Origin of the sequence: Salinivibrio sp. AR647, assembly GCF_001995415.1 — a bacterium.
GTDB classification, from domain to species: domain Bacteria; phylum Pseudomonadota; class Gammaproteobacteria; order Enterobacterales; family Vibrionaceae; genus Salinivibrio; species Salinivibrio costicola.
The window spans coordinates 1-57,671 of the sequence record NZ_MUFE01000011.1 but is presented as its reverse complement, the minus strand read 5'-3'; the positions used below and the strand labels follow the sequence as shown (position 1 = coordinate 57,671).

The window sequence follows — 57,671 nt, the reverse complement described above, 5'->3', positions numbered from 1 at the left end:
GCTCAAGCGGCCACGACCTTCTTCTGCGGTTATCGCAGTGATTTTACTCCGCCGGCACAAAGTTTGGCTTACTTAAAAGCCTGGTCGGAGACGCTGCCATTGGTGGCGATCACCAATGGCAACGTCGACACCGATGCGATTGAAATGACGCCGTTTTTCCAGCATATTTTCCGTGCCGGTGAACACGGCGCGGCCAAGCCAAGCCCTGAGATGTTTGCTCAAGCCGCGCAGGCCTTGGGCCTCGCCCCAGCGCGCATTCTACATGTCGGCGATCATTTAAGCTCGGATGTTGCCGGCGCGCGTCAAGCGGGCATGCAAGCATGCTGGATTCGCCCAGAGCGGCAATCACCCATGATGCATAAAGGGCGCACCTTGCCGGATGTGGCGATCGATGATTTATCTGAACTCGATAGCTTAATTCAGCAGTGGCACCGTTAGGCCGCGATACTGTTATGCGATATTACGCATAGCTCAGATATTACTCATAGTACTGATATTTCCACCATTCACTCGGTTGAAGCGCTGATCGTTATCGGGCGCGCAATTTAGCGCTGAGCTGGTATAATCGCCAACCAGTGTATAAATACCCAGTAAAATGGCAGGTGGCGATGGACGTATCAACTCTTCTTGACGGACTCAACGACAAACAGCGTGACGCCGTAGCCGCGCCGCTTGGCAACCATTTAGTGCTTGCCGGGGCCGGTAGTGGTAAAACACGGGTGCTGGTTCATCGTATGGCTTGGTTAATGCGGGTGGAAGAGGCGTCGCCGTTCTCAGTAATGGCGGTGACCTTCACCAACAAAGCAGCAGCCGAAATGCGTGGCCGTATTGAGCAATTGATGCAAGGCACCGCCTCGGGCATGTGGTGTGGCACCTTCCACGGCATTTGCCATCGTATTCTCCGTGCCCACTATTTGGACGCCAACCTGCCACAAGACTTCCAAATTCTTGATTCAGACGACCAGCAGCGCTTGCTACGCCGGTTAATTAAAGCGCAAAACTTGGATGAAAAACACTGGCCCGCCAAGCAAGCGAGTTGGTACATCAATGGCAAAAAAGATGAAGGCTTGCGTCCCAAGCACATTGATACCCGCCATGATCCGGTTGAAAGCACTTGGCTACGGATTTATCAGGCGTATCAAGAAGCCTGTGATCGCGCCGGTTTGGTCGATTTTGCCGAGATCTTGCTGCGAACCTTAGAGTTATTGCGCGACAAAGCGGTGATCCGTGATCATTACCAAGCACGTTTCCAGCACATTTTGGTGGATGAGTTTCAAGATACCAACAACATCCAATATGCGTGGCTACGCATGATGGCCGGTCAACAGGCTAGAGTGATGATTGTCGGCGATGACGACCAATCCATTTACGGCTGGCGTGGCGCAAAAGTCGAAAATATTCAGCATTTTCTGGACGATTTCACCACCCCGCAGACTATCCGTTTGGAGCAAAACTACCGCTCGACCAGTACGATTTTGCAAGCGGCGAACACCCTGATTGAAAACAACGCCGACCGGATGGGAAAAAGCCTGTGGACCGAGGGCAAAGAGGGTGAGCCCATCTCTGTGTATGCCGGTTTTAATGAACTGGATGAAGCGCGTTTTGTGGTCGGGAAAATCAAAACTTGGCAAGACGAAGGCGGCGCACTCACTGATAGCGCGATTTTATACCGCAACAACGCCCAATCCCGGGTGCTGGAAGAAGCCTTAATTCAAGCCGGTTTGCCTTATCGTATCTACGGCGGCATGCGCTTTTTTGAGCGTCAGGAAATCAAAGATGCATTGGCGTATTTACGTTTGATGGCGAATCGCAATGACGATGCGGCGTTTGAGCGGGTGGTAAACACGCCCACTCGAGGGATTGGTGATCGCACTCTTGAGACGCTTCGTGGTGCGGCGCGCGATCGTGGCCAAACCTTATGGCACACTGCCGAGCAAATCTTGGCCGAAAAAGCGCTGGCAGGGCGTGCGGCCAATGCATTGGGCCGGTTTATCGAGCTGGTCAATGCGCTAGAAGATGACACCCGTGACATGGCACTGTATCAACAAACCGATGCCGTGATCCGTCATTCCGGCTTGCGCGCCATGTACGAGCAAGAAAAAGGTGAAAAAGCGCAAGCACGCGTTGATAACTTGGAAGAGTTGGTGACGGCCACGCGCCAATTTACGCCACCCGAAGAGGCGGAAGCGGAAGGGATGACACCGCTGTCGGCATTCTTGGCCCACGCCGCCCTCGAGGCCGGTGAAGGTCAAGCGGACGAGTTTGATGACGCGGTCCAATTGATGACCTTGCACAGTGCCAAAGGTCTCGAGTTCCCCTTAGTCTTTATGGTCGGGGTGGAAGAGGGCATGTTCCCCAGCCAGATGTCAGCCGAAGAAGCGGGTCGCCTAGAAGAAGAGCGTCGCCTTTGCTATGTCGGCATGACGCGAGCGATGGAAAAACTCTATCTTACCTATGCAGAAATGCGCCGTGTGTACGGCAAAGACATGTTCCATAAGATCTCGCGCTTTATACGCGAGCTGCCCGAGGCCTGCTTGGAAGAAGTGCGGATGCGTGCCAATGTCTCACGCCCTGCTGCAAGCGGTGGTCGTTTTTCCAAAACGCAGACTCAGGAGAACTTTAACCAAACCGGGTTTAGTTTGGGTCAGCGGGTGCAACACCCTAAATTTGGTGAAGGCACCATCATCAACTTTGAAGGCAGTGGCGGACAAAGCCGCGTGCAAGTCGCCTTTAATGGGGAAGGGATTAAGTGGTTGGTAACTCAGTACGCCAAACTGGAAGCGCTTTAATCCCCGCTGCTTAACGCTAGAAAACGTAACATACGCCCAGCCTCGGCTGGGCGTATTGGTATTTGCTCCATCGCCTGCATTTTTGCAGCCGTGGCGTTAGCCGAATACGCCGGCTTGCCACACGACCGCGCCACCTAGCAGCAAAAACAACAACGCACACAGGCCATCGATAACTGGGGCGACTTTGGTGAGCACTTGCTGTACGCGACTGCCTGATAGCAGCCAGGCGAGCGAAGAAAACCACCCTAATGAAAGCAGAAACACCACCGCCACGGCCATGGCTTTGCCACTGGCAGACATGCTGGCCGGTACCAAGGTACTCATCAACGAAATAAAAAACACCAAGGCTTTCGGGTTAAAAAGGTTGGTCAGCACCCCTTTCCAAAAGGCCTGTTTTTGGCCGCGTACCGCAGGCGCATCATTGGCAGTTTGCACTGGCGCTGTGGTAGCGGCGAGTAAGCCTTTGATTGCGCTAAGGCCTAAATACATCAGTACACTGCCCCCCGCCACCTGTACCCACATAAACAGTTGCGGGTGCTGATGCACCAACAGACTGATGCCGGTAATGCTCAGTATTGTGTGCGCCAAAATACTGAGCGATAACCCTAGCGCAATCGCTAAGCCAGTGGCACGGCCATAACGGGTCGCATTTTGGAGCACCAAGGCAAAGTCGGGCCCGGGGCTGAGCAGCGCAATCATATGTACCCCCGCTAGCGTGGCGAGAATAGTCAGCTCGTTCATTCTGGTTTTCCTGTTGATAACGCGGCACGTTTAATGTTGGTGACTTGATGTCGTTTGTTCTGATAGGCATCAACGCTAAATATCGCCAAGGCGGCCCAAATAAAGCCGAACGTCGTGGCCTTGTCGAGGGTGAAAGGTTCGTCATATAAGCCGACGGCGAGTAAAAACATTAAGCTTGGGCCGATGTATTGGAAAAACCCCAATACCGTCAAAGGTAGGCGGGTCGCGGCACCGGTAAAACACAACAAAGGTATCGTGGTGATCAAGCCGGCAGCGGCCAGTAGCATATTTAGACTGATGGGATTATCGAGCAGGTTAGCGCTAGGTGTATCGGCAAACTGCCATAGATAAATCAGCGCAACGGGCAAGAGTGTGCAGGTTTCCACAAACAGACCCGGCACTGCCGGTAAGTTGATTTTTTTGCGCAGTAAGCCGTAAATCGCAAAGCTGGTGGCCAGCACCAGGGCTATCCAAGGCAGTGAGCCAAAGGTAATCAATTGTACCAATACCCCCACCAACGCCAGCGCGGCGGCAAGCCACTGTAGACGGCGAAAACGCTCACCAAGAAAGATCATCCCCAGTGCCACGTTCACCAGTGGATTAATGTAGTAGCCAAGGCTGGCATCCAGCATGCGGTTATTAACAATCGCCCAGATAAAAATCAGCCAATTACAGCCAATAAAGCAAGAGGTGAGCATCAACATCAACAGCTTTTTCGGCTCGCGGATAATCGGTTTAAGCTGATAAAAACGACGGGTAAAAAACAGCAGCAATGCCAAAAAGACAAACGACCAAATAATCCGATGCGACAAGATTTCTGGCGCCGGAATATGGTTGACCGTTTTAAAGTATATAGGGGCAATTCCCCACATAATGTAAGCTGCAAGGGCTAATAGCACGCCTTGGCGGGCGCGTTTCGGATCTGGAATCACGGTGCTTTCTCGTTATGGGTATCGATAAGGAATGAACGCGTATTCATGCATGTTGACTAGATGTAACAAGTTGTAAGCACTGGCGCAAGCACCTTTCTTAGTGCTCAGGGTTTCATCAGTCAGAGGGTGTCGGTAGAATGAGCGCCAGTTTGAGTAACGAGCTTGATTATGTCCGCCACCCCCGCTCATGTCGATACACCAATGGCGACCGACGCCGCTACCATTGACCCTGCCACGAGTACTGCCCACCAGGTACTCAAAGCGGTGTTTGGTTATCATCAATTTCGCGAGGGTCAGCAAGCGGTGATTGACGCAGCGATTGCTGGCCGTGATGCCTTGGTGATTATGCCAACCGGAGGCGGGAAATCACTGTGCTATCAGATCCCTGCGTTGGTACGTACTGGTTTGACCGTGGTGATTTCGCCTTTGATCTCGTTGATGAAAGATCAGGTCGATCAGCTCAATGCCAATGGGGTCGCCGCGGCGTGCTTAAACTCGGCGATGACCCCCGAGGCGCAAGCGGAGACGTTGCGCGCCTTAAACCATGGCGAGGTGAAACTGCTGTACGTGTCGCCTGAGCGTGCCCTGGGCCGTGATTTTCTTCATCGCTTAAGTGATTGGCAACTTGGATTAGTGGCGGTGGATGAAGCGCACTGTATTTCCCAGTGGGGGCATGACTTTCGCCGCGAATATGCCTCTTTGGGTCAGCTGAAACAGCATTTCCCCGATGTGCCGGTGATGGCGCTGACGGCGACCGCGGATGCCACCACGCGCGAGGACATTCTATCTCGCCTTACCCTGAACGATCCGCTGGTGCATCTGGGCAGCTTTGATCGCCCGAATATTCGTTACACGCTATTAGAAAAGCATAAACCCTTAGCGCAATTGGTGCATTTTTTAACTGGCCTACGCGGTCAGTCAGGCATTGTGTATTGCAATAGTCGCAAGCGAGTAGAGCAGGTCGCGCAAAAACTGTGCGACAACAATATGCTCGCCGCTGCTTACCATGCCGGCATGACCACAGAGGCGCGCGGGTCGGTGCAAGAGGCGTTCCAACGTGATGATGTCAATATTGTGGTGGCAACCGTGGCATTTGGCATGGGGATTAATAAGCCCAATGTTCGCTTTGTGGTGCATTACGATGTGCCGCGCAATATTGAGTCTTACTATCAAGAAACCGGCCGTGCCGGACGAGACGGACTACCGGCTGAAGCGGTGTTGTTGTACGACCCCTCCGACATGGGATGGCTTCATCGCTGTTTGGAAGAAAAGCCCGAGGGGCCACAAAAGCAGGTCGAAAGCCATAAATTGACTGCGATGGGCGCGTTTGCCGAAGCGCAAACCTGTCGCCGTTTAGTGCTCCTAAACTACTTTGGCGAAAACCGCCAAACCCCGTGTGGCAACTGTGATATTTGTCTCGACCCACCTACTCACTTCGATGGCACTGAGCAAGCGCAAAAAGCGCTGTCATGCGTCTACCGTGTCAACCAAAGCTTCGGGGTCGGGTATGTGGTTGAAGTGCTGCGCGGAATGCAAAATCAGCGCATTAAAGATCATGGTCACGACAAGCTATCGACCTATGGCATCGGGCGAGAGTGGAGTCATGAATACTGGGTAAGCATTATTCGCCAATTGATCCACCGCGGTTATCTGTTGCAAAACATTGCTCGCAGCTCGGTGTTGCAGTTGACTGAACAAGCGCGGCCACTATTGCGTAGCGAAATGGCGCTTGAATTGGCGGTACCACGTATCGGCCTCAGCCCACGCACCAAAGCCAATAAGCTGAGTCAGCGCCATTACGACAAAAAGCTATTTGCCAAGTTGCGTAAGTTACGTAAAGCGATTGCCGATGAGGAAGATATTCCACCGTATGTGGTGTTTAACGATGCCAGCTTGATGGAAATGGCCGAGATGCTGCCTTCCTCACACGCTGAGCTGTTGGCGGTCAGTGGCGTCGGCCAGCGCAAACTGGAAAAATTCGGCGATGCGTTTTTAGATTTAATTGACGATCACCTTGGCATCAGTGAGTACGGTTATGGTACCGAGTAATTGGCCTTTGATTGAATCAGACTGTGCCTTGGCATTTTCTCAGCCACAGCTTGATGCGGATAATGCCGAGGTTATCTGTCAGCCATTGCTTGACGTGTTACAAGCTCAAGTACTGGAAAGCCAGCAAGACGCCGACATGATGACCTGGCTAATTGACTTTGAAGGCACGCGTCTGATGCTCAAAGCGGCCCATTACACCCAGAGCGTATGGTTGGAGCCATTGGAGAGTGATGGTGATGAAGTGATAGCCTTCTTGCGGCGCTGGTGGATACGTCATCCGCCTCTTTAAATTACACTGGCACCGCCGATTGATTGCTGTATAATTCGCCACCTCGCGCTGCCTGTTGATAGGTAGCTAAGTATTTTGGGTTCCCTCGCCCCCAATAACAAAAAGGTGCACTATGAGCCACTTTTCTCTCGCTCAGCAGCGTAAAGCGCTGAGTTACCTCGTGATATTCCATCTTATCATTATTGCCTCCAGTAATTACTTGGTGCAGATCCCTTTTACCGTTTGGGGTTTCCACACCACCTGGGGAGCGTTTACCTTTCCGTTTATTTTCTTGGCTACCGATCTGACTGTCAGAATTTATGGCCCTGGATTAGCGCGTCGCATCATTTTATTCGTGATGATGCCAGCTTTGCTGATTTCCTATGTGTTATCCGTCTTGTTTTATCAGGGCAGTTACCAAGGATTCGCGGAACTGAGCACGTTTAATCTCACGGTGGCTCGGATTGCGATTGCCAGCTTTATGGCCTATCTGCTGGGTCAGATTTTAGATATTCATGTGTTCAATCGCTTACGCCAACAGCGCCAATGGTGGGTGGCGCCGAGTTGTTCTACCTTGTTTGGTAATGCCTCAGACACGCTCGCCTTTTTTGCGATTGCGTTCTATCAAAGCCAAGATACCTTTATGGCGGAGCACTGGGTTGAAATTGCCCTGGTCGACTACGCCTTTAAGCTGATTATCAGCTTGGGGCTGTTTATTCCTATGTATGGGGTGTTGCTCAACCTGATTATCCGACGTATCACACAAGTGAGTCCGTCGGGGGCGGTGCAGCAAACGTCCTAATCAGCAGCAGAAAAAAGGGTCGCATCGCGGCTCTTTTTTATGTCAGCTTACCGATTACCGGCTTTATTTTGAGAAGCAGATCAATAAATGTACAGCGAATAAAAAATAAACGTATTTTCTTCTTGATTAACGATAATGAGAATGGTTATTATTAACTTGCACTCAGGGACATGACACGACGTTCCTGAAGGCACGACATTGCTCACATTGCTTCCAGTGTATTAGCGGGGCGCTTATCAAACAGTGATTAAGTTAGTCCGTTTTTTGCTAGGCGACATCTTTCGGGATGTCGCTTTTTTCTTTTTGGGCGCTGGCTTTTCGAACCAGGAGTGTTGGCGTGATGGCTGTGGGTGCAATAACAGTTTGATGACAGCGAATGAGTCTGAGCACAAGATCAATAAATGAAAAAGATTATCAACTAAGTGTTGAAAATGGTAATGAGAATGGTTATTGTTAACTTGTCTTCAGGGCAAAGCCCACAAGCTAGGCGTTGAAGGCACGACATTGCTCACATTGCTTCCAGTGTATTGGGGCCAGCAAACTGTTACTAGACAGCTTTGTTTTTGCGCTCACTTGTTACAGCGACGCCCACTTCGGCGTCGCTTTTTTCTTTTTGTCTTTCTTTTTCCCGTTATTATTTGCTTAGGCGAGCTCAACCAGTTTTTTCACCATCCGATTGATACCACTAGCTGCGTCCGAAACAGACGTTGCTAGCATATAGGCCGGTGTGGATAGCAGATGATGGCGCTGATCCAGCACATAATCCGATACTGGGCAGTCAATATGTTCACCCCCCATACGATTAAAGGCGGCAGCGATATCAGGTTCATTGCCAATGGTGCCTTTTACACCTTTTGGATAGATCTGCGGGATCATGATTGGCGCGATACACATATAACCGGCGGGCTTTTCTGCACGCATAAAAGCTTGGCAAACCGCAAACATATCTTGGTGTACCTGCACCGGATCGCCATTGTAAGCAAAGTCTGACAAGTTCTTGGCTGCACCAAAGCCACCGGGGACCAGTAAGGCGTCGAAGTCATCGACGTTTAAATCGGTAAGCGGAAGAATCTCACCACGAACAATACGGCTGGCTTCGGTGAGCACATTGCGCGTTTCGTTCATCGGCTCACCAGTACGATGATCGATCACATGGTGCTGATCGATATCTGGTGCGAAACACTGCCATTGCGCATCGTTTTGTTCTAGTGCTAGCAGCGATAATACGGTCTCTTGGATCTCTGCGCCGTCAAACACGCCGCAGCCAGATAAGATCACAGCCACCTTTTTCATCACGCTCTCCTTGTATCGAGATTAAAAATATCGCAATCAGTGTGGGCAATGCACAACGATCAACGACGCTAATATAGGCTACGTTTATCAGTGTCGCATTGGTACTGGGTTAGGCGAAAGCTTAGCGAACTTCGGCAATGAAATTGGTGATTATCTCCGCAGTTTATGATGACTTTCTCTGCAACCTTGAGACCCATAGCGATTTCTTTTTCCACACCACAAGATCCTTGTTCGATCAAGATCAGGATCCTTTGTTTTTATTTATCTGTTTGATTATTAAAGGTTAAAAATTTATTTTTCTTCTCTATTTAGACAAGCCAAAAACCCTATAAAATATTTACCAACAAAGTTATCCACAGATAGACGACGCGATGGGAAAAACCATGGTTAACAGGGGTCACGACTCGTGGCATGCTTAACGACTAACGTGTTTAACTGGCAATCAAGATACTGATATGGCAACTCTTCCCGATAACCCCCTCATCCTGGTGGATGGATCCTCTTATCTTTACCGGGCTTACCATGCGTCACCCAGCCTCACCAATAGTGAAGGTGAGCCGACGGGTGCGGTCTATGGTGTGGTGAATATGCTGCGCAGTTTATTGCGCCAATACCCGCATTCTCATGTCGCGGTGATTTTTGATGCCAAAGGGAAGACGTTCCGCGATGACATGTACGAACAGTACAAAGCGAATCGTCCACCGATGCCAGATGATTTACGTGGGCAAATAGCCCCCCTGCATAAGATTATTAAAGCAATGGGGTTGCCTTTACTTGCGGTAGAGGGGGTCGAAGCCGATGACGTTATCGGCACACTGGCCACTCAGGCCTCACAAGCCGGAATGCCGGTACTGATCAGCACCGGCGACAAAGATATGGCTCAATTAGTGGACGAGCATGTCACCTTAATCAACACCATGACTAATGTGGTGATGGACCCGGATGCGGTGCGTGATAAGTATGGCTTTGGTCCTGAGCATATTATTGATTATCTCGCGCTGATGGGGGATAAAGTCGATAACATTCCTGGCGTGCCGGGGGTGGGCGATAAAACTGCGACGGCGTTGATTGCCAACCTCGGCGGCTTGGATGATATCTACGCCAATCTGGATAAAATTGCTGAGCTGAGCTTCCGCGGCGCCAAGAGCATGGCAAAAAAGCTAACGGACAATAAAGAGGGCGCCTATCTTTCCTATCAGTTGGCTACTATCAAATTAGATGTGGCGCTTGATTTCACCCCGCAACAATTGATTAAGCAAGCACCTGATAATGATACTTTGGTAGCCATGTACCGCGATTTACAGTTCCGTCGTTGGCTAAAAGAGCTCGACGAGGGAGATGCGCCAGAGGAATCAACCTCTGATGAGCCTTTATCGCAGGCAGTCAGTATCGATCGTGATCATTATCAAACCGTACTCACGCGCGAGTCACTGGAAACATGGTTAGAGAAAATTCGTCAAGCTGACGTGGTGGCGGTGGATACGGAAACCGATAGCCTTAACTATATGGAAGCCAATCTGGTTGGTATTTCATTTGCGGTCGCGCCAGGCGAAGCGGCTTATGTACCGGTGGCCCATGATTACCTCGAAGCGCCTGAGCAGCTATCGCTGGAAGATGTGATCACTGTATTGCGTCCTTGGCTGGAAGATCCCTCAGCGGCGAAAGTCGGCCAAAATCTAAAGTATGATGCCAGTGTTTTTGCGCGTCACGGAATCACCTTAAAAGGGATAGCCTACGACACCATGCTGGAGTCGTACGTGTACAACAGTGTCGCGGGACGCCATGACATGGACAGCCTCGCTGAGCGCTACTTGCAGCACACCTGCATTAGTTTCGAAGACATTGCCGGGAAAGGCAAAAAACAACTGACCTTTAACCAAGTCCCCCTTGAGCAAGCGGCACCTTATGCCGCGGAAGATGCTGACATTACGCTACGGTTACATCAGTATTTGATTGGACGAGTCACCAGTGACGAAAAGTTAAAAACCATTTTTGAGTTTTATGAAATGCCATTAGTCAGTGTGCTATCGCGCATGGAACGTCATGGTGTGTTAATTGACAAAGACAAGTTGGCGACGCAATCAGAAGCGCTGCATACCCGTTTGATTGAACTTGAGCGTGAAGCCTTTGAGATTGCCGGCGAAGAGTTTAACTTAAGCTCGCCGAAGCAATTACAGGCGATTTTATTTGAGAAAATGGGTCTGCCTGTGGTCAAGAAAACCCCGTCAGGTAGCCCGTCGACCAATGAAGAAGTGCTGCAAGAGCTCTCGCTCGATTACCCGTTGCCTGCGCGTATCTTGGAGTATCGTGGCCTTGCGAAACTCAAATCAACCTACACGGATAAACTGCCACGCATGATCAATGCACAAACGGGCCGCGTGCATACCTCGTATCATCAAGCGGTCACAGCCACTGGGCGTTTATCGTCAACCGATCCAAACTTACAGAATATCCCGATTCGGAACGAGCAGGGTCGCCGTATTCGTGAAGCCTTCACCGCGGAACCGGATCATACGATTTTAGCGGTGGATTACTCGCAGATCGAATTGCGGATTATGGCGCACCTATCCGGTGATAAAGCCTTGTTAGAAGCGTTCCGTGAGGGCAAAGATATTCACGCGGCCACGGCGGCGGAAGTGATGGGGGTGAGTCTTGATGAGGTCACCAGTGAGCAGCGTCGCCGCGCCAAAGCGATCAACTTTGGTTTGATTTATGGTATGAGTGCCTTTGGCCTCTCACGCCAGCTTGGTATTGGTCGCCATGAAGCGCAAACCTACATGGACACCTACTTCGATCGTTATCCAGGCGTGAGAGCATATATGGATAGCACCCGTGAGCAAGCCGCAGAAAAAGGTTATGTGGAGACTATCTTTGGCCGTCGTTTGTACTTACCTGAAATAAAATCACGCAATGGCATGCGTCGCAAAGGAGCCGAACGTGCGGCTATCAACGCGCCGATGCAAGGTACCGCCGCCGATATTATTAAGCGTGCAATGATATTGGTTGATCAGTGGATTCAGGCCAACGCCGCGGATGACGCGCGTCTGGTGATGCAAGTTCACGATGAGCTGGTGTTGGAAGTAAAAACGTCATCTATGTCCAAAGTTGAAAGCCAAGTACGAAAATTGATGGAGTCGGCGGCTGTACTTGATGTGCCCTTAATCGCTGAGGCAGGATTTGGCGATAACTGGGGAGAAGCCCACTAAGTTTACGGTTTTTATCTATATATCGACCTTTTAGTATAAAGAGCCGAATGCGAATTCGGCTTTTTTTTTGTTTAGTATCCAACTGATCTATGGTGGTTTTCGTTCTTTTTTGTGTATTTTTATGAAAAAAAATTACGTAATATACTTTTCAAGGCTGGGTGATTGATATACAGTTATCAGCGTAGGGTACAGAGGTAAGATGTTCTATCTTTCAGACCTTTTGTTTCACGTTATTGGATTTGGCTGATTCAGCAGCCCCAGTCAGGATACTGACTGGGGCTTTTTTTATTGGTTGATATGCCGCGACGCGAGCAGCCCTGCCACTGCCTTTTTAACTATTTTCAGCTGTGTTGATCCTGTATTCCAAAAAATTAGAGCAATTACTTTAATTTTGCTGGGAAACCTGGTTATAATACGCACAGCTTCTTGTTCTTTATGTGTTTACAGGGTCTGATTCAGATCACGCACGCACAAAGATTCGCCGACCCTCGATGAGGGTCGGCTTTTTTTTAGCTTTCGTCTTTTAGCGCCAGATCCGTGAGGGAAGACGTTGTGCCTCCCTTACGCCGATAAAAGGCGATTACTCGCTAGGCAGTGGTTGCTCTTCGGCAAGCAATGGCGGCGTGGTGTGATACCAGGCATCCAGTTTTTGACGTAATTTATCCACGCCAATGCCCTTGAGTGACGAATACAATTCGACCTCGACATCGCCGCAAAATGCCAGCGACGCTTCTCGAATCTTCATTAATTGCTGTTTACGTGCACCGGTTTTAAGCTTGTCCGCTTTGGTCAGTAACACTAAAACGGGCAATTTTGACTCAACGGCCCAATAAATCAGCTGCTGATCCAAGTCTTTCATCGGGTGGCGAATATCCATCAACACCACTAATCCGCCAAGTTGATCACGTTTTTGTAAATATTCTCCCAGCGATCGCTGCCATTTCTCTTTCATTTCTAGAGGGACTTGGGCATAACCATAGCCAGGGAGGTCGACAATATGGCAACCCTCGTCCACCTTAAATAGGTTAATCAATTGTGTCCGACCGGGGGTTTTACTGGTTTTCGCTAGGCTCTTTTGGTCACATAGACGGTTAAGGGAGCTAGATTTACCGGCGTTTGAGCGGCCAGCAAAAGCGATTTCGATTCCTGTATTATCAGGAAGATGGCGGATGTCTGGTGCGCTAGTAACAAACTGGGTGTTACGGTAATTAAGTGATTGCTCCACTGTTAACTCCGTCTCGTCTTGGTGTAGTAGACTGATTACTTTTGTGTGAATTTGTGTAAAATAACCGTGCTCGGTTTTTGATCGGTAATTGTACCATGACGGTAACTAAGTAGTGGTACTGGAAGCTTGATAATTATAAACGGAATGTCATGAAGAAATTAGCGCTAATATTGACTCTCCTGGCCAGCACTTCAGTCTGGGCCCAAGGAGATGCTGAAGCGGGCAAAGCCAAATCCAATACCTGTGCCGCCTGTCACGGTGCTGACGGTAACAGTGTTTTGCCTGATTACCCAAACTTGGCGGGTCAGCACGCCAACTACATTGAAAAGCAGTTGAAGGAATTTAAGCTTGGCGCGCAAAGCGGCGGTGAGCAAGGGCGATACAACGCGGTGATGGCTGGCATGGTGGCTCCTTTATCGGAGCAGGACATGGCTGACCTGGCTGCTTATTACGCAACGCTCACGCCCAAGCCTGGCACAACCCCCGAAGGCGCGGTTGAAATTGGCCGCCAACTCTACATGGCGGGCGATGCAGAGCGAGGCATTGCGGCGTGTGTCGCTTGTCACGGTCCACGCGGTAATGGCACCCCCTCTTCTGGTTTCCCGAAAATTTCTGGCCAGCCCGCAAACTACTTGGCGAGTCAGTTGAAGATGTTCCGTGCAGAGGAACGTCATAATGATATGAATAACATGATGCGATCGGTGGCTGCCAAGCTCACTGACGAGGAAATTGATGCGCTGTCGAGCTATCTCGGTGGTCTGCATTAATTACCGAGCGTGACAGCAAAAGCGGTTGTGAATAACGCAGCCGCTTTTTGTTTCCTTCCTCTTCCTCTTCCTCTTCTTATCACTGCTTTGCGATTTGCTTGCATGGTGTTAGCGCTGATAACGACAAGTGCGTTATCGGGTGTAAGATATTTGCTATTTTACGGCGAGAAAATCGCGATATCGATTGAAAGATAAAATAAAAAATACTATATATTCAATCACTTAATACGCACATTTCTTTTTTAAACAGGATTTTTTTGTTTGGCATGCTAGGCAAATTAAGTGATTAGGATACGCTATCATCATCAACCGGACGTTGACGCCAAGAATAGGCCAACCGGCTAAGGAAAGCTTTTCACACCAGGAAGGTGTTGCCACAGGATGTGAACTCGCCAAGGTCGGCATGCAAGGATAGTCTCGCACAGGATGTGATGTGGATGTTATGACGACAAGGACGCAGGATGCGACCGTTAGGCAGGTAAGCCAACCACACTAACAGGATGTTAAAACCAAGGCGTAAAACGCTATTGAGCAGGGATGAAAGACGTACCAGGACGGACGACACCCGCTTATATCGCCAAGGCGATACCGCGACAGGCATTATGCCTGTCGCTTTTTTATTGACCCACTTTCTGCTACATTCGCGCCAGCTTTTGGCATAGACGAATAACATGCAGCACTGCCCTTTATGTGAGCATACCCAGACTCACCCTTACCATACCGATAAGCGCCGCGCCTATTTTCAATGTACGCGTTGTGATTTGGTGTTTGTTGATCGCCAGGCACTGCTGGCACCGCACGATGAGAAAGCCATTTATGACTTGCACCAAAATCATCCTGATGATGCGGGTTATCAGCGCTTCTTATCGCGGTTGGCCACCCCGTTACTTGCGCGGTTAGCTGAATCGCCACGCAACGGCCTAGATTTTGGTTGTGGTCCGGGGCCGGTGCTTGCAAACATGCTGCGTGACGCGGGACATTCAATCGCCTGCTATGATCCCTTCTATGCCCCTGATACACAGGTGTTGGCGCGTGGTTACGATTTTATCACCTGCACCGAAGCGATTGAGCACTTTTATCACCCCGCCGAGCAGTGGACACAATGGCTATCCATGCTAAAGCCGGGTGGGTATCTGGGGATCATGACCAAGCTGGTCCAGGATCCAGCGGCATTTTCACGCTGGCACTATAAGAATGACCTGACTCATGTCAGCTTTTTTAGCCGCCAAACGTTTCAATTTCTAGCTGCTCAAGCTGGCTTCGAACTGACCTTTTTGGGCAACGATGTAATATTAATGAGGAAACCATTGTTATGACTCGTAAAAAGAAAACGCGCCGCACAGGATCGGAAGGCCCGGCGCAATACGTAGATAAAAACCAGACCGAGCAAGATCGAATTGCTCGCATGCTGAAAAAGCAGAAAAAACGGAAAGGAAAAAAAGCAGGATCGCGTCATTCTGAAGAAAGTGATGTGCAAACGCATCGTCGCGGCGGCAAGAAAGACCCACGGATTGGCAGTAAAAAACCGATTCCATTGGGGCCTGAAGCTGCGAAACCGAAACAATCCACGTTGACCCCTGCGCAAGAGCTGGAAAAGCTCGAGCAAGACCCGCAACTGAATGTCTTACTCGATCGCATCGAAAACGGTGAAAAGCTCGGGGCAGGGCTGCAAAACTATGTCGATGAAAAACTCGATCGCATTGAAGTGCTGATGGATAAGCTAGGGTTGCTGAGCGACGAGGATACACCGGAGGATGATGAAAGCGATCTGCTTGCCAAATTTGAGCAACAGAACGATTAAAGAGGAGTAGCAGGTGCAGGACGGGATCTGGATACTAGCAGGACTAGGCGCGCTGATTATTTTAGCGTTATCGGTATACGCCGGGACTTTGCTGGCAAGACTCAAGCGGCAGACGGCGCTGCAAGCGGAGATGGAAGAGGCGGCGATAAAAAAGCGGAATGATAAAATCATTGAAAGCGTTGATGTGATTGCGTTCGCAGCCTTGAAAGATCAATGTGATTTGTCCGAGGCGGCGATTCGTCTTTATATGATTATGGATCACCTCCAAGGGGAAAAGCGGGTTGAATTTGATAGCCGCTACCCTGCGTTATTTGAACTTTACGAGGCGGTCAAAGACACCCCACGAGGTGATGCCAGGAAAACCCTTAAAAAGAACGAACGGATGCGGTTGGACTTTGATCGTGCCAAGCATGAAGCGCGACTCGAGCAGGCGATAAAAGCCGAGTTGGCCGAGATTTTGGCCTTTACGGGTGGCCGGCATATCCCTGATCATATTTTGACCCACTAAGTGTACCTGCTTGGAATGCGGCTGCTCGCAGCGGCATTCCTTTATTATTTTGGCACAATACCCTTATAATTATTAGGCGAAAATCGATCTCGCCGACACTTTCACCATATCAATGCGGGTAGTGCTAAACACCTGACTTAAGGCTGTGGCACACTACACTTTGTTCTCCTTTCCTAAGCGCCTTTGCGGAATGTAAGCCATGTCATCACCACAAATCATTTGGGATCAAGCCTTGATCAATAAGTATAATTATTCAGGGCCCCGCTATACCTCGTACCCCACCGCGCTTGAATTCCATGAGGCATTTACGCCTGCGGAATTTGATATGGCATGTAGCCAGTATCCTGAGCGGCCGTTGTCGTTGTATGTGCATATCCCATTTTGTCACAAGCTCTGCTATTACTGCGGCTGCAACAAAGTGGTGACCCGGCATCAACATAAGGCGGATGAGTATCTGGATGCCTTGGAACATGAAATTCGCCAGCGTGCATTCTTACTGGGCGCCCGTCGGGTTACTCAATTGCACTGGGGAGGCGGTACACCCACCTTTCTCACCAAAGCACAGATCTCGCGTCTAATGGGGTTACTGCGCCAAGAGTTCCAGTTTGAAGACGATGCGGAAATCAGTATCGAGGTGGACCCACGTGAAATCCCGCTGGATATGCTCGATCATCTGCGCAGTGAAGGGTTTAATCGCATCAGTATTGGCGTGCAGGACTTTGATAAAAAAGTGCAGCAGCTGGTCAACCGAGAGCAAGATGAAGACTTTATTCACGCATTGGTTGCACGTGCGCGAGAGCTTGGCTTTCGCTCCACCAATCTTGATTTGATTTATGGTTTACCCAGCCAAACACCCGAGGGATTTTCCAACACGCTAGAGCAAGTGCTCACCATGCGCCCTGGGCGGCTATCAGTGTTTAACTATGCCCATTTACCTAATTTATTCGCCGCCCAGCGGAAAATAGACGAGAATGCCTTACCGTCACCCGACGCCAAGCTCACCATGCTGCAAGAAACCATTAACACGCTAACGGCGGCGGGGTACCAATTTATTGGTATGGACCACTTTGCGTTGCCCGATGATGAGCTGGCGGTTGCGCAACGTGAGGGACGCTTGCATCGTAATTTTCAAGGCTACACCACCCAGGGTGACTGTGACTTATTAGGATTGGGTGTGTCGGCGATTTCGATGATTGGTGATTGTTACGCGCAAAATCAAAAAGAGATGAAGCGGTATTATCACCAAGTGGATGCGGAGCGACATGCCTTATTTAAAGGCGTCATGTTGGAGCGCGATGATCGTATTCGCCGCGATGTGATTAAAGCCTTGATGTGTAACTTTACCCTTGAGAAGGCGGTGATCGCCGCACGTTATCAGATTGATTTTGACCGTTACTTTGCTGACGATCTCAAGTTGCTACAGTGTTTTATTGACGACGATTTGGTCCGTGTTACCGACCAGACCATCAGCGTGACCAAAACCGGTCGGATGCTGATCCGTAATATCTGTATGAGTTTTGATATTTATTTACGGGATAGGGCGCGACAACAACAGTTCTCACGGGTGATTTAAACAAAAAAACCGCCAAATGGCGGTTTTTTTATAACACCCACAGCCCATTAGCGGGCCGCAGCTTTGGCTATTAGCGCCGCTTTCTCATGGTCAGACAAGAAGGCAATGGTTAGGCCATTTTCTTGTAGTGTGTTGATTTGTGTAGCGGTTAAGCCCGCGGCTGGGGCCGCGACTTCATATTCATAGGGCAGCTCGATGCCTTCCACGGCTGGATCGTCGGTATTTAACGATGCCAGAATACCGTGGTCGAGGAATTGGCGCACCGGATGCTGTGCGAGATCAGCAATGGTACTGGTCTGAATATTCGAGGTTAGGCAGGATTCAATCCCGATACGGTGCTTGGCTAAATAGTCCATTAAAGCGGGGTCTTCAATCGCTTTCACGCCATGGCCAATACGGGTCGCGCCTAGCTCGTTAATCGCCTGCCACATACTCTCAGCGCCCGCAGCCTCACCAGCGTGAACCGTCACTTGCAAATCACTGGCTCGAACTTTGGCAAAATGTTCGGTGAATTGGTCTCCGGGCTGCCCCAGTTCGTCACCGGCTAAATCGATGGCAACCAGTTGCGATTTCTGTGTCAGTAGTGCATCCAACTCGGCCATACAGGCTTGGGTGCCGAAAGTACGGCTCATGATGCCAATCAGGTTGGTTTTCACGCCAAAGTCACGGCTGCCGGCCTGCACGCCATCGACGACGGCTTCCACCACGCCTTCGAGGGGCAGTTGATGTTTCATCGCCATGTAGTAGGGCGAAAATCGTAGTTCGGCATAGTCGATGTGTGCATTTAGGGCATCCTCGACGTTTTCATACGCCACGCGCCGTACCGCGTCGAGATCCCCGAGTACTGCCACACCCCAATCAAGTTTTGAGAGAAACGCGACCAAATCAGGCGCGGTATCAACCACCTGTACATGGGGGCGCAGGCTTTCAATGTCATGTGCCGGCAGCGGCATCGAAAACTGCTGACCAAGCTCTAAAATCGTATTGATGCGGATGTTGCCATCGAGGTGACGGTGTAGGTCCGTTAAAGGAAAATCGTGTCTCATCATCGTTGGTTCCCAGCCGGTGAGTTGGCGCTCAGTATAGCGACTGTGGCGCCATGCGTCAGCTGTCGAAGCGCGTAGGACGTGAGCCTTATCGCGTTGGCAATTTATCCGTTACCCGTTCTGTTGGTTGTTCGGCCAAGGGTAGGGGCCTGGCGAACAAGAACCCTTGCGCATAATGGCAACCAATTTCACGTAACCTAGCCGCCTCTTCTTTGGTTTCAATGCCTTCAGCGACCAAGTGGACATCCATGCCTCGGGTCATGGCAACCACGGCTTCAATGATCCTTTGGTTGGTGCTGTTTTCGGTCATCGAATGGACGAAGCTACGGTCGATTTTTAGGCTATCGAAAGCCATCTGATGTAAATAGGCCAATGAAGAATAGCCCGTACCAAAGTCGTCAATCGCAATTTTAATCCCAAGGGCGCGGATTTTAGTGAGCCCAGAGGTCGCGAGATGCTCATGGCTCATCAACTGTGACTCAGTGATCTCTAAGGTTAAATTCTCGGGCGGAAGTTGTGTGCGTGTGAGCACTTGCTCCAACTTGTCGATAAAGTCAGCCGATAATAACTGTCGTGCTGATAAGTTGACATGTAATTGGAAATGGGCAGGCCATCGTCCGGCTTCAATTTGTGCGACCGTATCAAAAGCGGCTTGTTCAAGCACTTGCATGCCGATTTGGTTGATTAAACCGCTTTGTTCGGCGACCGGAATGAACTCTGCTGGGGACACCATGCCACGGCTGGGGCTTTCCCAGCGCACTAAGGCTTCTGCGCCACAGAAATAGCCATCGCTTAAGCGCACGAAAGGTTGATAGAACACGACGAATTCATGATGCTGAACGGCATGATGAAGCTCAAGCAGGAGCCGAGACTGTTCTTGCACCCGAGCTTGCATACTGGCTTCAAAATAGACATACATCGCCGCATCACTGCGCTTGGCTTCACTGAGAGCCAACCCTGCGTGTTGGAGGCTTTCATGAATGGCATCCCCGTAGGTATAACCGAACACCACCCCGGCACAAGCATCCACCAGGACATCGTCGTTACCGATAGTGACTGGGCGGTTAAACAGACTCAGTAGTTGACTCACTAGCGCTTCTGACTGGGTTCGGTTAGTGGTGTGGGGCGCCAGGACTGCAAATTCATCACCGCGAACGCGTGCGATTAGCATACTGGAGCCATCGGCTAAATCGGTTAATCGTTGTGCGATGGCACATAGCAGCACATCACCGCCGTCTTGACCTAGGCTATCGTTAATATCTCGAAAGCCATTGACCCCTAAAATCGCCAAGGTATTCGGTGACCGATAACGCAGCCCGGCGGCTTGTTCGATCAAGCCTTCGCGCGTATACAACTGGGTTAAGTTATCTTGGCGGACTTGCTGACGTAAGCGGTTGAATGACTCTTGCATTTTGCCGGACATGTTATTAAACGCGTCTTTTAATATCGCAATCTCCCGCAGGTTGGCAGGGGTGTTAATTCGATAGGTGAGATTGCCTGAGGCGAGCTTTGCCGCCGCCTCTGCGGTGTCACGCAAGGGCCGAGTGAGTTGGCGAATAATTAAATAAACAATCACCAAGCCAATTACCGATATTGCGATCACTAAATAAATACTGATTTCTTGTTGGCTTAACAAGCTTTCGAGAAGCAGCTGATCAGGCAGGGCGGCCACCACATACCATTGATGCTGAAAAGGCGGCGGTAAGGCGATTTTTTTGACGGTGCCATAGAAGTGACCCTGTTTTTCATGGATGTCGAAATGAAACGATTTGCCGAGCTTTTCAGGTTCAGGAGGCCAATCAGCCGATATCTCATTGATGGTGGCGTTGAGTACTGAGTTATTGGTGATATTAGGGAAGTGTAAAATGTTGCTAGGACTGCTGTTGCCGCTATGGGCGATCATCCTGCCTTCGTCATCGACAATAAAAAGCGCGCCGCCGAGTTTTTGCTGGCGCTCACTGAGAAAGCGATTAAAGGCGTTCAGCTTGATATCGCTGGCGACCACCCCCCAGACCTCGCCACTAACCTGCACGGGCGCAATGGCAGAGAGTGATACTTCGCCGATTTCATCAGCATCGAGGTATATATCGGTCCAGCGTGGTTGTTCGCGGTTAAAGGCTGGAATATACCAGGGGCGAACACGAGGATCATAGTGGCTGTCTTGGTAAACAATATTGGCGTTTAACGTTCGACCGTCGAAGATGCGTAATGCGCCTTGTGTGGCATCACTTCGCTCCATCAAAATCGACTGGCCTGCTTGATTTTTGCGATAGCCAAAATAATCGCCGTTCGCATCAACGCCAATGCTGAGCACTTGCATGTATGGCATGGCTTGATAAAGCGACGTGTGACTACTGAGTAAATAGTCTCGCAAGCCTTTATTGTTGATGGGGGCGGCTTGGAGGCGAGCGGCGAGACGCTCAGCGACAAATACGTTGGCGTTAAACGGGTGCTGAAGATACTGGCGTAAGTCTAATTCAATCCCTTGAGAGTAATCGTCCAGCAGTAACTTACCGACAAACTGAGAGCTGGTGCGGTAGTGGTTGTTAATGGTCAGAATGATCACAATCAAGGTGAACGTGAGCACGAGAAACACGGGGAGCATTACAGCGGCTCGAATCGACAATGGGCGCATGTTTCTCATCAGAACAACAACATCACTTTTCTCATCAACTAAACACCATTGAAGTTAACACGATCAACGGTTTTTACTTCAATCTCTTTACTTAAATTTAGCAGAGGTTCAAATTGTGTTAGTTTTAATATTGCGTTAGTGCTCAATATTAAGCTCTTTCAGCTTGCGTGTCAGTGTATTACGTCCCCATCCTAAAATTTTCGCGGCTTCTTGCTTATGCCCATGAGTATGTTGCAACGCTGATTGTAGGAGTATTCGCTCCACGTTAGGCAATGCTTGTTGCAAAATGCCATGCTGCCCCTGAGTGATTGCGTCCTGAGCCCATTGAGTGAGTGCATCCTGCCAGTCTTTCGCTTCACTGTCGGTCACAGACAATGGCTGATTGACCAATTCGCGCGGTAAATCACCGGGGAGTACTTCTTTACTGCTGGCCATCACCGTGAGCCAGCGGCAGGTGTTTTCCAGCTGACGCACATTGCCAGGCCACGGAAGCTGACTCATCATGGCTTCGGTGTCCGGGTGAAGTTGTTTGGCCTCGACATCTAACTCTTTAGCCGCGCGGGCCAAAAAGTGTTGGCACAGTTGCGGGATGTCCTGGCGCCTGTCCTTGAGTGATGGAAGGTGGACGCGAATCACATTTAAGCGATGGAATAAGTCCTCTCGGAATGTACCATTGGTGACAAGGCGCTCTAAATCTTGGTGGGTCGCGGCAATAATACGGACATCCACATCGACGGCTGCGTGGCCACCCACGCGATAGAATTGACCATCGGCGAGCACGCGTAGCAAACGCGTTTGCACATCCAACGGCATGTCACCAATTTCATCTAAAAATAAGGTGCCGCCATTGGCTTGCTCAAACCGTCCTTGGCGAACGGCATTGGCTCCGGTAAATGCGCCTTTCTCATGCCCAAACAGCTCTGACTCGATCAAATCTTTTGGGATTGCTGCCATGTTCAGGGCAATAAAGGCTTGCTCTGAACGCGGACTATGGCGGTGAAGCGCTTGGGCGACTAACTCCTTGCCGGTGCCGGACTCACCGTTGATTAACACCGAAATGGATGAGCGCGATAACCGACCGATGGCGCGAAACACTTCTTGCATCGCCGGGGCTTCGCCAATGATTTCTGGCGTTTGTGCTTGTGGTTGCGTCGCCGTTTGCTGCTTTTGCTGTTCTTTAACGTGGGCTAACGCGCGCTCAACCAAGGCTAAGGCTTCGTCAATATCGAAAGGTTTTGGCAGGTACTCAAACGCGCCTTCTTTATAGGCATTAACCGCGGCATCTAAATCAGAGTGGGCGGTCATGATAATGACGGGTAAGCCTGGGTGTTGTGCTTGCACCACATTGAGCAGAGCAAGCCCATCGCTGCCTGGCATGCGAATGTCTGACACTAAAACGTCGGGGGTGCGCTCGTGCAACGCACTCATTACACTTTCAGCATCGCAAAATGTATCGCACGTGAGGCCCGCGGCACTCAGTGTTCGCTCCATCACCCAACGAATCGAGCTGTCATCATCCACGACCCAAATGGTCCCTTTACTCATGCGGTCTATCCTTTTCAATAATGGGTAATTGGATAGTGAAGCAGGTATGGCCCGGCCAGCTATTCACTTCAATTTTGCCCTGGTGTTGATCGATTAAGTGGTGGGTAATGGCCAGTCCGAGTCCGTTACCATCCGCTTTGCTGGTGACCATCGGATAGAACAAGGTATCTTGTAAGTGAGGGGCGATACCTGGGCCATTGTCGATGATTTCTATCTGGGCCACGACACGATGGCGTTGACCATGAATCACGGTTTGAAAACCGGTGCGGGTGCGCAGTGTGAGGCGTGCATCCTCTTGGCCACTCACCGCGTCGGCGGCATTGGTGACGACGTTGAGGATCGCCTGCTCAAGCTGCTCTGGATCCATATCAAAATCAGGCAAACTGGGATCATAGTCGCGCACAATATGCAACCCGTCATGATGATCAAGGCTGACCAGTTGACGGACTTTCTCCAAGACCACGTGTATATTTTGCCGTTGGCGTAATCCCGGGCGCTGCGGTCCAAGCAAGCGGTCGACTAAATTTCTTAAGCGGTCCGCTTGCTCGATAATGATTTGGGTATACTCCGCGAGGCTGGCATCGGGTAGCATTTTTTCCAGTAGCTGTGCCGCCCCGCGCAATCCGCCTAGCGGGTTTTTTATTTCATGAGCCAAGCCACGCACCAGTTCTTTTGCTGCTTGTTGTTGCGCTTTTTGGGTCAGCTCCTTGCTGATCCTTTGTTGCTGGCTCACGACGTTGACTTCAAGTAACAGACGGCCCTCATCCTCGGCGTCAAATAAGGGGCTTGCACTGAGTTGTACTTTTTGTGGTTGTCCATCAACCACCCAAGTGACATCACTATCCGTTAAACTTTGCCCTGCCTGAGTGGCGCTGGCTATGTGCGCCCAGTCAACACTGGCATGCTGAATTTGCTGTGTGAGGGGTTGCTGGCGCAAGCGCCTAGCACTTTGATGCATTAGCTGTTCTGCTGCTGCATTAACGTATTCAATACGCCATTGGCTGTCTACCACAATGATGGCGGTAAGCAGATGATCAAACAGTTGAGCTGGCGTCATCCGTGTCGCGTCCTTGTTTGCACTAGTTTGGTGCATTGAGTGTAATCGAGATCCTTGCATGATGCAGCCGGTACCACTGAGTTTGTGATGGTTTAGGTGCCGTGGTCGGTTAATCTTGGCGTCGATGGCGTTGATTAACGTGCGCGCGGTGTAAATACACGTGATGTATCGATGAGGATGCAATTACCTTGCCGCTTTCGAGGTATTGGACTTGAATCTGATGGGTGCCACGATCAATGGGCGCCAGCCGCCAATCCAGCTGTCGCTGTGATGCGTTTAAGCTAATGGTTGGGGGAGACGCAACGGGCTGGCCGTCTAAGACGAGCCGTGTTTGCTCGGCGGGGATGGAGAGCGGTGACACCGTGGCTGTCACGGATAGCTCGCCGGGATTACTGCGTAATGTTGCGCCATCATTGGGCGATACAAGGGTGAGTGTCACCGATTTGGGTGGTGTCAGGGCTGGCGCAGGCTGCTCAGTCGAAGACGAAGAGGCATCGTAGAGAGAGGGCGAAGACGTTAGGGATGCATACGGCCTAACGTGGTGCGGGCGCGCCGGAGGTTGGTCGCTAAAATGCACCTGGCCGTTGTCATCGGTCCACTGATAGAGCATGCCGGCATGGCTGCTAAAAGCCAATGTCAGTAACATAGCGCCTAGTAAAAGAGCTCCTCGCGAAAGAGCTCCTCGCCAACGAGCACCTAACTCACGCATCACAGCCCCCTAGGTTTGCGTGATCCCCTGCGGAGCATTGTAAGTGGGTACATACAGTCGCCAAGCATAAAAAAGCCCACCTGCGAGGTGGGCTACATTTTAAATGTTCAGCGTGACGAGTCGTTACACCGAGTAGTAAAGCTCAAACTCAACTGGGTGCGTTGTCATTTGAATACGCTCAACATCTTCGCTTTTCAGTTTGATGTATGAGTCGATAAAGTCGTCTGAGAACACGCCACCTGCGGTCAAGAATTCGCGGTCAGCATCCAGCGCCTGTAGAGCCTCTTTAAGGGACTCCGCTACCGTCGGAATTTCTGCCGCTTCTTCAGCCGGGAGATCATACAAGTCTTTGTCCATGGCATCGCCTGGATGAATCTTGTTTTTGATACCGTCAAGGCCGGCCATCAGCATCGAAGCAAAGCACAAATAAGGGTTCGCGGTTGGATCGGCAAAACGGAGCTCAATACGGCGCGCTTTCGGGCTAGGCACCACTGGGATACGAATTGACGCAGAGCGGTTACGCGCAGAATAAGCCAGCATGACCGGCGCTTCAAACCCAGGAACCAGGCGCTTATACGAGTTGGTTGACGCGTTGGCAAAGGCGTTAATGGCCCGTGCGTGCTTAATCACACCACCAATGTAATAAAGTGCTGTTTCAGATAGGCCACCGTATTTATCACCTGCAAAGAGGTTTTGACCATCTTTGGCCAGTGATTGGTGAACGTGCATGCCTGAGCCATTATCGCCCACCAGTGGTTTCGGCATAAAGGTCGCCGTCTTACCAAAGGCGTGTGCGACGTTGTGCACCACATATTTATAGATCTGAATTTCGTCCGCTTTAGTGGTCAAGGTGTTAAAGCGGGTCGCAATTTCGTTTTGGCCAGCCGTTGCCACTTCATGGTGGTGCGCTTCAACCACTAAGCCCATCTCTTCCATGACCAATGACATGGCCGAGCGAATATCTTGTGACGAATCGACCGGTGCAACCGGGAAATAGCCACCTTTAACGCCTGGACGGTGGCCTTTGTTACCGCCTTCCAGTGCGGTGCCTGAGTTCCAGCTCGCTTCGACGTCATCGATTTTGTAAAAAGAGCCGGCCATATCGGTGGCGAATTTCACGTCATCAAAGAGGAAAAACTCGGGTTCAGGCCCAATCAGAACGGTATCTGCGATCCCCGTTGAGCGCATGAAATCTTCAGCGCGTTTAGCAATGGAACGTGGGTCACGATCATACCCTTGCATGGTAGACGGCTCTAGAATATCACAGCGAATATTCAAGGTGCTTTCTTCGGTAAAGGGATCAAGCACGGCCGAACTTGCATCTGGCATCATGACCATGTCTGATTCGTTGATCCCTTTCCAGCCCGCCACGGATGAACCATCAAACATTTTGCCTTCTTCAAAGAAGTCATCGTCCACTTGATGAGAGGGGATGGAAACATGCTGCTCTTTACCTTTGGTATCGGTAAAGCGCAGGTCGATGAATTTCACCTCGTTTTCTTGGATAAGTGCGAGCACATTTTCTACTGACATGTGAAATAACCTCCGGTGTCAAATTAGGTAAATAGCGAGTTGGCTCCTTGCTGCATGACAAAGCGAAAACTGTGCCAACAATTTAAAACCACGCCATAGCAGGCTCGGCGGGTAAAAATGCCGCTCAGTGCTCGTCAAACGAGAGCGGGTTGCACCATTATTGTGCGCATATGCTCAATCATAGTGCAAGGGGGCGAAGGTGGTGCAGATGTTTGTGCACGACATGGGTGCAACCCCATCCCCCTCTTCTTTTTAGCAGACAATCGGTATTGAGAGTGTGGGCCGTCTTTAAAAATTCATGTTTGCTCGAAGACCGGTGAATCCTTGTATTTGCTTAACAAATGACCAACTAGACAGCAGTCAAGCCACTTTGATGGTGAGCTGATTCACAGAATAAGGTGGGTTTTGCGACAAAATCTGGTACATTACGGCCGTTTTTTTAATCAGATGGTGGCCCCGTCGTGCTAGTATACGCTGTCTCAGCGTGTCAGGTTCGACACGCGCCGCGTCTAACGAGTGAAAAAGAGAGTCCATGACCAAAATACAAACAGATAAATTAAGAAATATCGCCATTATTGCCCACGTTGACCACGGTAAAACCACGCTAGTGGATAAGCTGCTTCAGCAATCCGGTACGCTAGCTTCCCGCGGTGAGGTGGAAGAGCGTGTCATGGACTCAAATGATATTGAGAAAGAGCGTGGCATCACCATTTTGGCGAAAAACACCGCCATTAACTGGAATGATTATCGAATTAACATCGTTGATACCCCAGGGCACGCCGATTTCGGTGGTGAAGTCGAGCGTATCATGTCGATGGTTGATTCGGTCTTATTGGTGGTTGATGCCGTTGATGGTCCGATGCCACAAACCCGCTTTGTGACCCAAAAAGCCTTTGCTCACGGTCTGAAGCCGATTTTGGTTATCAACAAAATTGACCGTCCGGGTGCACGCCCTGACTGGGTGATGGATCAAGTTTTCGATCTGTTTGACACCTTGGGTGCTACGGACGAACAGCTAGACTTCCAAGTGGTTTACGCATCAGCGCTAAACGGTTGGGCGAGCCTAGATGAAGCGACCGAAGGCGACGATATGGAGCCGTTGTTCAACGCGATCGTGGATAACGTTGATGCGCCTGACGTCGACATTACTACACCATTGCAAATGCAAGTGTCTCAGCTTGATTATAACGCCTATGTCGGTGTTATCGGCGTTGGCCGTATTACACGTGGCTCGGTGAAACCGAACCAGCAAGTGACCATCATCAGTGCCGATGGCAGCAAGCGCAATGGCAAGGTAGGTAGCGTCTTGGGTTACCTCGGCCTTGACCGTACTGATGTCGATGAAGCCTCAGCGGGTGACATTATTGCTATTACGGGTCTGGGCGAACTTAAGATTTCAGACACTATCTGTGATCCAAGCAACGTTGAAGCGCTCCCCGCACTGACCGTTGATGAGCCAACCGTGACCATGACGTTCCAAGTCAACACCTCGCCGTTCGCCGGCCTAGAAGGTAAGTACGTGACGTCACGTAATATCCTTGAGCGTTTGCAAAAAGAGCTGGTCCACAACGTGGCGCTGCGTGTTGAAGAGACCGAGAACCCGGATAAATTCCGTGTATCAGGTCGTGGCGAATTGCACTTGTCGATCCTTATCGAGAATATGCGTCGCGAAGGCTTTGAGCTTGCCGTCTCTCGCCCTGAAGTGATCATCAAAGAAGAAAACGGTGAGAAATTTGAACCGTTTGAAACCGTGACCATTGACGTACTCGAAGAGCACCAAGGTGGCATCATGGAAAGCATCGGTCTGCGTAAAGGCGAGTTGAGCAACATGCTCCCAGATGGTAAAGGCCGTGTACGCATGGACTTTGTGATGCCATCACGGGGCTTGATTGGTTTCCAAACCGAGTTCTTAACCCTGACCTCTGGTTCGGGCCTGATTTATCATACCTTTGACCATTACGGTAAGTATAAAGGCGGTGATATTGGTCAGCGTGTCAATGGTGTATTGATCTCTAACGCTGCAGGTAAGGCACTGACTTATGCCTTGTTTAACCTACAAGGCCGCGGTCGCTTGTTTGCTGAACACGGTGATGAAGTGTACGAAGGTCAAGTTATCGGTATTCATAACCGCGCCAATGACTTGACGGTTAACTGCTTGAAAGGTAAGCAATTGACTAACGTGCGTGCCTCGGGTACCGATGAGGCGCAGGTACTGAGCCCGGCGATCAAGTATACCTTGGAGCAAGCGCTTGAGTTTATTGATGACGATGAGCTGGTTGAAGTTACGCCAGAAAGCATCCGTATTCGTAAAAAGCTGTTGACTGAGACAGACCGCAAGCGCGCTGGCCGTAAAGGTTAATCGCGTTATATCATCATGTGACTGAGTCACCAGATTCTGTCCCAAGATTAAAGGCACCGTTAGGTGCCTTTTTTTGATCGCAGCGAGCGAGAAGCAAATCATGTACACTCATTACGCGTAAAACGGCACAAGATAAAGGTGGAAGGATGCGCATAATTGGGACGCTAAATCAGAAAACGTGGCGTGACAGCCGTAATTGGTTGAAAGCGATGCTCACGCATTTGTGGCAGCGTATGGGCGAAGACAGGCTCACGGTGAGTGCCGGTTATATGGCGTATGTCACGTTGCTTTCTTTGGTCCCCTTAGTCACTGTCGTGTTGTCTGCTTTTTCGAGTTTCCCGGGATTTTCTCAAGTGGGTGATACCTTACAAACATTTGTGATCAATAATTTTGTTCCCGCCGCCGGTGAGGTGGTGGCACGTTATCTCAACCAATTTGTTGCTAACGCCGGTAAGATGACCGCTGTTGGGGTCAGTTTTTTGTTTGTGGTCGCGATTATGCTGATCTCGGCGATCGACAAAAGTTTGAACCACACGTTTAAAATTCAGACCAAACGGCCGATGATGATTGCGTTCTCAATCTATTGGATGGTGCTCACGTTAGGGCCTATTTTGATTGGTACTAGCATCGCGCTGAGCTCTTACTTAACGTCTTTGTCGTTATTACAGACAGGGCTGGCGAATGATTTGTTTACCACCTTACTCCGAATCCTGCCTTTTCTTTTAACCACGCTCACCTTTATGGGATTATATACCCTGGTACCCAATACTCGCGTGCGCCTTCGCCATGCCTTGGTCGGTGCGGCTGTGGCGAGTGTGTTATTTGAGCTAAGTAAAAAAGTATTCGCGCTATATGTTGCCCACTTTCCCTCGTATCAATTAATTTACGGCGCCCTGGCCGTGGTGCCCATTCTGTTTGTGTGGGTGTATTTTAGCTGGTGTATTGTATTATTCGGCGCACAAGTTACCGCGACTTTAAGAGAGTCGGAGACTTGGTGGCCAAGTGGCACCTCGCCAGCGGTTAACAATCAGTCAGCCGGTTTGGCTGAGCCATCCCATCCTTTAATCAATCAAGCGGAGGCGCCTTATGATTGCCCTAATTCAACGCGTGAGTGAAGCCAATGTCACTGTCGACGGTGAGATCCTCGGTGCGATAGGGAAAGGGCTGGTGGTGCTTCTGGGCGTCGAAAAGGGCGATACCGATGCGGATGCCGCGAAACTGGCGCATAAAGTCAGAGGTTATCGTGTGTTTGAAGACGATAATGGCAAAATGAATCTCAATGTGTCGCAGCACGGCGGTGAATTGTTGGTGATATCGCAGTTTACCCTGGCTGCCGACACAAAAAAGGGAATGCGTCCGAGCTTCTCGGGGACATCGCCTGATGAAGCAGAACGTTTGTATACGGTATTTTGTCAGGATTGCCAGCGTGCAGGGTTAAAAACGCAAACGGGTCAATTCGCCGCCGACATGAAAGTAAGCCTCGTGAATGATGGCCCTGTGACTTTCTGGCTTCAGGTATAACCACGCGCCTCACAAGGAGAGACAGGCATGTTTAGAATCGTTACCCCGCGTACAGAACAAGAGCTAGCGCGTTATTATGACTTTCGTTATCGGATGTTAAGAGAGCCATGGCATGCGCCGCGTGGTTCAGAGCGCGATGCGTATGATGTTAATGCGTGCCATCGTATGATCGTAGACAGTGATGACGCGCCGGTCGCGATTGGACGCTTGTACTTAACCCCAGACAATGACGGCCAAATCCGATATATGGCGGTGTCACCAGATTATCGTAATCGTGGTTTAGGAGCCTTAGTGCTCATGGCGTTAGAGTCGTTGGCGCGGGAAGAGGGCGCTAAACGTCTGGTGTGCAGTGCGCGTGAAGAGGCGGTGAGCTTTTATGCGCAACACGATTTCCTCCGTCAGGGCGATCTGAGTGACGAGCGAGGACCGATACGTCATCAGCAGATGGTTAAACCCTTGGATCCGTTATCGGATGTGGTTCGCCGTCCCGAGTGGTGCACCGAGCTTCAGCAGCGTTGGCAAGCACACATTCCGATTAGCGACAAAATGGGGGTCAAAATTAGCCAGTTCACTGGCTACAGCTTTGAAGTGAGCGCCAATTTAAACGCCAATTTAAACCCTCGCCAAACCATGTTTGCGGGCAGTATTTTCAGCCTTGCGACGTTAACCGGTTGGGGCATGGTATGGCTATTGATGAAAGAGCGCCAACTCAGCGCGGATATTGTCCTAGCGGATAGCCATATTCGCTACCGTCGTCCGGTTGCAGAGCGGCCTCGGGCGAGTGTGTCACTCGATAACCTTAGTGGCGAGCTCGATCGATTAGAAAACGGACGCCGTGCCCGTGTGACGTTAGAAGTCGATTTTTTCAGTGGTGATGAAAAAGCCGGTGTGTTTACCGGCACCTATGTCCTGCTCCCCTCGGATGATGGCGCTACCGCACAACCTGCCCCTCAGTTGGCCTTGTTACGCTAACGAATGCGTGGGGCGTCCGTGCGATAAATCGGCCACTGGATGGATAAGCGTGTCTCGCCTTGCAGTGCGCCGGTCAGTTGGCCGCGATCAGCATCAATGGATAAAGTCTCAAACGGGAAAGTCTGTTGTTTGTCCTTCTTGGGGCTTGGCGGTTGCAGCCAAGCGCTTATTTGTGTGGCCCAATTTGTGTCGGAGTCTGCATGGGTTTTTGCCTCTAAGAAGGTGATATCCATCTCGCCATTGAGCCCCACATTGAAGCTTTCTCGATCCGCTGCCAGCCCTGACCACTTTGCCTCAATATCATGAAACCCTGTCAGGGGGAGGGGCCAATCAAACCAGTCTTGATAGACAGAGAGCGGAATTTGTAACCCATCCACAAGCAGTGACCATGGTTGACTAGGGGCGCTTAAGTCCCAGGCGCCCGATACAGCCAGTTGGCCATCAGGGAAGCCCAGTAATAGCTGCTGGAGGGTTAATTTCCCTTGATCGGCATCGAGGCGCAAATAGGGCTCAGCCAGCCAATGCTGATTGATGCTGGCGTGGCTTGCGCTGGCGGTCAAACTGCCATCGGTTAAGCGCCATTGTTTGAACGGGGATAGCTGCAATGCGCGTCCATTAACATCAATGCCACTGATTTTGATAGGAAACTGCGGCGATAAGGCCAGCCATTGATTATGTTTCAGTGATAAGTCGTCAATGAACAGTGTCTCCGGCCACTCCGGGAGTGCCGCCATCAGCGGAGAAAGCATTGCGTGACTGAGTGTCAGGTTATTGGCTTGTAGCTTATCAATCTGCCAATGACGCTTAGAAAAGTGTCCGGATAGCCCGACAAATCCTTCTTGCCATTGACTGGTCAACTGATGGATCACCCAGCTTTCGCCGTGACGTTCAATATCCCCAAGCGGTTGATCCCAAGTCTGCGTGTGCCAGCGGATATAGTCAGCGTTGAATGATGCACGTAGCTTAGGCTGTTGCCACCAAGGCGTCTTTGGCGCAATGGTGATGTGCTCGGCCGATAAGGTGAGGCCATTCACCGAAAACTGTTCGGTTTCGGCACTGAGTTGGCGAATATCAGTGCGGTCGATGGTTAACGTGGTTGTGTGGGGCCATTGCAATAAGGCGTTGGACACGCGTTGATACGTGTCTTCCCCGTCGATAATGACATCGTTCAGGGTTAACTGGGTTAAGGCGAGCGCACCTGGCTGCCAATGGCCTTGGGTGCTGATCGCGGCACCTTGCCACTCAAAAGACACGCCGCGGAATTGCCAACCGTTAGGCGTTGGTGTGGCATCGACTAAAAGTCGGGAGGCTTGTAGCCCATGCCAGTCGACTTGTTTGGCCTCCCATTGCGCGCGGCCGCGAACTGATCCTAAGGGGGCTTGTCCTTTGTGCCAATCATCGAGCTGAGCGCTGACTTGCTGCGCTTGCCAGCCTTGTCCTTGCAGGGAAAGATCATTAAAAAGGACACGACCAATGGTAAGCGTCGCCGGTAGCATATCGAGAGACGTTATGGCCCGATCGGTCAAGTCAAGGCTTAGACCGTCAATCCTTACCCATTGCAGGTGAGACCATCGTTCGACAGAGAACTGTACACGCGCCGTATTGGCCTGCCAGTGTTGATGGCCATATTGGTAATTCGGTTGCGTCAGAGTGAGGTGAAGCGGGCGTTGCCAGTGATAGTCCACTTGTTCTGCCGTTAAGGTGCCTGGCAGTATAGGGGTGATAAGGGCAGTGAAAACCTGGGTGGCGTGTCGCGTATGGAGCAACACGAAAATCACTGACAGTGAGATTATGATTAGGATAAAAAAGCTGGCAAAGAGTTTGGCCAGGATGCGCATGAATGAATCCTATCAGGCAACGAGTAGCAGTAAGATTGGCGCAAAAGTTGCCAAACTTCAACCAGTCAACCAGTCGCCCTGAGGAATAGCGCCCCATATCGCATCAGCAATATGGGGCTAGGGGTTAGTCTAACTGTGGACCTGCAGCGACCAAGGCTGCGCCTTCTTCGGTATCTGTGTATTTATCGAAGTTATCGATAAAGCGTGTGGCCAGGTCTTTCGCTTTGCTTTCCCATTGCAGCGGGTCAACATAGGTATCACGCGGGTCAAGAATGCCGTCGCTCACTTCGTCTAGCGAGACAGGAACTTCCAAATTAAAGATTGGAATTACCTTGGTGTCGGCTTTTTCGATCGAGCCGTCTAAAATCGCGTCGATGATCGCGCGGGTATCTTTGATGGATATCCGCTTGCCTGAGCCATTCCAGCCTGTATTGACCAGATAGGCTTCAGTCCCTGCCGTCTCCATGCGCTTGACCAATACTTCCGCATACTTGGTGGGGTGCAAGGTCAAAAATGCCGCGCCAAAGGCCGCTGAGAAAGCAGGTGTGGGTTCAGTAATGCCGCGCTCGGTACCTGCTAACTTCGCGGTAAAACCAGATAAGAAATGGTACTTGGTTTGTTCAGGCGTCAATTTAGACACCGGTGGAAGTATGCCGAATGCATCCGCAGACAAGAAAATCACCTTGTTGGCATGGCCGCCTTTTGAGACCGGCTTCACAATATTATCGATATGATAAATGGGGTATGACACGCGGGTGTTTTCTGTCTTCGAATTATCGTCAAAATCGATGCGGCCGTCGCCACGGACGGTGACGTTTTCTAATAACGCATCACGGCGGATGGCGTTATAGATATCTGGCTCAGCCTCTTTCGATAACTTGATGGTTTTGGCATAGCAGCCACCTTCAAAGTTAAAGACGCCCTGATCGTCCCAACCATGTTCATCGTCACCGATAAGCTGGCGCTTAGGATCGGTGGAGAGTGTGGTTTTCCCGGTTCCAGATAGCCCGAAGAAGATAGCAACGTCGCCATTTTTGCCCATGTTGGCGGAGCAATGCATCGATGCGACATCTTGCAACGGCAAGAAGTAGTTCATCATCGCGAACATGCCTTTTTTCATTTCACCGCCATACCAAGTACCGCCAATAAGCTGCATCCGTTCGGTGAGGTTGAAAACAGTAAAGTTTTCTGAGTTTAGGCCGTGTTCACGCCATTGGTTGTTCACGCATTTGGCACCATTCATCACCACAAAGTCGGGCTCGAAATCTTTAAGTTCTTCCTCGGTTGGACGAATAAACATATTTTTGACGAAGTGCGCCTGCCAAGCCACTTCGGTGATCACGCGAATACGTAATCGTGTGTTGGGGTTGGCACCGCAATAGCCATCAACGACAAACAGGCGTTTATTAGAGAGTTGTTGTGTGACCAGTGCCTTGAGATCATTCCATACCGCTTGATCGATCGGTTTATTATCGTTTTTGCCTTGATCCGACCACCACAGGGTATCGCGCGTGGTGTCATCACGAACAATGTACTTATCTTTGGGAGAACGGCCGGTAAAAATACCCGTGTCTACCGACACCGCGCCGAGTTCGGTCACTACGCCTTTCTCGTAGCCTTCCAGCCCAGGTTTGGTTTCTTCTTCGAACAACTGCTCATATGAGGGGTTACGGATGACTTCTTTGACATTTTCCAGACCATAACGGGAAAGATCGATGTCAGCGACCTCAGATTCGACGTTCAGGACAGTCATAGGTGCTCCTTGAGGTAAGATGGTGTTAACTGTCTTTGTGCTAGCAACCTGAAATGTATATTCAGGGACTGACTCCATAGATGACGACAGACTGGGGTTATTGTGATTGTAGGGTACGGACCACCAGCTGCCATGTCATAGACATGGTAACGCTTAGTTAAACGTTTGCGCTACCCAAAGACCTATTATTGTTTGTACAAAAATAACGCGCAGAAAAATGTGAGTTAAGTCGGGAAGGAATAAGAAAAAAGCCAGCGTTGTGCTGGCTTTTGAGCTTGGTCAAGCTTATTTACTTCGAAGCGCTAAAAATGTAGCACGTGGTTATTGCATTTGAGAGGAGGAGCTGGCGTTTTGGTCAAAAATTGCCGCCACATCAACGCTATCGAACGCATAGTCAGTGCCACAGTAATCACAGTGCAAATGGATCGTACCCATTTCCGCGACCATTTTGTCGACTTCACTGCGCTCAATCGCAGCAATAGCACCGGCACTGCGTTCACGGGAGCAACTGCATTTAAACACCACATCTTGTGCCGGATACAGGGTGACTTTCTCTTGATGGTACAGACGGTATAAGACATCTTTGGCGCTGAGGCTGAAAAGTTCATCATTTTTAATCGTTTCAGTCAGCTGGGCAAGGTGATCAAAGTCGCCTTCGTCGCCTTTATCGTCAGGCAACACTTGCAACATCATACCGGCCGCATGCGGCTTGCCGTCAACCTCTCCCGTGCGTAACCAAAGACGGGTCATTAACTGCTCTGAGCGTGCGAAGTAATCTTCCAAGCAACCTTGTAAATGATCCGACTCTAAGCCAACAATGCCTTGATAGCGCTCGCCATCGACAGGCTCAATGGTAATGACCAGTTGGCCCTTGCCCATCATTTCTGGCAAGGTCGCATCCTCTTTGACGTCACCTTTCACCCGCGCGGTGCCGCGCAGTTGCTGATGGTGATCACCATTAATGACCGCCAGCGACACAGGACCATCTCCCTGCAATTGCACCGTGATCGAGCCATTAAATTTGAGTGTTGCGGTAAGCAGGCTGGTGGCGGCCAACATTTCACCCAGTAAAGCATTCACCGGGGCTGGGAAATTTTGATTCTCCAGGATGCGTTGATAGGTTTCGTCGAGCTTGACTAGCTCACCACGCACAGACACATCTTCGAATAGGTAACGGTGTAATTGATCGTTTGACATGCAATCTCTCTCCGGCAATGGCGCGACTTGCGGCCTTAGTCTATGCCTTGTTTAAACTTACGAATATCTCGGCGTTGCTTTTTATCCGGTCGTCCATCAGGACGTGGGTTATGGGCATTTAAGCGACGCATTTCCGTCTCGTGCTCACGTTTTTTGAGGCTCGTGTCGGTTTCTTGATACAAGGTTTGCGCGATCGGCGCGCCTTGACGTTGCTCCGATAACGCTAAAACAGCGATGGTTCTTTCATCATGGCCTTGGCGCAAGCGTATTTCAGCCCCAACCTCGACCATTCTGCTTGGCTTGGCACGTTGACCATTGTAGTGCACCTTGCCCCCATCGATCATATTGCGAGCAATAGAGCGTGTTTTATAAAAGCGAGCGGCCCACAGCCATTTATCTAACCTGACCGCTGTCAAAGGTGCTGATTTGCTTTTTTTCATCCCTCAACTCCTGCGCAATCTGGATCGGCGACATTAGCATAAAATTTACTTTAGAGCAGTATCACAGCATCAGCGCTCATCCTCCCGTCATCGCTGCGACTTGGGTAAAATAAACACGCTATAAATGAAAAAGTCTCAAGATCACAATGTGTTTTTGCTAGTATGTCCAGCTTTTCGTAATCTAATCGTGGAATCTAATGGCGAAAAAGGCCATCAATAGGCATGTGGTGTCATTAATTGGTTTTAAAAGGATGATCCAGGCAGGAAGCCCTCAACGAACAATCTCGATGTCTGCACTGACACGCGGTCGGGTACTGCTGTGCCTAAACGGTGGGCTAGTACTTTTACTGGCTTGGCTTATTGGGCGGCTGGTGTGGCATGTCTATACGCCTCCCGCGGCACCTATCTTGCCGTCGAGTAGTCAGGTTGTGACGAGCCAAGTTGCCAGTAAGGGGGCCTTTTCATTGGCGCCCGCGATTAATGCCCAGTTATTTGGTCGATTCCAAGCTTCCGCGCAACAGCGCCAGCAGTCGGTTAGCCAAGTGCCTGAGACCCGTTTACAGCTTACTTTAGTCGGCGTGGTGGCTTCCAATCAGCCTGCTCGGGCATTAGCGGTGATTGCTAACGGTGGTCAACAAGCAACCTATGGTGTGGGTGAGCAAGTTAAAGGTACCCAGGTCAGTGTCGATCAAGTCTTGTCTGATCGCGTTATCCTTCGTCAAGGCACGCGTCGTGAAGCCTTGTTGATGCCGGGTGTGGAGGCCGACAGTACACCGCAAACCGTGTTCTCTTCTTCTGAGGGTAACCATACGCCCCCAAAGCCGACGCCAATCTCAAGGCAGACCAGCCCTGACTGGCCTGCCGACTTAGCGCGACAGCTTGCCAGCAATCCTCAGCGCTTATTTGATTATGTCCAGTTAGCGCAGGTCGGCGATGCCAAACAGTTAAAAGGTTTTCGTCTTACACCAGGAAAAAATCCGGTGTTATTTGAGCAATCGGGGTTACAGCCGGGTGATATCGCCGTCGCCATTAACGGTCTAACACTGAGCCGTTCGGTGGCGCTTCCCGATATTCTCAATCGCATTCAACAACAGGGCACGCTTGATTTAGTGGTCGAGCGACAAGGGCAGCAACATGACATTTCGATTCAACTATAAATTACCACAACCGCCCCGTGCGGCTTTAGGAGTGTGACGTGAACGTAAAGCAACGACTGATCCCCTATCTGATGGCCGCAAGTCTGCTTTTCTCTGGCCTTCCGGCGGGAGCGGCAGAATTTAGTGCCTCGTTTAAAGGCACGAACATTCAAGAGTTTATCGAAATTGTAGGGCGCAACCTCGAGAAAACCATTATCGTTGATCCCTCGGTACGCGGCACCATTAATGTACGCAGTTACAATACGTTAGACGATGAGCAGTACTACCAATTTTTCCTCAACGTGCTCGAAGTGTATGGCTTTGCGGTGGTTGAGATGGAAAATGGGATTGTTAAAGTTGTTCGCGACAAAGATGCAAAAACCTCGCCCGTTCCTGTGGTTGGAGAAGGCGATAACGTGGTCGGCGACGAAGTCGTGACGCGCGTGATTGCCGTAAAAAATGTCTCGGTGCGCGAGCTATCCCCTTTGTTGCGTCAGCTGATCAATAATGCGGGGGCAGGGAACGTGGTGCACTATGACCCTGCCAATGTCATTATGATCACCGGTCGTGCCGCGGTGGTGAATCGGCTCACCGATATTATTCAGCGCGTCGATCAAGCAGGCGATAAAAAAGTGGAAGTGGTCCGCCTTGACCACGCTTCAGCCGCGGAAATGGTACGGATTGTCGATACCCTCAATAAGCGAGACAACGCCAACACTCGCCCTGAGCTTTTAGAACCACGCATTGTCGCCGATGAACGGCTGAATGCGGTGTTGGTTTCTGGCGAGCCCAAAGTCCGTGAGCGCGTGATTGAACTTATCCGACAACTTGATCAAGAAATGGCGACCACGGGCAACAGCCGGGTGATCTATCTGCGCTATGCGAAAGCGGAAGACGTCGTAGATGTATTACAAGGCGTCTCCGATAATCTGTTAAAAGAAAAAGAGAAGAAAAACCAACCGAGCGTAAATGATCAAGCGGTACAAATTTCCTCGCACCAAGGCACTAACTCCCTGGTGATCACCGCGCCCCCCGATATTTTAAAAACCCTTGAGAGCGTGATTTCTCAGCTCGATATTCGTCGCGCACAAGTGTTGATTGAAGCGCTAATCGTCGAAATGTCGGAATCCGATGGGGCGAACCTCGGCGTACAGTGGGGCTCGCTTGAAAACGGCGGGATTCAGTTTAATAACGCAGGGGTGGGTGTTACTAGTTACCTCACAGGACAAAAAGCAGCGGAAGATACTACTCGTACTGAAGTACGCTATCGGGATGATGGTACTCCGTACAATGTTCCGATTACCGAGTCGGGCGATTACTCGGCATTAAACAATGTATTAGGTGGATTAAATGGCTTGGCTGCCGGCGTAGTCATGGGCGATTGGACCGCTTTGGTGACCGCGGTGGCGTCGAAAAACGAGTCGAATATTTTGTCGTCGCCCAATTTGATGGTGCTCGATAACCAAGAAGCCTCGTTTATTGTCGGTGAAGAAGTCCCTGTGATCACCGGCTCGCAAACGGGCTCGAATAACGACAACCCTTTCCAAACCGTTGAGCGTAAAGATGTGGGGATCAAGCTGAAAGTCACCCCGCAAATCAACGAAGGCTCCGCGGTGTTGCTCGATATTGAGCAAGAAGTCTCGAACGTGCTTGGCGCCAGTGGCGCGGTGGATGTGCGCTTTGGTAAACGTCAACTGAATACATCAGTGATGGTCGGTGACCAACAAATGATTGTATTAAGCGGCTTGATTGACGAACGCACGGTCGAAAGTGAATCCAAGGTGCCACTGTTGGGGGATATTCCCATTTTAGGGCACTTGTTTAAGTCGACCTCGACCGAAACCGAAAAGAAAAACCTGATGCTGTTTATTAAGCCGACCATTATCCGTACTGGTTTGACCGCAGACGGGGTGACTCAACGCAAATACAACTATATCCGCGCCGAGCAATTACTGCGCGCCCAAGATGGCGTTAAGCTGATGCCTGACGCCGAAAAACCGGTCCTGCCTGATTACAACAGCGAAGCGGTGATGCCGGCCGAAGTACGTATGCTACAAGCGGAGTTAGAAGGATGAGTGAGCGTGCTGCGGCGCTAGCGGCTGAACCGGTGACAACCTGGCAGTTACCCTTTGGCTTTGCGCGTCGTCACGGTGTGGTGGTATTGACCGACAACGACACCCCACGTTTATTGTGTTTAGCGTCGGTAACACCGCAGACCTTGGTGGAGGTGCAACGTGTTCTGGGTACGGATATCGCCCCCGAATGGGTGTCGGATGCTGACTTTGAGCACCACCTGACTCGCCTCTATCAAAGAGACAGCGCCGATGCACAACAGCTAATGGCTGACATTGGTGCGGATGCTGACAGCGACGACTTTTTCTCGTTGGCCGAAGAGCTGCCGCAAAGTGAAGACTTGCTTGAATCGGAAGACGATGCGCCGATCATTAAGTTGATTAATGCCATGTTAGGCGAAGCGATTAAAGAAAGCGCGTCTGACATTCATATCGAAACCTTTGAGCATGCGTTATCGATCCGTTTTCGCGTTGACGGGGTGCTGCGTGACGTTCTATCCCCCAGCCGCAAGTTGGCCCCATTATTAGTGTCTCGCGTCAAAGTGATGGCAAAACTAGATATTGCAGAAAAACGGGTGCCGCAAGATGGGCGCATTTCGGTCCGTATTGGTGGGCGAGCGGTGGATGTGCGCGTGTCGACCATGCCCTCGTCTCATGGCGAGCGTGTCGTCATGCGTTTGCTGGATAAGAACGCCGTCCAACTGGATCTCGCGCAGTTGGGCATGGTGCCCAGCTTGCACCAAGATTTTCGCGCACTGATTCACAAACCTCATGGTATTTTGCTCGTCACCGGCCCGACGGGGTCGGGGAAATCCACGACCTTGTATGCTGGATTACAAACCATTAACAGTGAGGATCGCAATATCCTCACCGTGGAAGATCCGATCGAATTTGATCTGGCGGGTATCGGTCAGACCCAAGTCAATCCAAAAGTCGATATGACCTTTGCGCGAGGGTTGCGCGCCATGTTGCGTCAAGATCCCGACGTGGTAATGGTGGGTGAAATTCGAGACTTAGAAACCGCACAAATCGCCGTACAAGCCTCACTGACCGGTCACTTAGTGATGTCGACACTGCACACCAACACGGCGATTGGCGCGGTGACACGCTTACGTGATATGGGCATTGAGCCTTTCTTGTTGTCCTCCTCGTTACTCGGCGTGCTGGCCCAGCGCTTGGTCCGCACCTTATGTCCACGGTGCCGTATCCCTTATCAAGCCGATAGCTCGCAGCAGCCGTTATTTGTCGAGCTAGGCTTGGCGAGCCCCGGCGAGGCGATCACGCTCTATAAAGCGGATGGCTGTGAACACTGTCACCACAAGGGCTACCGAGGCCGAACCGGGATTCATGAATTGCTGACAGTCGACGAGAAGGTGCAAGCGCTGATCCATCATGATGCGGGCGAGCATGCGATAGAAGAAGCCGTGCGTGCGCAAAGTCCGAGTATTCGCTATGACGGCCTAACCAAAGTGCTGCAAGGGCAAACCACCCTTGAAGAAGTGATTCGTGTCACCAAGGAGGGCTAATGGGCGCATTTGACTATCAAGCGTTAGACGCGCGAGGGCGTAAGCGTAAAGGGGTGATTGAGGCCGATACTGCACGACAAGCGCGTCAGCAGCTGCGTGACAAAGGCTTTACCCCGCTCGACGTCAATGCTACGCGTCGTCAACGCGTCAACCAAAAGGCATCGGCGTCGCAGCCACTGTTCAGTCAACGAAACCGCGGTATTCGTACACAAGAGCTGTCGTTGATCACCCGCCAATTAGCGACCTTAATCGATGCCTCTATGCCACTTGAAGAGTGCTTAAAAGCAGTGGCAGAGCAAGCGGAAAAACCGCGAATAGGCAGCATGATGACCAGTGTTCGAGCGCGAGTGATGGAAGGGTACACCTTGGCTGATGCGTTAGCCGATTACCCACAGGTGTTTAATGAACTCTACCGAGCGATGATTGCTGCCGGTGAAAAAGCGGGGTATTTATCCACCGTATTATCACGCTTGGCTGATTATGTTGAGAACCGTCAGCGCATTCAGTCCACGCTGTTACAAGCCATGTTGTATCCCGCCATTCTCACCTTCTTTTCGGTGGTGATTGTCGCCTTTTTACTGGCCACCGTGGTGCCTGATATTGTCGGCCAATTTGTTCAAACCGGTCAGGCGCTGCCGGCATCCACCCAATTTCTATTGAACGCCAGTGATTTTATTACCGACTGGGGGATTTGGGTGGTGAGCGCACTGATCCTTATCGGTGTCAGTATCCGAGCCTTGCTTAAGGATACGCAGCGACGCTTAGTGTGGGATAAAAAAATATTGTCCTTGCCGGTAATTGGCAGGGTGGCTCGCGGCCTGAATACATCTCGTTTTGCGCGTACCTTGGCAATATGCACGGCCAGTGCCATCCCGTTATTAGATGGGATGAAAGTCGCTGCGCAAGTGATGAGTAATCAATACGTCCGCATGCGCGTATTGGAAGCTGCGGATAAAGTGCGGGAAGGTGCCAGTTTGCGTGTTGCTTTGGATCAGTCACGCTTATTTCCTCCCATGATGCTGCACATGATTGCCAGTGGTGAACGCAGTGGTGATCTTGAGCCCATGCTCTCTCGTGCCGCGGATAACCAAGATAAAGATTTTGAAGCCCAAGTGAATGTGGCACTGGGTATATTCGGCCCGTTAATGATCGTATTAATGGCAGGGTTGGTGCTTTTTATTGTCGTGGCCACCTTGATGCCGATTATTGCTATGAACGATATGGTCGGGTTGTAATTTTATAATGATAAATAAGGAGAACAAGATGCGTCGTCAACACGGTTTTACCCTGCTCGAAGTGATGGTCGTGGTGGTGATTATTGGCTTATTAGCAAGCTTTGTCGCCCCCAATTTGCTCGGTAATAAAGATAAAGCCGCGGTCAAAAAGGCGATTGCTGATGTCAGTGCGCTTGAAAACGCACTGGACATGTACAAACTGGATAACAACCAATATCCCACCACCGATCAAGGCTTAGACGCGTTAGTGAACAAACCACAAAGCGAGCCGGTACCGCGCAGCTATCCGGATCAAGGCTACATTAAACGCTTGCCACAGGACCCATGGAATAACGATTATCGCTATGTCAGCCCAGGTGAACATGGGGTGATTGATATTTTCTCGTTAGGCGCGGATGGCCAAGAAGGGGGCGACGGTGTCAACCAAGACATCGGCAACTGGAACCTTAACGAGCTGCAATAAGATGCGCCAAGCGGCAGGTTTTACCCTCCTGGAGATCTTACTGGTGGTGGTCATTATCGCTGTCAGTGCCTCTGGTGTGGTGATGGTGTGGCCAGAGCCTGCCGATACCCGCGCGCAAGAAGCGGGGCAAGCGTTACACCAGCGGATGAAGCTCTGGGCCGAGCAAAGCTGGCTTGAGGGGCGAACGTATGGCGTGCGCATCAATGAGCATGATTATCAGCTGTTAACGTTGGGGGAAAACAAGTGGCGCCCCGTGCGCAGTGAACGCTGGGCAACCCAAGGGACCTTGCCAGCGCAAAGCCGGTTTTCTCTCACCATGGACGGCTTTGGTTGGCAGCAACAAGACCGCTTGTTCGAAGATAAGCCTCTGTTTGAGAACCTGTTTGATGACGAGGGTGAACAGCGCGTGGCCCCACCACAGATCTGGTTATTGCCCAATGGTGAACTCACCCCTTTTACCTTACGAATCGACGTAGATGGCCGGGCCGCTTGGCAGCTTAAAGCCAATGAGCTGGCACAGTTTACTTGGCAACGGGTGGAGGACCGCTGATGCATGGCAAGACGCCAAGCCCCGAAAAGGGCATGACTTTGCTTGAGGTATTGGTGGCGGTGGCCATTTTTGCCATTGCGGCGCTCAGTGTCATGAAGGCGACGGGCCAGCATACCCGTTCGCTAGGGCGTTTAGAGCAAAAAACCTTAGCGGCCATGGTGGCGGATAACCAACTTGCTGAAGTCGTGCTCAGGGCTGACGTGCCAGAAAAGGCGACGCAAGGGACCACTGAGATGGCCGGTCAGCAATGGCAATGGCAACTCACGCCGGTGGCGACCGAAACCGGCCAACTGCGAGCGGTGGATCTGTCGGTGTCGGCCGCTGAGCAGAGCGATAACCCATTGGTGACCGTGAGGACGTATGTCGAGACGCGCTGAAAAGGGATTTACGTTACTTGAAGTCTTGTTGGCGTTGGTGGTATTTGCCAGTATCAGCTTGACGGCTTATCAAGTGCTACAAACCGTACAACGCAGCAATGTGCAATCGCGTGAAGTCGGCGAAACCTTGCAGCGGTTGCAACGTGCGTTAGTGATCATGGACAGTGACTTTCGTCAAATGGCCGCGCGTCGTCAGCGTATCGACGGTCAAACACCGACCGAGCGACTGCTGATTGCCGGACGCGATGTTCTCCAAAGTGAACAAATGGGTATACGTTTTACGCGTACCGGTTGGATTAATCCGCAAGCGCGTTTTCCTCGCGGTGAAGTCGTCGCGGTTGGCTACCGACAACGGGACGGTCACTTAGAGCGCCTGCGTTGGCGCTATCCGGATCAGGCCGCAGGTGATGAGCCAGCGGTGGCGACCTTGCTCAGTGATATCAAAGCGCTCACGTTTCGGTTTTACGTGGAAGGCAATTGGCAAGAAAGCTATAACACGGCCCATGCTTTGCCCAAAGCGGTGCAAGTACGCTTTACTCATCCGCGTTACGGGCGGTTAGTCCGCACGTATTTGCTGGCGGGGCAAACGTTACCCGCGCCGCTGCAGCGGGAGGCACAATGACCCGACAGCGAGGCGCGGCGCTTCTTATCGTGATGATGATCATGGCGCTGATGACAGCGATTGCTGGCAGCATGGCGTCACGATTGTTTACCAATTACCATCGGGCGGAAAACCAGCTCCATTTTCAGCAAGTGTACTGGTACAGCAACGCGGTGGAAGCCCTTGCCTCTGCGGTATTACGCGAAAGTTTATCGGACAGTGATACGGTGAATGTAAACCAGGACTGGGCCCAGTCTGCGCGGACATTTCCGCTTCAAGGTGGCAAAGTTAGTGGTTACTTACAAGATGCGCAAGCCTGCTTTAACTTAAATAGTTTGCAGTTGCGAGGCGCAGCGTTAGGCGGTGAGGTGCCGTATGAAGTGCGCGTACTGCGTGCTTTAATCGGTAGCCAGGTCGACGATAGTTATCAAGCCGATGTGATTGCGCAAGCGAGTCGCGATTATATTGATGAAAATAATCAGCTTGATCAATCGTTAGGCGCGGAAGATGCTCACTACGAGAGTGTCCGTCCCGCTTACGTGACGGCTGATGCCGTGATTGCCGATGTCAGTGAGTGGCGCGCTGTTCGTGGGGTCAACGCTGAGGTCTTTCGCCAGTTATCACCGCAGCTGTGTGCGATTCCCTCTGCGGAGCTGATGGTGAACGTGAACACGTTAACGGACAAACAGGCTGCATTGCTATCGGCGTTGTTTACCCCGGCCCTGTCAGTTGAACAGGCAGAACAGGTACTGACCGAGCGCCCTGAGTCGGGTTGGAAAAGTGTCGACGATTTTATCGCTACCCTGACGCTGACTGATTTTGATGAGGCGGCGCGCAAGCAAGTGATGTCGCATTTAAGCGTGACAAGCCATTACTTTTTATTACACGCCGATGTGCACGTGGCCTCAGCCCAACGTCACATCCAGGCATTATTGCACTATCAAGACGACGGCCAAGTATCGGTTTTACGCCGTCGGTTCGGAGGAATGCGTGAGCGAGCGACTGATAATCAGGATCAGTGATGCCAGCCAACCCATTTATTGGGCGCAGGTGCGTACCAGCGATAACCAAGTGATGACGACCGGCACCTGTCAGCAGTTGTCAGCATTAACAGAACAAGCACAGACAAGACGTGTGGTCGTGCTGGTGGACAGTACCTGGCTGACGCTCACTTCGGTGACGTTACCGCCTGGCTCGCGCCGGCAACGAGACAAAGTCGTGCCCTATTTACTGGAAGAAGCATTAGCCGATGAGGTTGAGGCGGTGCATGTCACCCTGCTCGACACCCAAGAAAACACCGCTCAGGTCGCGGTGGTAGCTCATCGGCAGATGCAAGCTTGGCAGCAGGCCCTTGATGCGGCCAATATCCATGCTCGCCAGTGGATCCCGGATGTGTTGTGTTTACCTTGGCAGCCTCAAACGTTGACGCTAGCGCCACTGGCCGATCAGTGGTTGTGCCGCTATCAACCCCACCAAGGTGTGGTTGGGCAGCGCGCATGGCTTGCCTTCTGGGCACAAGCTTGGTGGCAACAGTCGGGCAATCAAACCGAGGGAGAGCGCGCGGCAGACACAGAGTCATCGACACTCAGCCTGCAGGTGTATGGCGCGCAAGACGCACACACCGAGTCGCCTTTGCCCATCGATGGCTTCCCGGTGCAGTGGCAGCAAAGTGAACCAACTATCAGTATGTTGGCCGCACAGAGTACCTCGGTGTCTGCCAATTTATTATCCGGCCCTTATCGGCCGCAAAGCCAGATGAAACAGCGATTCAAGCCGCTGATCCCCACCGCCGCACTATTGGTGATGGTGATGGCGTTGTTGGGCGGCGAGCAATGGCTGGCACTTCGTGACACCCAGCAACAGGTGCAAGCGTTACGCTCACAAAGCGAAGCCTTATTTCGTGAGACGTTACCACAATACCAACGCATTCCAACCCGCTCGTATATGGTGCGGCAAATGGACGCTGAAATCGCCCGCCTAGCCGGGCAGCAACAGGATTCCGCGCTATTGCCTTGGTTGGCACAATTAGCGCCAATGCTGGATGATGTGCCTGGCCTGGAGCTCCAGGCGCTGCGTTATCAGGGTAATCGAGACGCGTTGATTTTACGCGCCAAAGGTCGAGACTTTGCACAATTTGAGCGTTTACGAGGAATATTGAGCGAGCATTATGCGACTGAGCTCGGCCAGCTGAACCGTAGTGGCGACGCAGTCAGTGGCGAGTTTACGTTAAGGAGCCCATCATGATGGCACGCATTCAAGCCCAGTGGCAGGCGATCAGTGTGCGCGAGCAGCGGTTATTACTGATCGCGGGTGGCGTGCTGGTCGTTAGCCTTTTGTACTGGGGAGTGATCGCCCCGCTTCAGACTCAGGCCGAAAAGGCCAATACCGCGCTAGCCAGCGAGCAGCGCCTGTTGCGAGACGTTCAACAAAAGCGCACCCAAATCATGCAGCTGCGGGCGCAGTCAGGAAGCGGTCATCAAGCCTCTGCAAGCCGAACACAGCCATTAAACCAAGTCATCGCGGCCAGTGCTGGGGAATTTAACCTCACGATTACGCGCTTACAACCGGGTGAAGATAGCGTGCAGCTTGGGGTTGAACCGCTGCCGTTTAACCAACTCCTCCGCTGGTTAGATCAACTGGCGAGTGTACATGGTATTCGCGTAGTGCGTTTAAGCACGGAAGCCACAGAGACGGCCGGCAAAGTTAAGGTGAATCGACTGCAGTTGGAGCGATAAAACAATGTGGAAAAAAGGCTTATTCGGCATAGGGTGTGTGCTTGTCTTTGTGGTCAGTGTTGTGGTGCATGCGCCTGCATCTTTATTACGTCTAGCGCCTTTGCCCGATGCGATACAAATCGGTGAAATCGACGGCACGGTTTGGCACGGACAAGTCGAACAAATACGGTGGCAAAATTATACCCTAGGACCGGTGCAATGGGATGTGCAGTGGCATCGTTTAGTCACCGGCGCGACGTTTGAAGCGGCCATTCAGGTACGTAGCCCTGACGGGTTGCGAGGCAAAGGGAACCTCGGTTTTAACGGCTCGACACTGACGGTGTCACAAACGTTGGTGTCTGCGCCCGCGCAGCTATTAACAGGCGCTATCGCACTGCCCCCAGGCGTTGCGATTGATGGCACACTCGATCTGGTGCTGCGCGATGCCATCTTGGCTGAATCAGGGTGTCAGCAATTGCAAGGGCTAATCCAATGGCAGCATGCAGTATTGCAACTGCCGATGGGGCAGCTAGAAAATATTCCTGCGCAAGCCGCTTTATCCTGCGAAAATCAAGGTATTGCCGCGCACGGCGAGGGGCAGTCGGCGTCTTTAAGCAATAAGTTTTCATTGTCAATTACGCCGTCTGGGCGATACTCTGTATCGGGATGGCTAAAGCCGGGGCCTGACTATCCCGAGCCGATGAAGGCGCCATTATCTTGGTTAGGCGCGCCAGATCAACAAGGCCGCTATCGCTTTTCTTTTCGCGGCTAACAAGGCCTGATTGGCCTATCAGCAAAGGGTGGCAAATCACACTATGACGCAGCGTAAACTTCCTCAAATCCTGTCGAAACAGGTCGTCGCCGCTTCTCGTTTGTTTAAGGTGGAGTCGTTAGCGCTCACGTTTAGCAATGGCGTTGAACGTACCTATGAGCGGATGAAACCCTCAGGCCGTAATGCGGTAATGATGGTGCCGGTTACCGAGTCAGGCGATCTCTTATTAGTCCGAGAATATGCTGCTGGGACAGAGCGCTATGAATTGGGATTCCCGAAAGGCTTAATTGACCCGGGTGAAGAGGCTGCGCAAGCGGCGGTGCGTGAGCTGAAAGAAGAAATTGGCCAGGGCGCGCGCGAATTGATCCCGTTGAAAGAGGTGGTCCTCGCGCCTTCGTACTTTTCCAGCCGTATGACCTTGATGTTGGCACGTGATTTGTATCCAGAAAGCTTGGAAGGTGATGAACCCGAACCGCTTGAGATCATTCGCTGGCCGTTAGCCCAAGCGGAAGAGTTACTGACCCATGGTGATTTCTGTGAAGCGCGCAGTATTACCGCACTGATGATGGCGCTGAAGTACTTACAAGCGGAGAGGTGAGGCATGGCATTGCCTGAGTTGTTGCCCGATGTGATTGAAATAACCCGCTCAGCGGGCCAGGTTATTCTCGATATTTATCAAGACGGTGATTTTGAAGCGATCACCAAAAGTGATCAAACGCCGGTGACCAGCGCCGATTTAGCTGCCCACAAGCTGATTACGGAAAAACTCACTGCGTTGACGCCTGATATTCCGGTATTGTCGGAAGAAGATTGCGGTGTACCCTTCAGTGATCGCCAACAATGGCAGCGCTATTGGCTGATTGATCCACTGGATGGTACCCAAGAATTTATCGCTGGCAGTGGCGATTTTGCCACTATCATTGCGCTGGTGGAAAACAACCATCCGGTGATGGGCGTGGTCTATGCGCCTGTATCGGGTGTGACCTATTATGCGTGCCAAGATAAAGGGGCGTGGAAAATCACCCCTGATGGCGATATGCATCGCATCTCGACCATGAAGCGCGACGAAGCGATTACCTCGTTATCCATTGCGATCAGTCGTCGACAAGATATTCATGCGGTGACGGAAAAACTAGCGCCTGAAATTAATTACGATTTGATCCCTTTGGGCTCAGCCGCACTGAAAGCCTGTTTAGTGGCGGAAGGGGCGGTAGATTGTTATCTGCGTTTAGGACCGACCGGTGAGTGGGACACCGCCGCGACGCAATGCATCGTCGAGCAAGCAGGTGGACGGATCCTCAGCACAGAGCTTGACCCTTTGTCGTATAACGAGCGGGATTCACTGCAAAATCCAAACTTTATTGTTCTTGGTGATGAGTCGCTAGCGTGGTCATCTATTTTACGTCGCTAGAGACACCGCAGGTGTTTGATAATACAGTCAACGGCACCGCTCTCGGTGCCGTTTTGCATGGATAAGAACAAAGCCGCTAGAACAAGCGATTGAGCCCATTAAGCGCCGCCACCCGATAGGCTTCTGCCATGGTGGGATAATTGAAGGTGGTGTTGACAAAATAATCGATGGTATTTGCCTCACCTTTTTGCTCGAAAATCGCTTGGCCAATGTGAATGATTTCCGAGGCACGTTCACCAAAGCAATGGATGCCAAGGATCTCGCGTGTTTCACGGTGAAACAGTATCTTTAAGCTACCGACATCCATCCCTGCAATTTGTGCTCGTGCTAGGTGTTTAAAAAGCGATCGGCCTACTTCGTAAGGGACTTTCTCTGCAGTGAGCTCCTGCTCGGTTTTCCCCACTGAACTGATCTCCGGAATGGTATAGATCCCAGTTGGAATATGTTCAATCAGCCGCACATTGGCATTGCCTTGGCAGATGGCTTCAGCCACCACACGGCCTTGGTCGTAGGCAGCACTCGCTAAACTTGGATAACCAATGACATCACCGACCGCGTAGATGTGACCGACCTCAGTGGCATAGCTTTCGCTATCGACATCAAGTTGACCGCGAGAATTCGGTGTCAGCCCGACGGATTGAAGATTAAGTTTGTCGGTATTGCCCGCGCGTCCGTTGGCATAGAGCAAACAATCGGCTTTCATTTTTTTGCCTGACTCAAGATGGACGATCACCCCATCTTCCGTGCCTTCAATGTTTGCATAGGTCTCATCGTTACGGATCATGACGCCGCTACTGCCAAAGTGATAGGACAAGGCATCAGAGATTTCGTTATCCAAAAAGGAGAGCAAGCGATCTCGTGTATTGATTAAATCGACCTTCACCCCTAACCCGCGAAAAATCGAGGCATATTCACTGCCAATGACCCCCGCACCATAAATGATGACATGACGAGGGTCGTGCTCAAGCGACAAAATTGAATCACTGTCGTAAATACGAGGGTGAGCAAAATCAACATCTGCCGGTTGATAAGGGCGAGAGCCGGTGGCTATCACAAAGTGATCGGCCGTGTAGGTATCAGCGCTGCCATCACTATGATGAACCGCTAATGTGTGTGCATCAATAAATGTGGCACTCCCATGTAACAAGGTACATTGGTTGCGGTCGTAAAAGCCTTGGCGCATGCGCGTTTGCTTGCCAATCACTGAATCGGCATGACTTAGAATTTGTGCAAACGTACTGTGTAGGCTCTTGGTGTTTTGGGTATAAATCGGACTTTGATTAAATTCGATGATCCGGCTAACCGTGTGGCGCAGCGCTTTGGAGGGAATCGTGCCCCAATGGGTACATCCGCCGCCAACCGTGTTTTCGCGCTCAATCACCGCGACGCGTTTGCCTGCTTTTGACAAACCCATCGCGGCCCCTTCACCGCCAGGGCCGCTACCAATAACGATCGCGTCAAAGTGATCTTTTGGGTGGGGACTCGACTTGCTCATAGGGCTCAGACCTTATTTTCATTATTGCAACATCCATTTATGACTAGTTTAACGCTTATTATCCGTAAGGTTAACTTTCGGTGCCCAATCTCTGGTGAAATTGGCGTTCGCGCGTGATGTAGGCTGGCTGATTTGCCGATAAAAATTGCGTATAGTGACACCATGGTGACCATGAGTTGGATATGATGGGGATTCGAGCAGAACAAAAAGAAAAAACGCGTCGATCTGTCATTGATGCGGCGTTTAGCCAACTCAGTGCTGAGCGCAGTTTCTCAGGCTTAAGTTTGCGCGAAGTGGCCCGTGAGGCAGGTATAGCACCGACTTCGTTTTATCGTCACTTCAAAGACATGGATGAGCTCGGTTTAACCATGGTCGATGAAGGGGGCTTGTTATTGCGCCAACTGATGCGCCAAGCGCGTCAACGTATCGCTGCGGAAGGCAGTGTGGTACGTACTTCCGTCGAAACCTTTATGGAATTTATTGAAAGTAGTCCGAATGTGTTTCGATTGTTGCTCCGTGAACGGTCAGGTACATCCGCTGCGTTTCGTGCTGCGGTCGCGCGAGAAATTCAACATTTTGTTGCGGAGTTAACCGAGTATTTACAGTCTCGCACACAGCTCACGTATGAAGAAGCGTACAATCAATCTGAGGCGTGTGTGATTTTAGTCTTCAATATGGGGGCTGAGGCCCTTGATCTCGACCCGCACGCACGCGCAGAATTGGCGGAGCGAATGGTGTTACAATTGCGCATGATAGCCAAGGGAGCTTACTGGTACCGTAAAGACCGTGAGCGGCGAGCCTTACAGGAAAAACTGTCATAAACAGGTGAAAACATGGAACACGAGCAAGTCAAATCAGAACGTAAATTCTTATTGCTGGCGCTAGTCACTGGCATTTGTGGAAGTGCAACGCTAGCCACCGTCTTTTTCAGTGGCGTGGCGTTTTCGATCTTCCCCATTCTCGCATTTGTACTGGCCATACATGCTTGTTATCAATTGCATGAACGACAGCCACTGACAGAAGACACACCGCTGATTGCCTTTGCGTGTTTCCTGGTGGGGGCATTTGGCTATTCCGCCTTTATTCGCATGCAAATACCAGAGCTGGGCGGTAACTTCTTCTCGATCTTGGTCTCAATGGCGTTAGCCTTCTGGATTGGGCATAAGTTGGGCTTTTTCAGTCGCAAACAGACTGCAGAGACGGCCTCTGATTCCTAATCACCAGGGCTAAAAACAAAAAAAAGGCGTCCCTTTCGCGAGCGACGCCTTTTTTGTTTCTGGCTTTAGCGGTTTTATAGGCGCTCTAACCACACACCCGCTTCGGTATGGTGAGTGAACGGGAATTGATCGAACAGGGCACAACGACTAATCCGGTGGGTTTGGCCTAAGCGTTGTAAATTCTCGACCAAGGTTTCCGGATTGCATGAAATATACAAAATACGATCGTAGCCTTGCACCATTTTGCAGGTTTCATCATCCATGCCCGCGCGGGGTGGATCGACAAAAATGGTGTTGCACTGATAATCACTCAGCGTCACGCCTTGGTCTTGTAAGCGACGGAACTCACGCTCACCATTAATCGCTTGGGTAAACTCTTCGGCTGACATACGAACGATTTGCACGTTATCGATATGATTGGCGGCAATATTGTATTGCGCCGATTGTACCGAGGGCTTGGCAAGCTCGGTGGCTAAGACTCGACGGAAGTTTTTTGCCAGCGCCAGTGAGAAGTTGCCGTTACCGCAATACAGTTCCAGCAAATCGCCCTCGCTATCTCGGGTACAATCAATCGCCCAATCCAGCATTTTTTGCGCCACTGGGCCATTGGGCTGGGTAAAACTGTTTTCAATTTGCTGGTACACCAAGGTTTGGCCATCAGCCTGTACCTTTTCTAGTACGTAATCGCGGTCTAGTACTTTTTTTTGCTTACGCGCACGGCCAATCAAGTTGAGGTTAAAGCCTTCATCATTGAGGCGTTGCTTCAGTGCTTGGGCGGCCTGCTCCCACGCTTCATCTAGTTGGCGGTGGTACAGTAACGACACCAAGATCTCGCCACTTTGGGTTGACAAAAAGTCCACTTGGAACAGTTTGCGGCGCAAGGTCTCGTTGGGTTTAATTGCTTCGAGTAAGAGCGGCATCAAGTCGTTGATTAAGCGGCTCGCCACGGGAAAGGTATCAACGCGATATTTTTGTTTAGTCGCCGGGTCAAACATGATGTAGTAAAGATCATCCCCCTCATGCCATACCCGAAATTCCGCGCGCATCCGATAATGCGTCTCTGGCGAATGAAACACTTCGAGCTCAGGCGCGTGAAACGGTGCGAGTTGTTCCGTGAGTCGTTGGACTTTCTCAGCAAGCTGTGTGTCGTAGTCAACGGTTGATTGGGCCTTGGTCATGATGGCTGCCTCAGCGATTGGAAAATGAGCGCAGATTTTAGACAAATCCCCAGCTATGTCCAGCCTTGCTCACGATTCTCCGTTATTCTATAAGGTTATCAATGGACAATATCCATCTAGATGGCTACTATCCTTGGGCGGGTAAGCGATTAGCGAGCAAACAGGCCGTAATCGCAGGAATGCGGTGAGAATCCGCAACTGACGCGCAGCGGTATCAGAGAACGACCCTAACTCGGCACTAGGCCAGACACTGTCGCCAATTCTTTGGATAGGTGATGGGAAGTCGTTAGCAGTAGGCGGCGCAAGCCATGCTCTTAAGTCCGAATACAGCCCGCCCCGCAGCACAGTGCTGCATATTCTCGCGATAGGAAGGAATAACCCATGAACAAACCAATTGTGGCGAGCCTGGTGGCGGCGTCATTACTCCCCGCGAGCGCGTGGGCCGAGCAAAATACCGAAACGGTGGTGGTGACCGCCAGTCGGTTTGCGCAGTCCGATGCCTCAGTATTGCAATCCGCAGCCATTTTGACACGTCAAGACATTGCGCGCTTGCAGGCGCGAAGCCTTGTCGATGTATTGCGCTCGGTGCCGAGTATTGAAATTGCTCAAAACGGAGGTCGTGGACAAATTGCCTCTATTTTTATGCGCGGCACGGAATCAGACCACTCTTTGGTCCTAATTGATGGGGTGCGTATGGCCTCGTCCATCACAGGGTCGGTGGATTTTAATCAGATCCCGGTGAACAGTATCGAGCGTATTGAGGTTATTCGTGGCGCACGCGCCACACTCTATGGGTCGAGCGCGATCGGTGGTGTGATCAATATCATCACTAAAACCGATAAAGAGCGAGCCAATGTTTCCGTAACCATGGGCAGTTTGGATCATCATGCGATTAACGGCGCTTGGGCAACAAAGTTAGGCGATAAGGGTCACTTCTCAGGCATTGCTGGGTATGAGTCGAATGATGGATATAATGTTCACCCAAAGGCGAGTAACCGTGGAGACCAGCATGGCTTTACTGGTCGCAATACACAACTTGGATACAATTATCAATGGAACGCTGCTTGGTCGGCTGATATCACGGGGCGCTGGTACCAGAATGAGTACGATTACGATAATTTTGGTAGCTTAAAACATGGCTGGTTAGAAAGCCAAGCACTGGCCAGCACGCTGAATTATCGCTCTGATGCCTGGAGTGCAACACTCAGCGCAGAAATCTCCCAACAAGAAAACTATGACTACAGCCTTGGCAGTGACCGTAAAAACAATAAAACTTCAGATGTTGAGCAAGTCACTACCTCGTTGGGACTCCAGTATCAAGCCACGAATGATTGGCTGCTTGGCGGTGGTGTGGATTATCGACAAGACACCTTTAATGAAGGAAGCTTGATTACCAACCCCGATGATATTGCAATCAATCCGCGTGATAACCTGGGCACTTACCTTTTAACGCAATTTAGCCCAGTAGAGGCACTATCTATTGAGGCAAGCGCACGTTCGGACGATAACGAACAATACGGGCAGCATACGACTTGGCAGACAAGCGCGGGTTTTGCGATAGCGGAAGGGTATCAATTGGTCGCTAGCTACGGCACCGCTTTTAAGGCACCCGGTCTGACTGAGCTTTACGGATGGGGCGGCAATGCAACGCTCAAGCCGGAGGAATCGTCCAATACCGAGTTTGCTCTTCGTGGCGTGACGGCTGACGTTGATTGGTCACTTACAGGCTATATCAATCGCATTGATAATCTCATTCAGTATGCAGGTAGTTACCCCAATGGTCAGAACCAAAACGTGGGTGAAGCTAAGATCGAAGGCGTTGAGTTTATTGCTAACTTTGATGTCCACTCTTTAAATAATCGCATATCGTTAGAATATAAAGATCCTAAAAATGAGAAAACAGGCGAGCAGCTCGCACGTCGCGCTAAACGGATAGCGAAGTGGGATGCATCCTACCAATGGGAGCGACTGCAGCTCGGTACTCAGTGGCAGTATCAAAGTGAACGTCTGGATTATTCCGGTGGAAAGATGCTGGGAAGCTATAGTCTGTGGACGGTTACTGCCTCTTATCAGGCGACCGATAACCTGACCGTGAAAGGCAAAGTCGATAATGTGTTCGATAAAGAGTACGAGACTGCGGGTGGTTATCCTGCGGCCGAACGCGGCTACTTTATGACGCTGGACTATCAGTACTAGCGTTTGCTTTTATGGTGAAACTAGCTTTAATCACGCCTTTATCGTTATGATAAGGGCGTTTTTTATTGAATGGGTGTCCCATGGCGCAGCCCAATATATTGATCTTCGACTCCGGTGTGGGGGGCTTATCGATTTATCAGTCGGTGCGAGAGCTGCTTCCTGACGCTAACTACACCTATTTGTTCGATAACGCAGCTTTCCCATACGGTGAGCTGGACGATACCCAACTCATCACTCGTGTGACTGCTTTGGTGAGCGCGGTATGTATGCAGCATGATATTGATATTGTCGTCATCGCATGTAATACCGCCTCGACGCTGGTACTGCCGCAGTTACGTGAACAGTTAGCGATTCCGGTTGTCGGCGTGGTGCCGGCGATCAAACCGGCAGCGGCGCAAAGTCAGCATAAAACGATAGGTTTGCTGGCCACACCTGCCACCGTTGCTCGTCCTTATACGAAGCAGTTGATTGCCGATTACGCCAAAGGCTGTCATATGGTGTCGGTAGGTACTACAGCTTTGGTGCATATGGCAGAGCGAAAGTTACGAGGCGAGGCCGTTAATCAAGAGGACTTAACGGCAATCTTAGCGCCGTTTACAGCCACCATCGATACGTTGGTGCTGGGATGTACGCATTTCCCCTTATTGCGAGATGAAATCCAACAAGTATTGGGTGAGTCAGTGTGTTTGATTGATTCAGGCACTGCAATCGCGCGCCGCATCGTCTCACTGACGGCGACACTGAACTTATCCAGTGTTACCGCGACAACATCAGACAATCACGCTTACGCAACGGCAACACCGATTAAGGCTGACGCGCTATCCGACTATATACAGTCGATAGGATTGACGCGCGTTAGCTATTCGCCTGCTTTTTTGGTTCGTTCGCTTCACGGACTTTAAGTGTCCGCTCGCCGTATACATTGTTATTCAGGGCGTTGATGGCATCCTCGGCATGCGCAGCGGCCATCACCACGAAACCAAAGCCTCGACGTTTGCCGGTGCGTTTATCCTTCATCAGCCGAACGGCAAAAACCTCGCCATGTTCGCTAAACAGTGTACGGACATCATTTTCATTGGCGCGATAAGGTAGGTTACCCACATACAAGGTTTTACTCTGAGGTGATTCTTCCTCGTCGTTGTTCGCGCTATGTGGTGCAGGGGCATCCTGTGTCGCTGGTTTAAAATCGGGGAGAGGAAGGTAGAGGCAAGCCAGTCCGCTGACGATTGCGCCTGCAGCGAATGCAATGGCAGGTGAACTGACCCCCATCAGGTTGACGATAATGGCGCCGAGTACGGCGATACAGATAATTAGTGCAAAATTGACTGGTGATTTCATAAGCATTATTAAAAATAGAGCAATTAAAAGTGATGACATGAACAACAAATAGGCAATGCATGTCATGAAAAGGACCAAGAAAACAGGCCAGCGTTACCTCTCAGTAAATACCACGTATCAAGAATGTTTCAAAACGCTGGTTATTCATCATTTTAGGTGGATTATTGCCCAGTCGAAATAAAAAACGTAAAAAACCCTTGTCAGTGTGATCTGTGTCGCTATACTACGCCCCACATCGACACGGCACACAGGGCAAGCGCTCAGCGCCATGTAGAAGTAAAAAATCAAATAAAAATAAACGCTTGACGTGAGTTTTTAAAAGATTAAGATAGCCGTCCACTTAACGCCAAGCGTTAGGGGAGTCAAAAAGAAGTTTTATTCCCAGCCTGAGGGTTGAAAATAAAAAATAAAATTTCTTCTTGACTTTAACGGTGAGGCGCGTAAGATACGCAGCCCTGGCCAAGCGAAGCGCAGCTTCGCACAGTCAATGCTCTTTAACAATTTGACCTATGCAATCTGTGTGGGCACTCGTTGAGAATAGACAAAAAGATTTATTCGATGAACTGAGTGACCAATACGAAACAACGTTTACGTTGTTCGGCACAGTCAATTCGTTTGTCTCGCAAGAGACGAACAAAACAGTATTTATCGAGCCGTTTGTCTTTTCTTAGGAAAAGCAAACACCAAAACTTTAATTGAAGAGTTTGATCATGGCTCAGATTGAACGCTGGCGGCAGGCCTAACACATGCAAGTCGAGCGGAAACGGCAGTATTAGATTGAACGCTGGCGGCAGGCCTAACACATGCAAGTCGAGCGGAAACGGCAGTATT

At 50.8% G+C, this 57,671-nt stretch carries 52 protein-coding genes and 1 riboswitch (1 of these 53 running past the window's edge); of the genes, 34 read left to right on the top strand and 18 right to left on the bottom strand.

Annotated features, from left to right (window positions below; genetic code table 11):
- Positions 1 to 438 carry the 3' portion of an HAD-IA family hydrolase gene (locus tag BZG76_RS13070; RefSeq protein WP_158011349.1) on the top strand. 291 nt of this gene lie to the left of the window's left edge, so only the last 438 of its 729 coding nucleotides appear in the window; its start codon lies off the left edge, out of view; its stop codon occupies positions 436 to 438.
- Between the two features lie 170 nt (positions 439 to 608).
- Positions 609 to 2,789, top strand: coding sequence for a DNA helicase II (uvrD, locus tag BZG76_RS13065; RefSeq protein WP_077461688.1), 2,181 nt, complete (start codon positions 609 to 611; stop codon positions 2,787 to 2,789).
- A 96-nt stretch (positions 2,790 to 2,885) separates the two neighbouring features.
- Here uvrD and BZG76_RS13060 read toward each other — a convergent pair whose 3' ends face one another.
- Together BZG76_RS13060 and rarD are read right to left on the bottom strand one after the other, a co-directional pair.
- A complete protein-coding gene (locus BZG76_RS13060) occupies positions 2,886 to 3,530 on the bottom strand; it encodes a LysE family translocator (protein ID WP_021022154.1) in 645 nt (214 codons plus the stop codon).
- Positions 3,527 to 4,459: an EamA family transporter RarD gene (gene rarD, locus BZG76_RS13055; protein ID WP_077461710.1), complete on the bottom strand. Its 933-nt coding sequence runs from the start codon at positions 4,457 to 4,459 to the stop codon at positions 3,527 to 3,529. The genes BZG76_RS13060 and rarD overlap by 4 nt, the downstream gene beginning before the upstream one ends.
- A gap of 204 nt (positions 4,460 to 4,663) precedes the next feature.
- Between rarD and recQ the strand changes: the two genes are divergently transcribed.
- From recQ to BZG76_RS13040, 3 genes are all read left to right on the top strand, one after another.
- A complete protein-coding gene (gene recQ, locus BZG76_RS13050; protein ID WP_108743683.1) occupies positions 4,664 to 6,511 on the top strand; it encodes an ATP-dependent DNA helicase RecQ in 1,848 nt (615 codons plus the stop codon).
- Complete coding sequence (locus tag BZG76_RS13045; RefSeq protein WP_077461686.1) at positions 6,498 to 6,800, top strand: DUF3630 family protein; 303 nt, start codon at positions 6,498 to 6,500, stop codon at positions 6,798 to 6,800. Before recQ ends, BZG76_RS13045 begins: the two co-directional genes overlap by 14 nt.
- Positions 6,801 to 6,912: 112 nt before the next feature.
- On the top strand, positions 6,913 to 7,581 hold the full coding sequence (locus BZG76_RS13040) for a 7-cyano-7-deazaguanine/7-aminomethyl-7-deazaguanine transporter (protein ID WP_077461685.1): 669 nt from the start codon (positions 6,913 to 6,915) through the stop codon (positions 7,579 to 7,581).
- A 642-nt stretch (positions 7,582 to 8,223) separates the two neighbouring features.
- On the opposite strand, the gene elbB is transcribed toward BZG76_RS13040, so the two are convergent.
- A complete protein-coding gene (gene elbB / locus BZG76_RS13035; RefSeq protein WP_021022594.1) occupies positions 8,224 to 8,874 on the bottom strand; it encodes an isoprenoid biosynthesis glyoxalase ElbB in 651 nt (216 codons plus the stop codon).
- Between the two features lie 455 nt (positions 8,875 to 9,329).
- Between elbB and polA the strand changes: the two genes are divergently transcribed.
- Together polA and BZG76_RS15680 are read left to right on the top strand one after the other, a co-directional pair.
- On the top strand, positions 9,330 to 12,080 hold the full coding sequence (polA, locus tag BZG76_RS13030) for a DNA polymerase I (RefSeq protein WP_077461684.1): 2,751 nt from the start codon (positions 9,330 to 9,332) through the stop codon (positions 12,078 to 12,080).
- Positions 12,081 to 12,279: 199 nt separating this feature from the next.
- Positions 12,280 to 12,327 (top strand): hypothetical protein, encoded by a 48-nt coding sequence (locus tag BZG76_RS15680; protein ID WP_438616993.1) that lies wholly within the window; start codon positions 12,280 to 12,282, stop codon positions 12,325 to 12,327.
- 333 nt (positions 12,328 to 12,660) lie between these two features.
- On the opposite strand, the gene yihA is transcribed toward BZG76_RS15680, so the two are convergent.
- Positions 12,661 to 13,305 (bottom strand): ribosome biogenesis GTP-binding protein YihA/YsxC, encoded by a 645-nt coding sequence (yihA, locus tag BZG76_RS13025; RefSeq protein ID WP_021022591.1) that lies wholly within the window; start codon positions 13,303 to 13,305, stop codon positions 12,661 to 12,663.
- Positions 13,306 to 13,454: 149 nt separating this feature from the next.
- On the opposite strand from yihA, the gene BZG76_RS13020 reads away from it, so the two are divergent.
- From BZG76_RS13020 to hemN, 5 genes are all read left to right on the top strand, one after another.
- Entirely contained in the window at positions 13,455 to 14,072 is a 618-nt protein-coding gene (locus tag BZG76_RS13020; protein ID WP_077461683.1) for a c-type cytochrome, read from the top strand.
- 671 nt (positions 14,073 to 14,743) lie between these two features.
- Complete coding sequence (locus BZG76_RS13015) at positions 14,744 to 15,388, top strand: class I SAM-dependent methyltransferase (RefSeq protein ID WP_021022589.1); 645 nt, start codon at positions 14,744 to 14,746, stop codon at positions 15,386 to 15,388.
- Positions 15,385 to 15,873, top strand: a complete 489-nt coding sequence (gene yihI / locus BZG76_RS13010; RefSeq protein ID WP_077461682.1) for a Der GTPase-activating protein YihI — start codon at positions 15,385 to 15,387, stop codon at positions 15,871 to 15,873. The genes BZG76_RS13015 and yihI overlap by 4 nt, the downstream gene beginning before the upstream one ends.
- A 13-nt stretch (positions 15,874 to 15,886) precedes the next feature.
- Complete coding sequence (locus BZG76_RS13005) at positions 15,887 to 16,381, top strand: DUF2489 domain-containing protein (protein ID WP_077461681.1); 495 nt, start codon at positions 15,887 to 15,889, stop codon at positions 16,379 to 16,381.
- Between the two features lie 199 nt (positions 16,382 to 16,580).
- The gene (hemN, locus tag BZG76_RS13000; protein WP_077461680.1) at positions 16,581 to 17,954 is read left to right on the top strand and encodes an oxygen-independent coproporphyrinogen III oxidase; all 1,374 of its coding nucleotides are present in this window, start codon (positions 16,581 to 16,583) and stop codon (positions 17,952 to 17,954) included.
- 47 nt (positions 17,955 to 18,001) lie between these two features.
- Here hemN and add read toward each other — a convergent pair whose 3' ends face one another.
- From add to glnA, 6 genes are all read right to left on the bottom strand, one after another.
- Entirely contained in the window at positions 18,002 to 19,003 is a 1,002-nt protein-coding gene (gene add, locus BZG76_RS12995) for an adenosine deaminase (RefSeq protein ID WP_077461679.1), read from the bottom strand.
- A gap of 85 nt (positions 19,004 to 19,088) precedes the next feature.
- Positions 19,089 to 21,635 (bottom strand): bifunctional diguanylate cyclase/phosphodiesterase, encoded by a 2,547-nt coding sequence (locus BZG76_RS12990; RefSeq protein ID WP_198532350.1) that lies wholly within the window; start codon positions 21,633 to 21,635, stop codon positions 19,089 to 19,091.
- 135 nt (positions 21,636 to 21,770) lie between these two features.
- On the bottom strand, positions 21,771 to 23,180 hold the full coding sequence (gene glnG, locus BZG76_RS12985) for a nitrogen regulation protein NR(I) (protein ID WP_077461677.1): 1,410 nt from the start codon (positions 23,178 to 23,180) through the stop codon (positions 21,771 to 21,773).
- Positions 23,173 to 24,237 (bottom strand): nitrogen regulation protein NR(II), encoded by a 1,065-nt coding sequence (gene glnL, locus BZG76_RS12980; protein ID WP_077461676.1) that lies wholly within the window; start codon positions 24,235 to 24,237, stop codon positions 23,173 to 23,175. The genes glnG and glnL overlap by 8 nt, the downstream gene beginning before the upstream one ends.
- A gap of 109 nt (positions 24,238 to 24,346) precedes the next feature.
- Positions 24,347 to 24,883, bottom strand: coding sequence for a DUF4124 domain-containing protein (locus BZG76_RS12975; protein WP_158009993.1), 537 nt, complete (start codon positions 24,881 to 24,883; stop codon positions 24,347 to 24,349).
- Positions 24,884 to 25,069: 186 nt separating this feature from the next.
- Positions 25,070 to 26,479 (bottom strand): glutamate--ammonia ligase, encoded by a 1,410-nt coding sequence (glnA, locus tag BZG76_RS12970; RefSeq protein ID WP_077461674.1) that lies wholly within the window; start codon positions 26,477 to 26,479, stop codon positions 25,070 to 25,072.
- Positions 26,480 to 27,011: 532 nt separating this feature from the next.
- On the opposite strand from glnA, the gene typA reads away from it, so the two are divergent.
- The 4 genes from typA (at position 27,012) to BZG76_RS12950 (ending at position 31,331) form a co-directional block, all read left to right on the top strand.
- Positions 27,012 to 28,838 carry a translational GTPase TypA gene (gene typA / locus BZG76_RS12965; protein WP_077461673.1) on the top strand — a complete coding sequence of 609 codons (1,827 nt, stop codon included), beginning with the start codon at positions 27,012 to 27,014 and terminating at the stop codon, positions 28,836 to 28,838.
- 146 nt (positions 28,839 to 28,984) lie between these two features.
- The gene (locus BZG76_RS12960; RefSeq protein ID WP_021022576.1) at positions 28,985 to 29,953 is read left to right on the top strand and encodes a virulence factor BrkB family protein; all 969 of its coding nucleotides are present in this window, start codon (positions 28,985 to 28,987) and stop codon (positions 29,951 to 29,953) included.
- Entirely contained in the window at positions 29,925 to 30,359 is a 435-nt protein-coding gene (dtd, locus tag BZG76_RS12955) for a D-aminoacyl-tRNA deacylase (protein WP_077461672.1), read from the top strand. The genes BZG76_RS12960 and dtd overlap by 29 nt, the downstream gene beginning before the upstream one ends.
- 27 nt (positions 30,360 to 30,386) lie before the next feature.
- Positions 30,387 to 31,331, top strand: a complete 945-nt coding sequence (locus BZG76_RS12950) for a bifunctional GNAT family N-acetyltransferase/hotdog fold thioesterase (protein ID WP_021022574.1) — start codon at positions 30,387 to 30,389, stop codon at positions 31,329 to 31,331.
- On the opposite strand, the gene BZG76_RS12945 is transcribed toward BZG76_RS12950, so the two are convergent.
- From BZG76_RS12945 to hslR, 4 genes are all read right to left on the bottom strand, one after another.
- Entirely contained in the window at positions 31,328 to 33,169 is a 1,842-nt protein-coding gene (locus tag BZG76_RS12945) for an AsmA family protein (protein WP_077461671.1), read from the bottom strand. The two genes, BZG76_RS12950 and BZG76_RS12945, sit on opposite strands and share 4 nt — an antisense overlap.
- Before the next feature lie 124 nt (positions 33,170 to 33,293).
- On the bottom strand, positions 33,294 to 34,922 hold the full coding sequence (pckA, locus tag BZG76_RS12940; protein ID WP_077461670.1) for a phosphoenolpyruvate carboxykinase (ATP): 1,629 nt from the start codon (positions 34,920 to 34,922) through the stop codon (positions 33,294 to 33,296).
- A gap of 321 nt (positions 34,923 to 35,243) precedes the next feature.
- Complete coding sequence (gene hslO / locus BZG76_RS12935; protein ID WP_077461669.1) at positions 35,244 to 36,119, bottom strand: Hsp33 family molecular chaperone HslO; 876 nt, start codon at positions 36,117 to 36,119, stop codon at positions 35,244 to 35,246.
- Between the two features lie 35 nt (positions 36,120 to 36,154).
- Positions 36,155 to 36,559 (bottom strand): ribosome-associated heat shock protein Hsp15, encoded by a 405-nt coding sequence (gene hslR / locus BZG76_RS12930; RefSeq protein WP_021022570.1) that lies wholly within the window; start codon positions 36,557 to 36,559, stop codon positions 36,155 to 36,157.
- Positions 36,560 to 36,846: 287 nt separating this feature from the next.
- On the opposite strand from hslR, the gene gspC reads away from it, so the two are divergent.
- From gspC to cysQ, 14 genes are all read left to right on the top strand, one after another.
- A complete protein-coding gene (gene gspC / locus BZG76_RS12925; protein WP_158011348.1) occupies positions 36,847 to 37,716 on the top strand; it encodes a type II secretion system protein GspC in 870 nt (289 codons plus the stop codon).
- Between the two features lie 71 nt (positions 37,717 to 37,787).
- Positions 37,788 to 39,770 carry a type II secretion system secretin GspD gene (gene gspD / locus BZG76_RS12920; RefSeq protein ID WP_077461709.1) on the top strand — a complete coding sequence of 661 codons (1,983 nt, stop codon included), beginning with the start codon at positions 37,788 to 37,790 and terminating at the stop codon, positions 39,768 to 39,770.
- A complete protein-coding gene (gspE, locus tag BZG76_RS12915; RefSeq protein WP_021022567.1) occupies positions 39,767 to 41,293 on the top strand; it encodes a type II secretion system ATPase GspE in 1,527 nt (508 codons plus the stop codon). Before gspD ends, gspE begins: the two co-directional genes overlap by 4 nt.
- Positions 41,293 to 42,528 (top strand): type II secretion system inner membrane protein GspF, encoded by a 1,236-nt coding sequence (gspF, locus tag BZG76_RS12910; protein WP_077461667.1) that lies wholly within the window; start codon positions 41,293 to 41,295, stop codon positions 42,526 to 42,528. Before gspE ends, gspF begins: the two co-directional genes overlap by 1 nt.
- Before the next feature lie 7 nt (positions 42,529 to 42,535).
- Positions 42,536 to 42,991 carry a type II secretion system major pseudopilin GspG gene (gspG, locus tag BZG76_RS12905; protein WP_033379158.1) on the top strand — a complete coding sequence of 152 codons (456 nt, stop codon included), beginning with the start codon at positions 42,536 to 42,538 and terminating at the stop codon, positions 42,989 to 42,991.
- Between the two features lies 1 nt (position 42,992).
- Positions 42,993 to 43,541, top strand: a complete 549-nt coding sequence (gspH, locus tag BZG76_RS12900) for a type II secretion system minor pseudopilin GspH (protein WP_158011347.1) — start codon at positions 42,993 to 42,995, stop codon at positions 43,539 to 43,541.
- Positions 43,541 to 43,918 carry a type II secretion system minor pseudopilin GspI gene (gspI, locus tag BZG76_RS12895; protein ID WP_077461665.1) on the top strand — a complete coding sequence of 126 codons (378 nt, stop codon included), beginning with the start codon at positions 43,541 to 43,543 and terminating at the stop codon, positions 43,916 to 43,918. The genes gspH and gspI overlap by 1 nt, the downstream gene beginning before the upstream one ends.
- The gene (gspJ, locus tag BZG76_RS12890) at positions 43,902 to 44,540 is read left to right on the top strand and encodes a type II secretion system minor pseudopilin GspJ (protein ID WP_021022562.1); all 639 of its coding nucleotides are present in this window, start codon (positions 43,902 to 43,904) and stop codon (positions 44,538 to 44,540) included. Before gspI ends, gspJ begins: the two co-directional genes overlap by 17 nt.
- Complete coding sequence (gene gspK / locus BZG76_RS12885) at positions 44,537 to 45,541, top strand: type II secretion system minor pseudopilin GspK (RefSeq protein ID WP_021022561.1); 1,005 nt, start codon at positions 44,537 to 44,539, stop codon at positions 45,539 to 45,541. Before gspJ ends, gspK begins: the two co-directional genes overlap by 4 nt.
- Positions 45,510 to 46,763 (top strand): type II secretion system protein GspL, encoded by a 1,254-nt coding sequence (gene gspL, locus BZG76_RS12880; protein ID WP_158011346.1) that lies wholly within the window; start codon positions 45,510 to 45,512, stop codon positions 46,761 to 46,763. Before gspK ends, gspL begins: the two co-directional genes overlap by 32 nt.
- A complete protein-coding gene (gspM, locus tag BZG76_RS12875) occupies positions 46,760 to 47,254 on the top strand; it encodes a type II secretion system protein GspM (protein WP_077461663.1) in 495 nt (164 codons plus the stop codon). Before gspL ends, gspM begins: the two co-directional genes overlap by 4 nt.
- Before the next feature lie 4 nt (positions 47,255 to 47,258).
- Positions 47,259 to 48,005 (top strand): type II secretion system protein N, encoded by a 747-nt coding sequence (locus BZG76_RS12870; protein ID WP_077461662.1) that lies wholly within the window; start codon positions 47,259 to 47,261, stop codon positions 48,003 to 48,005.
- A 43-nt stretch (positions 48,006 to 48,048) separates the two neighbouring features.
- Complete coding sequence (gene nudE / locus BZG76_RS12865; protein ID WP_077461661.1) at positions 48,049 to 48,603, top strand: ADP compounds hydrolase NudE; 555 nt, start codon at positions 48,049 to 48,051, stop codon at positions 48,601 to 48,603.
- Between the two features lie 3 nt (positions 48,604 to 48,606).
- Entirely contained in the window at positions 48,607 to 49,416 is an 810-nt protein-coding gene (gene cysQ / locus BZG76_RS12860) for a 3'(2'),5'-bisphosphate nucleotidase CysQ (RefSeq protein ID WP_077461660.1), read from the top strand.
- A gap of 76 nt (positions 49,417 to 49,492) precedes the next feature.
- Here cysQ and sthA read toward each other — a convergent pair whose 3' ends face one another.
- Complete coding sequence (sthA, locus tag BZG76_RS12855; RefSeq protein WP_077461659.1) at positions 49,493 to 50,911, bottom strand: Si-specific NAD(P)(+) transhydrogenase; 1,419 nt, start codon at positions 50,909 to 50,911, stop codon at positions 49,493 to 49,495.
- A 185-nt stretch (positions 50,912 to 51,096) separates the two neighbouring features.
- Here sthA and fabR point away from each other — a divergent pair, with 185 nt between their 5' ends.
- Both fabR and BZG76_RS12845 read left to right on the top strand, forming a co-directional pair.
- Positions 51,097 to 51,732 carry an HTH-type transcriptional repressor FabR gene (fabR, locus tag BZG76_RS12850; RefSeq protein ID WP_028569605.1) on the top strand — a complete coding sequence of 212 codons (636 nt, stop codon included), beginning with the start codon at positions 51,097 to 51,099 and terminating at the stop codon, positions 51,730 to 51,732.
- A gap of 12 nt (positions 51,733 to 51,744) precedes the next feature.
- Complete coding sequence (locus BZG76_RS12845; RefSeq protein WP_077461658.1) at positions 51,745 to 52,128, top strand: YijD family membrane protein; 384 nt, start codon at positions 51,745 to 51,747, stop codon at positions 52,126 to 52,128.
- A gap of 74 nt (positions 52,129 to 52,202) precedes the next feature.
- Here BZG76_RS12845 and trmA read toward each other — a convergent pair whose 3' ends face one another.
- Positions 52,203 to 53,306: a tRNA (uridine(54)-C5)-methyltransferase TrmA gene (gene trmA / locus BZG76_RS12840; protein ID WP_077461657.1), complete on the bottom strand. Its 1,104-nt coding sequence runs from the start codon at positions 53,304 to 53,306 to the stop codon at positions 52,203 to 52,205.
- Positions 53,307 to 53,428: 122 nt separating this feature from the next.
- Positions 53,429 to 53,655, top strand: a riboswitch (cobalamin riboswitch).
- Between the two features lie 32 nt (positions 53,656 to 53,687).
- On the opposite strand from trmA, the gene BZG76_RS12835 reads away from it, so the two are divergent.
- Together BZG76_RS12835 and murI are read left to right on the top strand one after the other, a co-directional pair.
- Positions 53,688 to 55,502 carry a TonB-dependent receptor domain-containing protein gene (locus tag BZG76_RS12835; protein WP_077461656.1) on the top strand — a complete coding sequence of 605 codons (1,815 nt, stop codon included), beginning with the start codon at positions 53,688 to 53,690 and terminating at the stop codon, positions 55,500 to 55,502.
- 80 nt (positions 55,503 to 55,582) lie between these two features.
- Positions 55,583 to 56,404: a glutamate racemase gene (murI, locus tag BZG76_RS12830; RefSeq protein WP_077461655.1), complete on the top strand. Its 822-nt coding sequence runs from the start codon at positions 55,583 to 55,585 to the stop codon at positions 56,402 to 56,404.
- On the opposite strand, the gene BZG76_RS12825 is transcribed toward murI, so the two are convergent.
- On the bottom strand, positions 56,358 to 56,840 hold the full coding sequence (locus BZG76_RS12825; RefSeq protein WP_077461708.1) for an RNA recognition motif domain-containing protein: 483 nt from the start codon (positions 56,838 to 56,840) through the stop codon (positions 56,358 to 56,360). The two genes, murI and BZG76_RS12825, sit on opposite strands and share 47 nt — an antisense overlap.
- 551 nt (positions 56,841 to 57,391) lie before the next feature.
- Positions 57,392 to 57,671: hypothetical protein (locus tag BZG76_RS15460; RefSeq protein ID WP_206744404.1), on the bottom strand; the 280-nt coding region annotated here is incomplete at its 5' end.

Bases quoted from the DNA above. Each gene is read 5' to 3' on its own strand.
- uvrD (WP_077461688.1), top strand. From the start codon at position 609: ATGGACGTATCAACTCTTCTTGACGGACTCAACGACAAACAGCGTGAC.
- BZG76_RS13060 (WP_021022154.1), bottom strand. From the start codon at position 3,530: ATGAACGAGCTGACTATTCTCGCCACGCTAGCGGGGGTACATATGATT.
- recQ (WP_108743683.1), top strand. From the start codon at position 4,664: ATGGCGACCGACGCCGCTACCATTGACCCTGCCACGAGTACTGCCCAC.
- BZG76_RS13045 (WP_077461686.1), top strand. From the start codon at position 6,498: ATGGTACCGAGTAATTGGCCTTTGATTGAATCAGACTGTGCCTTGGCA.
- BZG76_RS13040 (WP_077461685.1), top strand. From the start codon at position 6,913: ATGAGCCACTTTTCTCTCGCTCAGCAGCGTAAAGCGCTGAGTTACCTC.
- elbB (WP_021022594.1), bottom strand. From the start codon at position 8,874: ATGAAAAAGGTGGCTGTGATCTTATCTGGCTGCGGCGTGTTTGACGGC.
- polA (WP_077461684.1), top strand. From the start codon at position 9,330: ATGGCAACTCTTCCCGATAACCCCCTCATCCTGGTGGATGGATCCTCT.
- BZG76_RS13020 (WP_077461683.1), top strand. From the start codon at position 13,455: ATGAAGAAATTAGCGCTAATATTGACTCTCCTGGCCAGCACTTCAGTC.
- BZG76_RS13015 (WP_021022589.1), top strand. From the start codon at position 14,744: ATGCAGCACTGCCCTTTATGTGAGCATACCCAGACTCACCCTTACCAT.
- yihI (WP_077461682.1), top strand. From the start codon at position 15,385: ATGACTCGTAAAAAGAAAACGCGCCGCACAGGATCGGAAGGCCCGGCG.
- hemN (WP_077461680.1), top strand. From the start codon at position 16,581: ATGTCATCACCACAAATCATTTGGGATCAAGCCTTGATCAATAAGTAT.
- add (WP_077461679.1), bottom strand. From the start codon at position 19,003: ATGATGAGACACGATTTTCCTTTAACGGACCTACACCGTCACCTCGAT.
- BZG76_RS12990 (WP_198532350.1), bottom strand. From the start codon at position 21,635: ATGCGCCCATTGTCGATTCGAGCCGCTGTAATGCTCCCCGTGTTTCTC.
- glnG (WP_077461677.1), bottom strand. From the start codon at position 23,180: ATGAGTAAAGGGACCATTTGGGTCGTGGATGATGACAGCTCGATTCGT.
- glnL (WP_077461676.1), bottom strand. From the start codon at position 24,237: ATGACGCCAGCTCAACTGTTTGATCATCTGCTTACCGCCATCATTGTG.
- BZG76_RS12975 (WP_158009993.1), bottom strand. From the start codon at position 24,883: ATGTTACTGACATTGGCTTTTAGCAGCCATGCCGGCATGCTCTATCAG.
- glnA (WP_077461674.1), bottom strand. From the start codon at position 26,479: ATGTCAGTAGAAAATGTGCTCGCACTTATCCAAGAAAACGAGGTGAAA.
- typA (WP_077461673.1), top strand. From the start codon at position 27,012: ATGACCAAAATACAAACAGATAAATTAAGAAATATCGCCATTATTGCC.
- BZG76_RS12960 (WP_021022576.1), top strand. From the start codon at position 28,985: ATGCGCATAATTGGGACGCTAAATCAGAAAACGTGGCGTGACAGCCGT.
- dtd (WP_077461672.1), top strand. From the start codon at position 29,925: ATGATTGCCCTAATTCAACGCGTGAGTGAAGCCAATGTCACTGTCGAC.
- BZG76_RS12950 (WP_021022574.1), top strand. From the start codon at position 30,387: ATGTTTAGAATCGTTACCCCGCGTACAGAACAAGAGCTAGCGCGTTAT.
- BZG76_RS12945 (WP_077461671.1), bottom strand. From the start codon at position 33,169: ATGCGCATCCTGGCCAAACTCTTTGCCAGCTTTTTTATCCTAATCATA.
- pckA (WP_077461670.1), bottom strand. From the start codon at position 34,922: ATGACTGTCCTGAACGTCGAATCTGAGGTCGCTGACATCGATCTTTCC.
- hslO (WP_077461669.1), bottom strand. From the start codon at position 36,119: ATGTCAAACGATCAATTACACCGTTACCTATTCGAAGATGTGTCTGTG.
- hslR (WP_021022570.1), bottom strand. From the start codon at position 36,559: ATGAAAAAAAGCAAATCAGCACCTTTGACAGCGGTCAGGTTAGATAAA.
- gspC (WP_158011348.1), top strand. From the start codon at position 36,847: ATGTCTGCACTGACACGCGGTCGGGTACTGCTGTGCCTAAACGGTGGG.
- gspD (WP_077461709.1), top strand. From the start codon at position 37,788: ATGGCCGCAAGTCTGCTTTTCTCTGGCCTTCCGGCGGGAGCGGCAGAA.
- gspE (WP_021022567.1), top strand. From the start codon at position 39,767: ATGAGTGAGCGTGCTGCGGCGCTAGCGGCTGAACCGGTGACAACCTGG.
- gspF (WP_077461667.1), top strand. From the start codon at position 41,293: ATGGGCGCATTTGACTATCAAGCGTTAGACGCGCGAGGGCGTAAGCGT.
- gspG (WP_033379158.1), top strand. From the start codon at position 42,536: ATGATAAATAAGGAGAACAAGATGCGTCGTCAACACGGTTTTACCCTG.
- gspH (WP_158011347.1), top strand. From the start codon at position 42,993: ATGCGCCAAGCGGCAGGTTTTACCCTCCTGGAGATCTTACTGGTGGTG.
- gspI (WP_077461665.1), top strand. From the start codon at position 43,541: ATGCATGGCAAGACGCCAAGCCCCGAAAAGGGCATGACTTTGCTTGAG.
- gspJ (WP_021022562.1), top strand. From the start codon at position 43,902: ATGTCGAGACGCGCTGAAAAGGGATTTACGTTACTTGAAGTCTTGTTG.
- gspK (WP_021022561.1), top strand. From the start codon at position 44,537: ATGACCCGACAGCGAGGCGCGGCGCTTCTTATCGTGATGATGATCATG.
- gspM (WP_077461663.1), top strand. From the start codon at position 46,760: ATGATGGCACGCATTCAAGCCCAGTGGCAGGCGATCAGTGTGCGCGAG.
- BZG76_RS12870 (WP_077461662.1), top strand. From the start codon at position 47,259: ATGTGGAAAAAAGGCTTATTCGGCATAGGGTGTGTGCTTGTCTTTGTG.
- nudE (WP_077461661.1), top strand. From the start codon at position 48,049: ATGACGCAGCGTAAACTTCCTCAAATCCTGTCGAAACAGGTCGTCGCC.
- cysQ (WP_077461660.1), top strand. From the start codon at position 48,607: ATGGCATTGCCTGAGTTGTTGCCCGATGTGATTGAAATAACCCGCTCA.
- sthA (WP_077461659.1), bottom strand. From the start codon at position 50,911: ATGAGCAAGTCGAGTCCCCACCCAAAAGATCACTTTGACGCGATCGTT.
- fabR (WP_028569605.1), top strand. From the start codon at position 51,097: ATGGGGATTCGAGCAGAACAAAAAGAAAAAACGCGTCGATCTGTCATT.
- BZG76_RS12845 (WP_077461658.1), top strand. From the start codon at position 51,745: ATGGAACACGAGCAAGTCAAATCAGAACGTAAATTCTTATTGCTGGCG.
- trmA (WP_077461657.1), bottom strand. From the start codon at position 53,306: ATGACCAAGGCCCAATCAACCGTTGACTACGACACACAGCTTGCTGAG.
- BZG76_RS12835 (WP_077461656.1), top strand. From the start codon at position 53,688: ATGAACAAACCAATTGTGGCGAGCCTGGTGGCGGCGTCATTACTCCCC.
- murI (WP_077461655.1), top strand. From the start codon at position 55,583: ATGGCGCAGCCCAATATATTGATCTTCGACTCCGGTGTGGGGGGCTTA.
- BZG76_RS12825 (WP_077461708.1), bottom strand. From the start codon at position 56,840: ATGAAATCACCAGTCAATTTTGCACTAATTATCTGTATCGCCGTACTC.